This is a genomic window from Devosia sp. Root413D1 (assembly GCF_001425235.1).
Lineage (GTDB): Bacteria > Pseudomonadota > Alphaproteobacteria > Rhizobiales > Devosiaceae > Devosia_A.
In genome coordinates, this window is sequence record NZ_LMEA01000001.1 from 610,677 (window position 1) to 668,347 (window position 57,671).

The window sequence follows — 57,671 nt, forward strand, 5'->3', positions numbered from 1 at the left end:
CCCTACGCCACGGCTCCCCGGGCCGCCATCGCCGGCGTCGCCAATCCATCGTTGGCCGGTGCGCTCGAGCTCGTCGTCGGACAGTGGGGGGCGGTGTTCATTTCCATCGGCGTGCTGATCTCGGTGCTTGGCGCCTACCTCGCCTGGTCGCTGATTTGCGCCGAGGTGATGTTCGCCGCTGCCAAGTCGAAGGACATGCCCAAACTGTTTGCGGCGCAGAACGCCAACGGCGTTCCTGCCAATGCCTTGTGGCTGACCAACATCGTCGTCTCGCTGTTCGTCGTCTCGACCTACTTCTCGCGCGATGCATTCAACTTCATGCTCGACATGACGAGCGTTACCGCGCTGCTGCCCTACCTGCTCGTCGCCGGCTACGGCGTACTGATCGCCCGGCGTGGCGAGGGCTACGAGGCCGGGTCGCGCGAGCGGCTGCGGGATCAGGTCATTGCCTGGCTGGCCGTGCTCTACACGCTGTTCATGTTCGTGGCCGCGGGGCTCAAGTACGTCCTGCTGGTGGCCGTGCTGTTCGTTCCCGGCACCATCATTCTCTACATCTGGGCCCGCCGCGAACAGCAGGCCCGGCTGTTCACGCCGGTTGAACTGGGTGTGTTCGGGGTCACCGTTGTGGCTGCTGCCATCGGGATCTACGGCCTGGTCACCGGCATCATCACCCCCTGAGATCGAGGAACTTCAATCATGCAAACCTCCTTCGGCGTGCATTCCGAAGTCGGCCAGTTGCGCAAAGTCATGGTTTGCGCACCCGGCAAGGCGCACCAGAGATTGACGCCCTCCAACTGCGATGACCTGCTGTTCGACGACGTGCTCTGGGTCGATGTCGCCAAGCGCGACCACTTCGATTTCATCAACAAGCTGCGCGATCGTGGTGTCGATGTGGTCGAGATGCACAATCTGCTCGAAGAGACAGTGGCGCTTCCAGACGCGAGGAAATGGATTCTCGACAACCAGGTCACGGCCAATCAGGTTGGCCCCGACCTTGTCGACGAGGTCCGTTCCTATCTCGAGGGCCTCTCGAGCCGGCAGTTGGCCGAGACGTTGATCGGCGGCCTCTCCACTTATGAGTTCCCCGACACCCATGGCGGCGGCATGATGGAGCTGGTCCGCGATGCCGCTGGCGTCAACGAATACCTGCTGCCGCCGCTCCCCAACACGCTCTACACGCGCGACACCACCTGCTGGATCTATGGCGGGGTGACGCTGAACCCGCTCTACTGGCCGGCCCGCAAGGAAGAGACGATCCTCACCTCGTCGATTTATCGTTTCCATCCCGATTTCGCCGGCCAGGTCAATGTGTGGTGGGGCGATCCGACCAAGGATTGGGGCCTGTCGACGCTCGAAGGCGGCGACGTCATGCCCATCGGCAAGGGCAACGTGCTGATCGGCATGAGCGAGCGCACTTCGCGGCAAGCCATCGCCCAGTTGGCTCAGGCGCTGTTCGATCAGGGTGCTGTCGAGCGCGTGATCATCGCCGCCATGCCCAAGCTCCGCGCCGCCATGCACCTCGACACGGTCTTCACCTTCGCCGACCGCGACTGCGTGCTGATTTACCCCGATATCGTCGACAAGATCGAATGCTTCTCCTACCGACCGGACGGCAAGGGCGGTATCGAGCTCAGCAAGGACAAGGGGCTCGTCGAGACGGTGCGCGAGTCCCTCGGCCTCAGGGAGCTTCGCGTCGTGGAGACCGGCGGCAATGACTACACCCGCGAGCGCACGCAGTGGGACTCAGGGGCCAACCTCGTCTGCGTCTCGCCGGGCGTCGTTTTCGCCTACGACCGCAACACCTATGCCAACACGCTGCTGCGCAAGGCCGGCATCGAGGTGATCACCATCGCCGGCGCCGAACTGGGCCGCGGGCGTGGCGGCGGCCACTGCATGACCTGTCCGATCATCCGCGATGCAGTCGACTACTGACGCGAGTTGCTTGCCGGCTGCCGTGCGAACCGTCGGCGCGAGCGGCGCCCAGACGCTTGCGAACGTTTGGTGGCGACCAAACTGGGGCTATCGGCGTGAGGCCCGCTCTGAACACCAGGCAGCAACCTCCGGCCCCAAGCAACGGGACCGACCCGCTCAACTAGTCCGGTAACAGCCACCGCGGCTCCGGGAAACGAACGAAGAATGGGATCCACCGTCAACAGGCGGGATTCCATGCACATCCGGGCGCTCGCGGTTCTCGATAATGCTAGATCGTTCCGTTGCACGGCGAACGAACCACAACAGTTAAATAAATCAAATGCGATTGTGCGAAAGTGTACATTCGAAAATGTAGATAAAGCCGGCGAACACGCGCTCACTTGCCGCCGGCTCGCCGCTCGTGCATTCTGCAATCGCTGAATACTACTTGTGCGGCAAGAGTGCAGCAATGAACCAGGCGATCACGAATCTCACGGCGCATGTTCCGCGGCACGCCTTTACGACGGCGGATATTGCGTCGAACCTGCAGGCGGAAGCGTGGCAATCGATTGTGCCATTTCTGTCGATTGAGCCTCGACGCCCGCGAGAACTGGGTTTTCTGGGTCGGATCACCGCCTGGAACCTGGGCTCCCTGGTGCTGGCCCGCGCGACGACGCAGGCGAGTATTTTCGCGCGCGATGATCGTTTGCTTCGGGCCGATGGGTTCGATCATTGGACCTTATGCGCGCCCTCGAGCGGCACCATCGTTGCTGATGGAGGGGCCGCCGTGGCGGGAGCCGGTGGTTGTCAGGTTCGGGCGCTGCACCGGGATGACCGCGGCTCCAATAGCGATATCGATGTCTTGTTTCTCGTCGTTCCGCGCGACCTCTGCCATCCCCACGCATCAGAACTCGATCGGTTGCATGGAACCAACCTTCCGGCTGGTCCTGGCAGGTTGCTGGTAGATTATCTGCGATCGCTGTACCGGCAGTTGCCACTGCTGGATGTGGACCAACTGCCCATGTTGGTCGACGCCACTCGCAATATGATCGTCGCCTGTGCGGCTCCCAGCCGAAGTGCGATGGAGCAGGCCATGCCCGCCATCCAGGCGACGCAAATAGAGCGGGCAAAGCAGTTCATCCGTGACAACCTGCTTCAGCCGCGCCTCGATACGAGGGAACTCTGCCGCTATCTGGGGATGTCGCGAAGCTCGCTGTACCGCCTGTTTGAACCTCTGGGTGGGGTGGCGCGATATATTCGATCGGCGCGGCTGCTGGATGCGCACCGCGCGCTGTCAACGGCGAGCGATACCCGGCCGGTCTACGCGATCGCGCGCGAGCGGGGCTTCGATGACCCTTCCGAGTTCAGCCGGGCCTTCAAGCACCAGTTCGGGTACAGCCCCTCCGAAGCGCGCTCCGAGTGGGTTCCGGCGCCGCACCCGCACAAGGCGCAGGCCGGTGCGGCATCCAATCTGGCCGAAGTCATCAGAGCCGTTTCCTAGGGCCGTCGGCAACCCGATCGGGATGCGCCAGGGATCTGCCCGAGCCACGGAGTGGCGCGATACATCCGCTCGGCCCGGCTGCTCGATGCGCACCGGGCATTGTCGACGCCAGGCGATACCCGGCCAGTCTACGCCATTGCACGCGAGCTGGGCTTCGACGACCCTTCCGAGTTCAGCCGGGCGTTCAAACATCAGTTTGGCTACAGCCCCACCGAGGCCCGCTCCGAGCGGGTTCCCGCGCTCAGCCCGCACAAGGCATCGGCGGGCGCTATCTCCAGCCTGGCCGAAATCTTGGCCGCGCTAGCCTGACACGCGACGATCTCACGGCCCTGACGTCGCAGCATTGGGCCGCTCTCGGCCGCGTGTGCGCTTTGTCTCATGGGTGCGGATCTGGCCGAACTACGCCTGCGGCAGGGGGAGCTTGCCGATGCTGACTCACGCCTTGGACCGACAGCACAGGATTGGGACGGAGGGCTATTCTCTTCCGCTCGCAACGGACAGTAGCGTTCGACGAAGGATGCGGCGCTGCTTCCACCTTTCCCAGGCCAAGGTCGCGGTGGCGCCTGTCGTGTGGCTAGCGTTGGGCGGGTGGGCAGTTGTCGGTGTGCATTTCGATAGGCCGTCGCCCCCGAAGCGGGGCCGCCATGAGCAACGCGGACCAACCGCACCGGTGCCTGCGATCATCGGTCGGAGGGCGCATGGGCGCTCTTGTGCTGATGGCGCTCATCACCTGCTCGACCGGGGTGGCTGCCGCCCAGGAGATCGTGGTCGGCATCACCGCCTGGCCCTCCGCCAAGGTCAGCGCCTATGTCATCGGTCAAGTACTGGCCGAGCGGACCGGGGTCACGCCTGTCTATGTCGAACGGGGCTCCGTCGGCCTGCTGACCTCGATCGCCCGGGGCGACATAGACGTCTACCCCGAATTATGGTCGCCAAACCTCGATGCCGCTGTCAGTCGGGCTGGGGCTGCCGTGACCGTCAGCACACGCTCAGTCACCGGCAAGCAAGGCATTTGCGCCACGCGGGCGGCCATAGATCAAACCGGCATCAAGGCCGTCTCGGACCTCACCAACCCCGATATCGCCGCCGCCTTCGATAGCGACGACGACGGCAGGGGCGAACTCTGGATCGGCGATGCCTCCTGGTTCTCGACCCAGGTGGAGCGGGTCAGGGCCAGAAGTGCCGGCTATGACCAGACCATGCAACTGCTGCAAGCGCCGGAAGACATGGCAATGGCGGCGGTCGACGCAAGCGTCGCCCTGGCGCAACCGCTGGTGTTCTACTGCTATTCGCCGCACCACGTGTTCGTCCTGCACGATGTGGTCATGCTGGCGGAACCGGCGTTCGACGCTGCGGCATGGCAGCTTGTCGCGCCGGCCGGCGACCCCGACTGGCTGGAACACTCGCGGGCCGAGACGGCTTGGGATGTGTCCTCGTTGTCGATCGCCTTCGCGACCAGACTTAAAACCGAGCTCCCGGCAGTGGCCGACATCCTCGGCAGGATCCAGTTCGAAGCCGAGGACATAGCCGGGATGAGCTACGTCTTGCAGGTCGAACGCAAGTCGCCGGAGGCTGCCGCGCATGAGTGGCTCGCCGAGCACCGCGCCCGAATAGACGGGTGGTTCGAATGAGTGTTGGCCCGTCACGGCGCCGGTTGCTCGAACTCGGCCTGGCAGGTCTGGCGGCGGGCTTGATTGGTGCGCCGGCGCAGGCACAGGCCATCTACTCGCAAATCTACGATGCGAAGCGGAAGAAGTGGATCGATTATGATCCGCGCCGGGCCCAGCAATACTATGCGGCTTATGGCTCAGTGCCGGAGGAATTCAAGCGACAGCTGGTTCCGTTCAGGACCGCCGAGAAACCTGGCACCGTCATCATCGATGGGGACCGGCACTTCCTCTACCTGGTGCAGCCGGAGTTTCAGGCGATCCGCTACGGCATCGGGGTGGGACGCGACGGTTTCGGCTGGGCCGGCATCGTCGCCATAGGCCGGATGGTCGAGTGGCCGACCTGGACGCCGCCCCCTGAGATGATTGCGCGTGATCCGAAGTCTGCACAGTGGGCCAATGGCATGCCGGGCGGCCCTGACAACCCGCTGGGTGCCCGCGCCATGTACCTCTACGAGGGCGGCAAGGACACCATTTACCGCATCCACGGGACAGCCGAACCCTGGTCTATCGGGCTCAACATCTCGTCCGGCTGCATCCGGCTCAACAACGACGACGTGACCGATCTCTACTCCCGGGTCGCCGTGGGGGCGAAGGTTGTCGTTCTCATGTCCGGCGCGGCCCTCTATCGCGGCGTCTAGGAGGTCACATGGCAGCATTTGCATTCCTGTTCAGGGGTATCGGCATTCCGGCGCTGCTGCTTGCCGCCGCGGCCTGCGCCTCGACCACGCCGCCGGCCGCCACCATCCGCTCCAGCGCGCTGACGGCGCCGGCTGATCTGCAACTGCTGTGCGCCAGCGAGGCAGCCAGCCGTTTCGGCGTTCCGGCCGATGGCGTCCTGCCGACCGCGTCGCGGCCGAGCGCCACCGGAACGGCGTTTGAAGTGGAGGTCAAGCTGCCAACCGGGCAGGCACTTTGCGTCATCGACCAGAATGGCAGCATCCAGTCACTCGCTCGCACCTGAGCGCGCCGTCAGACGACCGTGAAGGTGCTCAACAAGGAGGAACAAGACAATGTATCGCTTCATGAAATTGCTGCTCAGCGCCGTCCTGGTGCTTGCAGCGTTGCAGTCGCCGGCCGTGCTCGCCCAGGACGTTGCACCGCTGGTGATGGTCCCCGATCATCCGGTGGGTGTTCCCGTAAGCGGCTGCTTCCGTGCCAACCAGAACCTCTATGGCCCGTACCGGCTGACGTTCTGCCTGGAACGGCGCGGAACCTATCAAGTCCGCGGCGGCGGCGTGAGCTGCGACGGCCGCCTGACCTGGCGTACCTCTGGGCGTGACATCATCGTCGACCTGCAGCGCGCCTCCTGCAATCGCGGGCGCGCCTGGGAACGGGCTTCGATGGATTGCCGGAACTATGGCGGCCTGCTGGGGACCATCGGACGCGTCATCGTCGGCCAGTCGCCGCGCATCCGTACCCTGCGTTGCACCTATCACCCGACGGTGCGCGGCGAGAGACCTCGCACCTTCACCGCCACTCGCAACTGACCATCGGCGGGCACGGAGCCTACGGGCTCCATGCCCGCCTGAAGTGCCGGAACCAACACGACGGAGAGATGCAAGTGTCCAGAGCGTCAAATACCCCCCCAAGCCTCACGGCTCGGAAGCCGTTCCAGCCCCGGACGAGCGCGAAACTGCGAGCGCCGCTGGCAGGAGCTGGTCTGTTTGTCACCCTCGTTCTTGGCTTGGGCACCGCCTTCGCGCAGGACGCGGCGAGCAGCAGCGTGCTGTTCGAGAATGTAAGGGTTTTCGACGGCAAGGCTGATGCACTGACGGAGCCGACCAACGTGCTGGTCGAGGAAGGCAAGATCGCTGCCATCTCCGCCGCTCCGATCGACGCGAATGGCGCCAGTGTGATCGAGGGTGCTGGTCGCACGCTGATGCCCGGGCTGATCGATGCGCATTGGCACGCCATGCTCATCCGCTCGACCCCCGAGGAGGGCCTCAACAACGATGCAGGCTACACCACGCTGCTGGCGGCGGACGAGGCCAAGGCCACCCTGATGCGTGGCTTCACTACCGTACGCGACGTGGGCGGTCCGGTCTTCTCCCTGAAGCGGGCGATCGACGAGGGGCTCATCGATGGCCCCCGGATCTATCCATCGGGCGCTATCATCAGCGTTACCAGCGGCCATGGCGATTTCCGTCACCAGTGGGAGCTGCCGCGCCGGCCGGGTGAGCTGACCCGCATGGAAGAACTGGGCGTGGCGATGATCGCCGACAGTCCGGACGAGGTGCGCATGCGGGCGCGCGAGCAGTTGATGCTGGGCGCTTCGCAGGTCAAGCTGACGGCAGGCGGCGGTGTCGCGTCGCCGTTCAGCCCGCTCGATGCATCGACCTTCACGGCCGACGAACTGACGGCCGCGGTTGAGGCGGCGAGCAACTGGGGCACCTACGTCACCGTGCACGCCTATACCCCCGAAGCGATCGAGCGAGCGCTGTCGGTGGGGGTGAAGGTGATTGAGCACGGCCATCTGATGAACGAGGCGGACGCCAAGGCGATGGCCGAGAAGGGCATTTGGCTTTCGACCCAGCCGTTCGACGAGAGCTTCGAGGAGGGCGTCACGCTTCCTGAGGACAGCCGCGCGCGGCTGCGGCAGGTGATCACCGGCACCGACCGCATCTATGGCTGGGCCAAGCAGTACGGTATCAAGACCGCCTTCGGCACGGACATCCTGTTCTCTCCGGCGATGGCGCAATTGCAGGGACATATGCTCACGCTGCTGACGCGCTGGTATACGCCGGCCGAGGCCCTGGCCATGGCGACCGGCACCAACGGCGAATTGCTGCAGCTGACCGGGTTACGCAACCCCTATCCGGGCAAACTCGGCGTTGTCGAGGAAGGGGCACTCGCTGACCTGCTGCTGGTCGAGGGCGATCCGATCGCCAACATCAACCTCGTGGCCAACCCGGCGAACTTCGTGGTGATCATGAAGGACGGCAAGATCTACAAGAATACACTCCCCACCAACTAGCCGCTACTCGGTGCCCTCGCCCGACGTGGGGGGCAGGGCACCTCTTTTGCATCGCTGGCCTTGAGGCGTGCCAGCTCGACCTTGCTGGCAGTCGTCGCTTCCCTCCGCCGCAGCGCTACCGCGTCTGCCAGGAGGGGGGATTGAGGGAGGGGAGCTCGCCGTCGATGGCTTCGCTCCGTCGCTCCAGCTAGCTAAAGCACCTTGCCCGGGTTGAGGATTCCGTTGGGGTCGAGCGCCGCCTTGATCGCCTGCATCATCTCGAGCGCCACCGGGTCCTTCACCTGCCGCAGCAGGGCGGATTTCAGCTGCCCGATGCCGTGCTCGGCCGACACCGAACCGCCGAGCTTGCGCACCACTTCATAGACGGCCGCGTTGGCGTCGGCCTCGCGCGCCATGAAAGCCTTGGAGTCGGCGCCGGCGGGCTGGCTGAAGTTGAAATGGATATTGCCGTCGCCCATGTGGCCGAACGGGCAGGGCCGCACGCCGGGGATAGCGCGCTCCACTGCGGCGCTGCCCTCGGCGATCAGCTGCGGCACGGCGCCGATCGGCACCGAGACATCGTGTTTGATCGAGGCGCCTTCCTTCGATTGCACCTCGCTCATCTGCTCGCGTGCCGCCCACATCAAGGTGCGATCGGCCTCCGACTCGGCGACCACCGCATCGGCGACGAGGCCGCTGCCGAGCGCTTGTTCGAGCGCCGCCTGCAATGCGCCGGGCGCACCGCCTTTCATCCGGTTCACTTCGGCCAGCACATACCAGGGCGACAGGCTGGCGGTCGGGTCGCGCGGCAACAGGCCATATTTCAGCTGCAGGTCGATGCCGAACCGGTTCATCAGCTCGAACGCGGTGAGGCGCGAGCCGGCCCGCTCGCGCAACAGGTAGAACAACTGCAGCGCCACGCCGGGATCGGCCACGTTGATCAGCGCCGTTTCCTGTGCCTCGGGGATCGGGAACAGCTTTACTGTCGCCGCGGTAATGAAGCCGAGCGTGCCTTCGGCCCCTACCAGCAGGTCCTTGAGGTCGTAGCCGGTATTGTCCTTCTTCAGCGCGTTGAGCCCGTTGTAGAGCCGCCCGTCGGCCAGCACCGCCTCGACCCCCAGCGTCAGCTCGCGCGCATTGCCATAGGCCAGCACCTGCACGCCGCCGGCATTGGAGCTGAGCACGCCACCGATACGGGCCGAGCCCTGCGACGCCAGCCACAGCGGGAAAATCGCCCCCGCGGCCTCCGCCACCTTATGCGCCTCTTCGAGGATCAGCCCGGCTTCCACCGTCATGTGCCCGGCTGCGGCATTGACTTCGCGCACCCGGTTGATGCGGGAGAGGTTGACGATCACCTCATTGCCGCTGAGCGGCACCTGGCCGCCGACCAGACCGGTATTGCCGCTCTGTGGCACCAGCGGCACCCGATGCTGGTTGGCCCAGCGGCAGATCGCCTGTAGCGCCGCGACGCTCCCCGGCAGCGCTACCGCCACTGCCGGCACGTGGAAGCGCTTGCGCGGCTCAGTCAGGTAACTCGTCATCTCCGCGGGATCGGCGAGCAGCGCGCCGCCATCGCCGACCAGCGGCTTCAGGGCGCGGACGATATCTTTGGCAGTGAGCGTGGTCATGGCGGGGGAAGATAGACCTGAGCGGGGTTGGCGCAAGGGCGAACTTGCCCGCTACCGGTCGCTATGCGACAAGCGGCGCCAACGAGACAATGAAGACGGAGCACGACGATGGCGCAGGGGCTGATGGCCGGCAAAAAGGGCCTGATCATGGGCGTGGCGAACAACCGCTCGATCGCCTGGGGCATCGCCAAGGCCCTCGCCGACCAGGGCGCCGAGATCGCCTTCTCCTACCAGGGCGAGGCGCTGAAGAAGCGCGTCGAGCCGCTCGCCGCCGAGATCGGCGTCACCACGCTGGTCGAGTGCGACGTGTCGAACGACGCGGCGATGGACGAGACCTTCCGGGTGCTCAAGGACAAGTGGGGGACGATGGATTTCCTCGTCCACGCCATCGGCTTTTCCAACAAGGATGAGCTCGAGGGCCGCTACATCAACACCAGCGCCGAGAACTTCGCGCTCACCATGAACATCTCGGTCTATTCGTTCACCGCCGTCGCCAAGCGCGCCGAGGCGATGCTGAACCCCGGTAGCTCGCTGCTGACGCTGACCTATTACGGCGCCGAAAAATACGTGCCGAACTACAATGTCATGGGCGTCGCCAAGGCCGCACTCGAGGCCTCGGTGCGCTACCTAGCGCATGACCTCGGCCCGCAGAACATCCGCGTCAACGCCATCTCGGCCGGCGCCATCAAAACCCTGGCGGCCTCCGGCATCTCGGGGCTCCGCACCATGCTGCACTTCCAGGAGAAGGCGGCGCCGCTGAAGCGCAACGTCACCCAGGAAGAAGTCGGCTCGGCCGCGCTCTACCTGCTCAGCGATCTCGCCTCCGGCGTCACCGGCCAGGTGCAGTATGTCGATTGCGGCTTCAACATCATCGGCATGCATGTCGACGATGAAGCCGACGCCGCTGCGCCCACCGCCTGATTTATCCTGGGGCTGCCGCAAGGCGGCCCCTTTCGTTTCCGAGCGTCGATATGTCCATCACCTGGCCTGAACTCTATTTCATCCGTCACGGCGAAACCGACTGGAACGCCGAGGGGCGCTACCAGGGGTCCAAGGACATCCCGCTCAACGATATCGGCCGCGGCCAGGCCGATCTCAACGGTAAGCTCTTGGTGCAGATCCTCGAGCGGGCCGGTCGCAGCCCGGCCGATTTCACCTGGCACGCTTCGCCGCTCGGCCGCACTCGCGAGACCATGGCCCGCGTCCGTTCGGCCTTCTCTGTGCCGCTGCCCGAGGTGGTCTTCGACCAGCGGCTGGTCGAGGTATCGTTCGGCATTTACGAAGGCCGGCTCCACACCGAGCTCAGTTCCGGCGAGATGGCGATCGCCGGCGAGCGCGACGCCAGCTTCTGGAATTTCCGCCCGCCCTCGGGCGAGAGCTATGAGGATGTGGCGCAGCGCATCTTGAGCTTTGCCACCGACACGCTCAAAGCGCCGGCGATCATCGTGGCGCATGGCGGGATCCTCAGGATTTTGCGCCGCCTGATCGAGGATTTTCCGGCCGAGCGCGCAGTGAACTGGTTCCCGCCGCAAGATTCGGTGGTGCATTTCATCGACGGCAAGAGCGTCGTCTATCCGGCTGGTCACAGCTGGGACGACTGAGCGGACGAGCTTGGGAGGCCACGTTGAAGAGCACCGGGAACGATCCGCCACCCCTGGCCGCCATCGCGATCCGGCCCTGGCTCGACACCGACTCGGCGGCTGAGCTGACCGAGCTGCTGCACCGCGCCTATGCGCGCCTCGCCGCGATGGGGCTGCGCTTCTGGGCGACGCATCAGAGTGCCGAGGTCACCGAGAAGCGTATCGCATCGGGCGAGTGCTTCGTCGCCGTCGCCGATGGGGTGATCTGCGGCACCATCCTCTTCCGCGATGCTTCCCGCACCAATGGCAGCCCCTGGTACGATCGATCCGACGTCGCCTCGTTCGGCCAGTTCGCGGTCGAGCCCGAGCTCCAGAGCCAAGGCCTCGGACGCCGGCTCATTGCCGATGTCGAAGACCGCGCCGCTGCTTCCGGCGCCCGGGAACTGGCGCTCGATACAGCGGAACCGGCAGTGCACCTCGTCGAGTGGTACACGCGCTTCGGCTACCGCTTCATCGAGCGCACCCAGTGGCAACACACCAACTATCGCAGTGTTGTGCTGAGCAAGACGCTTGTCGGCAGGCAGGGCGACTGAAGGGAGTCTCGGTTCCGGTTGAAGTCCTGAGCGGATGTCTTGGCATATGCCAAAGGGGTGGCCGTGACACAGCAGCAGCTTCGTACCGCCAGCATTTTCCGCAACTGTCGCAATCAGGTCGTGCGCATCCCTGTCGAGTTCGCCCGGTAACGGCGCCACCCAGGACGTTGGCCGAGCTGTTCAGCGAGTGGGAAGCCTTTCGCGAGTTCCCGGATGTCGATGACAGTTCGCTGCCGCCAGACCCCCGCACCCCGCTCGAATGACCCGGTCGAGAACTGGCTCGATTGACCGTCTCGCCGCGTGCCCCTAGAACCGCGGCAGTCTTCGGGGCATTCTCATGAGCTTCAATACCTTCGGCCACCTGTTCCGTTTCACCACCTGGGGCGAAAGCCATGGGCCGGCGCTGGGCGTGGTGGTCGATGGCTGCCCGCCGGGGCTGCCGATCTCGGCCGAGGTGATTCAGCGCGATCTCGATCGGCGCAAGCCCGGCCAGTCGCGCTTCACCACGCAGCGGCGCGAGGACGATCAGGTGCGGATCCTCTCCGGCGCCTTCGAGGACGAGCGCGACGGCCAGCTGAAAACCACCGGCACGCCGATCTCGCTCATGATCGAGAACACCGACCAGCGCTCCAAGGACTATTCCGAGATCAAGGACAAATACCGTCCCGGCCACGCTGATTTCACCTATCACCAGAAATACGGCATCCGCGACTACAAGGGCTCGGGCCGTGCCTCGGCGCGCGAAACCGCGGCGCGCGTCGCCGCCGGCGCGGTGGCCCGGCTGGTGATCCCCAATGTCACGGTACGCGCCAGCCTCGTGCAGATCGGCCCGCACAAGATCGACTATGCGCGCTTCGACTGGGCCGAGGTGGACAACAACCCGTTCTTCTGCGCCGACCCGGTCGCCGCCAAGGAGTGGGAAGTCTACCTCGATGGCATTCGCAAGGCCGGCAACTCGGTCGGTGCGGTGATCGAAGTGGTGGCCGAAGGCGTGCCGCCCGGCTGGGGCGCCCCGATCTACGGCAAGCTCAGTGCCGACCTCGCCTCGGCGATGATGTCGATCAACGCGGTCAAGGCCGTCGAGATCGGCGCTGGCTTCGAAGCGGCCGAGCTCACCGGCATCGAGAATGCCGACGAGATGCGAGCCGGCAATGCGGGGCCGTACTTCACCTCGAACAAGGCGGGCGGCATTCTGGGCGGCATTTCCAACGGCGATCCGATCGTCTGCCGCTTCGCGGTGAAGCCGACCTCCTCGATCATCACACCGCGCCAGACGGTAACGACGCATAACGAAAACACCGAGGTCATCACCAAGGGCCGGCACGATCCCTGCGTCGGCATCCGCGCTGTGCCGATCGGCGAAGCGATGATGGCGGTGGTGCTGGCCGATCATTTCCTGCGCCATCGGGGCCAGACCGGCCGCGAGGGCGGCATCGGCTACTAGAGCGCTTTCAGGAAAAGTTGCAGACTTTTCCGGTTCGAAAGCGCGACAATTCACACTGAGCTCGTCGGGACTGGCTGGCAGGGTGCCGCGGGCCGACCCTTAGAATCGAGAAAATTGTCGGCCCGGAACACGCGCTAGTGCGCATTGACCGCCTCGGCGGCAAGGCGCTTGCTGTGAGCATAGGCCGTAAGCCATTGCTCTTGCTGGACTATTTCTACGGGTAAGCGCGAGATGACTAAGCGGTCGCACTGACACAGCTGAGGGTTATCAGATGTTCGAGTCCTGCCGCGCTTACGTCATGGCCGCTAATCTGCGTGATAGTCTGGCGCTCGAAACCGTGGCGCATCAGCTCGGCTTCGGCGAGGTGGTCTGCGGCCTCGGCAACCCCGCATATGCCGGCCGCTCGGCAACGTCGATCACCTATTTCTTCCTCGATTACCGCATGCGGGACGAGGAACTGGTCGACTGCATCTCTGCCATCCGTGCGGAGCGGACCTCGCGGCTTTGCTACTCGCCGATCATCCTGTTCACCACCGACCGGGCGGCGGAGACGGTGGTGCGCTACGTCCGCTTCGGTTTCGACGATGTCATCAGCCTGCCGGCGCGGCGCGACGAGCTGGCCGAGCGCCTTGCCGATCAGTTGCACGAGCAGGTCTATATCGAGACCAAGGATTACCTCGGCCCTGACCGGCGCCGGTTCGACCGCGGCGCGGAACTGCGGCTCGGCATCTCGCCGCACACCAGGTTGGTGCTCGAACGCGATCCACGGCGCGGCGTCAGGGTGCTGGATCGCGAGGTCCGCGGCCACCGCTTCAAGGCGCGGGCGGCGCCGCATACGCATTTCATGGCCAAGCTGTTTGGACAGCACGCGTTCTAGACGCGCCAACTCCAGGCCTCCGGAACGGTTAACAAATCGACAAGCACCCCCAGGCTAATGTGCCTGACCTGACATTTGGGGGCGGCCGATGGACTGGCTTGGCGATGTGGTCAGACAAGGTGGCTCGGCGCTATGGGACGGAGGCGCGGCACTCATCCTGCCAGCACTGTTCTTTGCGGTATTGGCGGTGCTGGTCAAGAAGCGCGAAGCCCTGGCCGCGTTGCGGCGCGCCGCCGGCGAGATCCGGATCAACCTGGGCCTTTATCTGTTCGATACGCTGATGATGCTGCCGATCCTTGGTCTCGTCACGGGGTTCGCCCAGGCGGCGATGCAGGGCGCCGGCTTGATCCTCGTGCCGGCGGCGTTCTGGGAAACGCTGGGCCTCTATCCAACCCTGTTCATCGTGGTCTTTGCCGGCGATTTCATCGGTTACTGGCGACACCGTCTCGAGCATACCAACCTGCTTTGGCCGAGCCACGCAGTACACCACAGCGACACCGAGATGAGCTGGTCTACGCTGTTGCGCTTTCACCCGATAAATCGGCTGACCACCACGCTGATCGATTCGACATTCCTGCTGGCGCTGGGTTTCCCGGCCTGGGCGGCCGTCGCCAACGGCTTGGTGCGGCACTACTACGGCTATTTCATTCATGCCGACCTGCCCTGGACCTATGGTCCGCTGGGCAGGATCTTCGTCTCCCCGGCGATGCATCGCTGGCATCACGCCAGGGAGTACAAATATGCCGGGACCAACTTTGCCACGGTGTTCTCGGCCATTGACGTGGCGTTCGGCACCTTCTCGCTGCCCGGTCCATGCGATGTGCCCCTCGGGCTCGAAGCCGACATGGGGCAAGGCGTACGAGGGCAGCTGACCTATCCGTTTCGGCGCTGGTTCAGCGCCGCGTTCAAGCGCGGCTGAGCTGAAATACCGCTACCGTTTCGTGGTTGCCGTCGCCACCGGCTATCGGCGAAGGCACCGAAACGAGGTGGGTCCAGCCGCGCGCGATGAGGAACGCCACGACGTCTGCGATCGAGCCGACAATGGCGCCCTCGTCGGTGACGATGCCGCCCTTTCCGACATTGTCGCGACCCACCTCGAACTGTGGCTTGATCAGGATGACGGCCTCGGCCTTGGCGGCGCAGAGGGACAGCGGCACCTCCAGCACTTTCAGCACCGAGACGAAGCTGATGTCGCAGACCAAGAGCCCGATCGGCTCGCGGATCAGCTCGACCGTCAGGTCGCGGCCGTTGACGCCCTCGAGCGAGACGACCCGCGGGTCCGCTTTCACCCGCTCATGCAGCTGGTCGTGCCCGACATCGACGGCGTAGACTCTCGCCGCCCCGCGCTCCAGCAGCACCTGGGTGAAACCGCCGGTCGAGGCGCCGAGATCGAGGCAGACGCGTCCGGCCGGCTCGATGCCGCCGACCTCGAGGCCGGCCACCAGCTTCAGCGCCGCGCGCGACACATAGCGCGCCGCGGGGTCGTCGAGCGTGATGCTGTCATCTGCCGCGACCTGCTGGTTGGGTTTGCTGGCGACGACGCCGTTGACCGTCACCGTGCCACGCAGGATCGCGTCACGCGCCCGAGCCCGGCTGGGCAACAGTCCCCGAGCCTCGAGCGCCTGGTCGAGGCGGATGCGATCGCTCACGAGGCGATGAGCTTCTTGATCTTGGCGATAGCGGCTTCCTTGCCCTCGCCATAGGCGATAGTGCCTTCGAAATTGCCGTCCTTGTTGATCAGGAACACCGAGGCAGTGTGATTGACCAGGTAGAAGCCATCCGCGTCAGGTTCGGTGGTCTCGGAAGCCGCGCCGAACGACGCCTTGACCGCCGTCGTCTGCTCGTCGGAGCCGACAAGGCCGATGGTGCCGGGGAACGGGCTCAGATAGTCGGCCAACACCTGTTTGGTGTCGCGCTTGGGATCGACCGTGACGAAGATGGTGCGGAGCTGCTCGTTGCCGAGCCCCAGCTCCTGCTTCCAGACTGTCGATTCCGCCAGCGTGGTCGGGCAGACATCGGGACAGTGCGTATAGCCGAAGAACACCAGGCTCGGCGTGCCCTTGAGGCTCGCCTCGGTGAAGGCGCCGCCAAGCGTCGATTCCATGGTGAACGGCTTGCCGGTCACCCCGAGCGGCGCCGAGGGCGGCCGGAAGATGAACAAAGCCGTGGCGCCGAGCGCGGCCACTACGACCAGCGTCCAGAGGATGATGCGGAAGCGCGCCAGCGCCGGTGAGGAAGTGTCGGCCATGGTTCCTGCCCAGATGAGTTGGCGCCTTATAGCGCCAGCCGGCACAGCTTGGCGCGTGTCATTGTCGCGCACTCACCGAGGCGTGAAGGCTTATTGCGGGTCGAGCGGCTCGGTACCGGTGGGCTGGCCGTTGCGCAGGGTGATCTTTTCGATCCGCATCTCGGCCTGCTTCAGCAGTGCCTCGCAATGCGCCTTCAACGCCTCGCCGCGCTCATAGATGGCGATCGACTCGGCCAGCGGCGCCTGGCCGCTTTCGAGCTTGCCGACAATGCCCTCGAGTTCGCGCAACGCCGCCTCGAAGCTCATCAGCTTGATATCGTCGGCGGTGGCGGGGGAATCGGACATGGCAGTTCCTTCGATGGGCCTCGTTGCTAGCTGGTGGCCATCAACATTTCAACATGCGCGGCGGCGCCGGTGGCGAGCCCGTGTCGGTCGTAGCCACCTTCCAGCATGGAAACCAGCCGTCCCTCGCACAGCCGCTCGGCCACATCCACCAGCCGCTCGGTGACCCAGGCAAAATCCTCGGGGTGCCAGTTGAGTCCGGCCAGCGGATCGCGATAGTCGGCGTCGAAGCCGGCGGAGACCAGCAGGAAATCCGGCCGGAACGCCTCCAGCGCCGGCAGGATCCGCTCGGTATACGCGGCGCGCATCTCCGCCCCGCCGCTGCCCGCCTGAAGCGCGGCGTTGCAGATATTGCCGACGCCGGTAAAGCTCGGCGAGCCGGTACCGGGATAGAGCGGCATCTGGTGGCTCGAGGCGTAAAATACCGTCGGATCGGCCTTGAAGATGTCCTCGGTGCCATTGCCGTGGTGGACGTCGAAATCGACGATCGCCACCCGCTCGGCCCCGAACTTGCGCTGCGCCTCGCGCGCCACCACGCCGATCGAGTTGATCAGGCAGAAGCCCATCGGCCGGTCGATCTCGGCGTGGTGTCCGGGCGGGCGGACGGCGCAGAAGGCGTTACGCACTTCGCCCAGCGCCACCGCTTCGAGCGCCGCGAGCCCGCCGCCGAGCGCCGTCGACGCCGCCTCGAGCGAGCGCGACGAGATGAAGGTGTCCTCGTCGATCTGGCCGATCCCTTCGGCCGGCCTGGCCCGGGTGAGGATGCTCAGGTAGTTGGCGTCATGCACCAGCTCGGCCAGCGTCAGGTCGCCCGACGGCGCCTCGCGGCGGACCAGCCGCGCGAAGCGGTCGGCGCTCAGCGCCTCCTCGACCGCCCGGATGCGATCGGGCCGTTCGGGGTGCCCGGTTGGGGTGGCGTGGCTTTCGAAATTGGGCTGGGAGACGAGAAGAGTGGCCATGGGCTCGGGAACTGTCGCTGCGCCAATAGCTTGACGTTGTGCTCACCAGCTTGTCAAACCTCGCGCCATGGCCAGCGCCGTTCATTCCCACTCCGATCTGCCCGAGCTCGCAGCGCGACTGCGCGCCGGCGACCTCGTCGCCTTCCCTACTGAGACGGTCTATGGGCTGGGCGCCGACGCGACCAATTCCGATGCGGTGCTGAAGATTTATGAGACCAAGGGGCGGCCGCGCTTCAATCCGCTGATCGTCCACGTCGCCGATCTCGCCATGGCCGAGCGCTTCGTGAGCTTCAGCCCGATGGCCCACAAGCTCGCGGAATTCTGGCCCGGTCCGCTCACCCTGGTACTGCCGAAGCGCCCGGAAGCCGGGCTTTCCGACCTGGTCACCGCGGGTCTCGATACTGTTGGCATCCGCATCCCGAACCATCCGCTGGCTCTGGAGCTGATCCGCGCTGCCGGCCGGCCACTGGCCGCACCCTCTGCCAATCGCTCCGGCAAGCTGTCGCCGACCACCGCCGCGCAGGTCGAGCGTTCCTTCAACGGCGCCGTGCCAGTGCTCGAAGGTGGCGCCTCACAGGCCGGGGTGGAGTCGACCATCCTGGCGGTGGAGGGTGACGTGGTGACGCAGCTGCGCGCCGGCGCCCTGCCGCGCGACGAGGTCGAGGCGGCAATCGGCCGGCCGGTGGCGGTGGCGAGACACGATGCGGCAATTGCCGCGCCCGGCATGCTGGCGAGCCACTACGCGCCAAACGCCACCCTGCGCCTCGATGCCGAGCGGGCGGAGGCGGGGGAGACCTGGCTCGGCTTCGGACCCGGTCCTGATGGCGCCAACCTGTCGCCGAGCGGCGACCTGCGCGAGGCCGCCCGCAACCTGTTTGCCATGCTGCACCAGCTCGATGAAGGCGCCACCCGCATCGCCGTGGCGCCAATCCCACGCAGGGGGCTCGGCGAAGCGATCAACGATCGGCTGAAACGGGCCGCGGCGCCGCGAGGCTGACGCGTCACTCAAGTTGTGTCTGTGGAGGTGCCCCACCCACTGAGTCATCCCCGCGAAAGCGGGGACCTCCGTTTGCGATGGTGCCACGGCCAAGAAAACAGAGGTTCCCGCTTTCGCGGGAATGACCCGGTGAAGTAAGCGAGACGGCGGATCATCTCGTCCGTCCGCGAAGTGCCTCTAGTTGTCCCGCACCTTGTATGGCTTCTGGTCGCGCCAGAAGCGCATCAGGCTTTCGAGGTCGGGGTCGCCCTGTTCGGGCAGCACCACCCTGAGCGTGGCATAGAGGTCGCCAGCGCCGTGCAGGCCCTTGCCCTTGAGCCGCAGCGCCTTGGCCGTGTTGACCGAGGGCGGCAGGTTCAGTTCGGCTGAGCCATCGAGAGTGGGGACGCGCACCTTGCCGCCCAGCACCGCCTCATAGAGCGTGATCGGCACATCGACGCGCAGGTCCGCACCATCGCGGCGGAACTGCTTGTGGCGTTCGAACTTCACCGTGACGATGGCATCGCCCGGCGCGCCGCCATACGGCGATGGGTGGCCCTGGCCCTTGAGCCGGATCTGCTGGCCTTCCTCGACCTTTTCGGGAAGCTTGACGTTCAGCACCTTGCCGGTCGGCATGCGCAGCGGCACGCTGCCGGCGGCCTGCGCTTCCTCGAGCGTCACCGTGACGGTGGCGTTGATGTCTTCGCCGCCCATCCCAGTGGTGCGGCCGCCCTGGAAGCCGCCGCTCGATGCACCGGTGAACGGATCCCAGCTCTGGCTGCCGCCGGCGCCGCGCGTCGGCCCGCGCTGCTGGCCGCCGAAGCCGGACATGAATTCCTTGAGGATGTCCTCGGCCGAAAAGCCGCCTGCGCCGGCCCCTGCACCGGGGCGTGCGCCGCCGCCCGCGCCACGGCTGAAGCCGGCAAAGCGGGGGTTGCCGTCGGCGTCGATCTCGCCGCGGTCGTAGCTGGCGCGCTTGTCCTTGTCGCTGAGAAAATCATAGGCCGACGAGACCTCGGCGAACTTCGCGTGGGCCTTCGGGTCGTCCTGGTTCTGGTCGGGGTGATGCGCCTTGGCGAGCTTGCGATAGGCGGACTTGAGGTCTTTTTCGGTGACGGACCTCGGCACCCCGAGCACGGTATACGGGTCGCGCATGGGTTCCTTCAATTCGGGGCGGGTTGGGATTTGCTTTCGCGGCCCGCGCCATCCTATATGGCCATGCGCTCCGGGCTTGTCCAGACTGGCGCGTTACGAGGGTAAAACCATGCCGGCAACGACACTTACCGAGCGGCTGTTCGACGATTCCGATACTGCGCCGATCGATCCCTGCTCGCTGTTCGAGGAGTGGTTCGCCGCGGCTCAGGAAAGCGAACCCAACGATCCGCACGCCATGGCGCTGGCGAGCGTCGATGCCGACGGTCTGCCGGATGTGCGCATGGTGCTGCTCAACCAGCGCGATAGCAGAGGCTTCTGTTTTTTCACCAATTTCGAGAGCGACAAGGGCCGCGAGCTGCTGGCGCATCCGAAGGCCGCCTTCGTCATGCACTGGAAGACGCTGCGCCGGCAGATCCGGGTGCGTGGGCCGGTGGAAGTGGTCGCCGACAAGGAGGCCGACGCCTATTTCGCGACGCGTGCCCGGGTCAGCCAGATCGGCGCCCATGCGTCCAAGCAGTCACGGCCGCTCGCCAACCGCTATGCCCTGCTCGAGCGGGTCGAGACCCTGAAGAAGAGTTTTCGCGAAGACGAGCCAGTGAATCGGCCGACCTACTGGTCGGGCTTCCGGGTCATCCCGCAGGTGATGGAATTCTGGCAGGATGGCGCCAACCGCCTGCACGATCGGGTGCGCTTCACCCGCGCCCTGCCGGATGGCGCCTGGAGCCGGCAGCGGCTCTACCCGTAAATACTGAGCGCCGGCAATTGCCCGGTGCTTGCCAATAACGCCACGATTATCGCAACATGCCGGGCGCGTTGGGGGGGTGGCGTGGCCAGTATTACAACAATGTTTGGTGATGCGAGGATCAGTCGCGTCCCGGCCAAGTTCACCGGTACGCGCGCCGAACTGTTCTGGCGGCTGGTCCGCGGCTACCTCCTGATGTTCCCGACCCTCGGCCTCTATCGCTTCTGGGTCACCACCGTGAAGCGCCAGTTCTACTGGCACAACACCAGCATCGACGGCGATGCTCTCGAATACACCGGCACGCCGTTGCAGCTGCTGATCGGCTTTCTGATCGCGCTGGCGGTCTTCCTGCCGCTCTACATCGTCTTCTTCTACCTCTCGACCCAGGTCGGGGCTGTAGTGATGGTCGGCTATGGCATCGTCGCGACGTTGTTCTGGTTCCTGTTCGGCTATGCCAGCTATCGCGGGCGCGACTTCCGGCTGTCGCGCACGCTGTGGCGCGGCATCCGCTTCGACCAGAAGGGCAATGCCTGGGTCTATGCGACGCGGCAATTCCTGTGGTCGCTGCTGGTCGTCGTCACCGCCGGGCTCGCCTACCCGTTCATGTCCGCCGACCTCTGGCGCTACCGCTACAGCAACACCTGGTACGGTGATCGGCAGTTCAGCTTCACCGGCAGCTGGCGCACCATTGCCGGCCCGTTCTACCGCGCCTATGCGGTCGCCGCAGTAAGCGCTGTCGCCGTGGCGATCCGGTTTGTGGCCTCAGGCCCGGAGACGGCGATCCTGTTGCTGCTGGCGATTCCCGTCGGTTTTGCCTGTTTCTTTTACTATCGTGCCCGCGAGAGCAGCCGGATGTTCTCCGAGGTGCATCTGGGCGCAGCGCGCCTCCGCGTCGAGATCAAGGCGCGCGCCCTGGCGCTGCAGTTCGCGGCCTATTCCGGCATGCTGGTGGTGGCATTCGTCATCATCGGCCTCGTCGGCTTCCTCGTCACCCTGGTGATACAGGGCCAGTTCGATTTCACCTCGCTCGCCGGCATCGCCCGGGCTGGGTGGATCGGCGTGGCGCTGGCGCTTGGCGGCTATCTGGTGAGCCTCGCGACGCTGGGCCTGATGGCCGAGGTGTATCTCGATTGCGGCTACTGGATGCTGGTGGCTCGCGGCGCCACCATCACCGGCCTCGAGAGCCTCAGCACCGTCCGGGCCGGCGACGAAGACAAGGCGCTGGCCGGCGAGGGCCTCGCCGATGCGCTCAACGTGGGGTCGTTCTGATGGAGATGGAGCCGGTCGGACGCTACTATGACGGGCTTGTGGCGGCCCGCCGCTACGTCACCTTCGCGTTGACCCGCGATGCCGCGCCGGCAGAGCTCATCATTGCCGATCGCGACACCCGCGAAGAGATCGACCGCTGGCCGGTCGACGCGCTGTTCGAGGTGACCGGGCTCGGCGATGAATTGCGGCTCGGTGCCACCGGCCGACCCTATGGCGCACGCCTGCGTGTACCGGCCGGCGAGTGGAACACGGCGTTGCGCGAAGCCATCCCCGGCCTCGGCCGGCGCGCGCAGCTCGAGCGTGGGCAACAGCGGCGCGTCCTCGGGATCGCGGTGGCGGCGCTTGCCTCGGTGATCGCCGCCTACGTGTTCGGGGTCCCCGTGCTGGCTGACAGTGTCACCCCGCTGGTGCCGCCGACCTGGGAGACCCGGCTCGGCGAGGGGGCTCGGATGCAGATCGAGGGCATGCTGAGCAACGGCGTCGGTTTCCAGGCTTGCGGTTCGGAGTTCAGTCAGGCGAACCGGGCCATCGACCGCTTCGCTGCCAGTGTGATGGCGGAAACCGGTTCGCCCTTCACCCCCAGGGTGACGGTGGTCCGCTCGCCGCTGACCAACGCCTTCGCGTTGCCCGGCGGCCAGGTGTACTATTTCTCCGGCCTGCTCGAGCGGACCGAAACCGCCGATGAGTTCGCCGGCGTCCTGGCGCATGAGCTGGGTCACGTGGTGCACCGGCACGGCATGGAGATGCTGATCGAGAGCTCGGCGACGGGCCTGCTGGTCGGCTTCGTGCTCGGCGACATGACCAACCTGTCGGTTGCTGCGGCTGCCGGCGCGACGCTGATCGACAGCCGCTTCTCGCGCGAGGCGGAACATGAGGCCGACGCCTTTGCCGGCGCTGCCGGCAACCGCCTCGGCTTTTCGCCGCTGGCGCTGGCGACCCTGCTCGAGCGGATCGCGGCAGATAACACGATGAGCCGCACGCTGGCTTTGCTCAACACCCATCCCTTGACCGACGAGCGGCGGGCTGCGCTCGAAGCGTTCGAGGTTGCGCCCACCACCACCCGCCCGGCCTTCTCCGAGGCCGAATGGCAGGCGATCAAGGCGATGTGCTAGAGCTTCAAGAAGAGCCTGTCCCCGCGAAGGCGGGGATTGCGGACTTTTCCACCTCGAAAGCGCGACCAAGTCAAAGACCTCGAGCGTTTCTTTGAAACGCTCTGGCATCTCACCGATTTCAACGAAGCGGTGAGATGCTCCAGGCCGCGGCCCTCAACAACTTTCTTCTGCGAGGCTTTGCACGAAGCGCCGCGCCGTGCTTATCCCTTAGCTCTGTTGCAGTACCGGCCGGCACGATGCGCATTCTCATCCGCACCTCGAAATGGGCAATCTGGGCCCGGCGCTTCGGCAGCCTGGCGCTGCCGCTGACCATCATCCCGGTGCTGCTGCACCGCGAACAGCTGATCACCAGTTCCGACTTCGCCGTCATCGAAGCGGTAGCGGCGGGAGTAGCGGCGCTGGCCATCTTCCTGGCGCTGGGCGCTTTCGGACGGCTGTGGATGACCGGCGACCAGGGTTGGAGCAAGGCCGGCTGGGGCCTGTTCTTCGGCATCGTCTGCCTCTTGCCCTTCGCCTATCTCGGCTATGAGGCGATGCGCTACCCGATGGTCAACGAGGTGACGACCGATATCGCCGACCCGCTGCCGCTGCTCTCGCCGGTGCGCGTCGCGCCCACCAGCGCGCCGCTGCGGGCCGAGATCGCCGCCACCTTCCCCAACGTCCAGGCCCGTACCTACCCCATCGATGCCACCGAGATGTTCGCCATTGTCGACGATCTGGTCGAGGCCCGCGGCTGGGATGTGCGCACCCGCCGCGCCCCGCCGACGGCGCTCGATATCGGCCAGATCAACGCCATTGCGGTGACGCTGTTCGGCTGGCGCGACGAGGTGGCGATCCGGGTGACCGGTACGGCGCAGGGCTCGGTCATCGACATGCGCTCGGTGCCGCTCGGCGGCTTCCACGATTTCGGCGAGAACGGCAAGCGGATCGAGGAATTCCTCCTCGCGCTCGACCAGAAGATCACCCTGACGCTGCGCGATGCGCCGCAGGCGCCGGCAGCGCCCGACACCGAAACCCCGCCGCCGCCCGAAGGCGAGCCGGATGATGACGCCGAGTAGGCTGGCCGAGTACAACAGATCATCGAACGCGCTGGCGGGCTGCGCAATTTTGCCACCGCAGCTCGACCAAACTCACCGGGGAGGTGGGAAGTTTGGCGGTCGTTCACCGCAACGATGACGCCCTTGCTTACGCGCGCGACGGAAACAGCGTCGTGCCGAACGGGCCGTAGGTGGCGCCGATCAGGCCGCGATCGACCAGATACTCGACATGCGCCTTCAGCGTCATCAACGCCGCCCCATGCAGCGGCAGGGCCAGCTGTGGATAGATCGGCGCCAGCAGGTCGCGAATCTTGCGGGCTCCGCCGTTCACCGCCGCGACCACCTGTCGATTGCGCTCCTGCCGGTGTGCCAGCAGCGCCCGGGCATAGTCGGGCCCATCCTCGATGCTGCCGCCATGGGCCGGCGCGTAGTGCCCATAGCCGAGGCCGATCACCTTTTCGAGCGAGTGCAGGTAGTCGGCCATCGAGCCGTCGGGCACGGAAACGAGGGTCGAGTTCCAGCCCATGATGTGATCGCCGGTCAGCAGCCAGGGCGTGCCGGCGATCCCGAGGGCGAGGTGGTTGGCGCAATGCCCGGGGGTGGCGATCACCTCGAGGGTGATGCCGTCGATCGCGACGTGTTCGCCATCCTGCAGCACCCGATCCGGCACGAGGCCCCAGTCGCTTTCGCCGCCGACTGCATTGACCTCGAACAACCGCCGTGCCCGGCTGAGCCGATGCTTGCCGCCGGACCAGACCGGGGCGCCGGTAGCCGCTTTCAGCTTTGGGACCAGCGCCGAATGGTCGATATGGGTGTGGGTGAGGATGATCGCCTCCACCGGGCGACCGGCGATGGTGCTGGTCAGCGCCATCAGGTGCGCGTCGTCATCCGGGCCGGGGTCGATCACCGCCACCCGGTCATGGCCGACGATGAAGCTGTTGGTGCCCTTGAAGGTGTAGGGGCCGGCATTGGGAGCGGTGATGCGGACGAGGCCCGGAGCCACCGTCACGGGGTGGCCGGTCGCTGCGTCGAACGTCGTGTTGAAGCTCAGCGCCGGCGGCTGGCCAGCCATTGCGCTCTCCCAGGCGAGCGACTAGTAATCGGCGCTAGAAATGCTCCTGTTGATGAAGGATTGGCAATGGCCTTGACGCTCACCACGCCGAACACGGTTCTCGGCGTGCTTTCGCCCAAGTCGCAGTCGGCTCGCCTCGTGGCAAACCTCGTCACCGTGGTGCTTGGCTCGCTGGTGCTGGCGCTGTCGGCCAAGATCTCGGTGCCGGTGATGCCGATCCCGGTGACGCTGCAGACCATGGCGGTCGCCGCCCTCGCTGCCGGCTTCGGCTGGCGCATCGGCGTCGCCACCGTGGCGCTCTACATCGTCCAGGGCCTCTCGGGCCTGCCGGTCTTTGCCACCGGCGGCGGCCTCGACTACATCATGCGCCCGTCCTTCGGCTTCATCCTCGGCTACCTGCCGATGGCCTACATCATCGGCCGTGCCGCGGATCTGGGCGCTTCCGGTCGCATCGTGCTGCTGTTCGGCGCGATGCTCCTCGCCGACGCGGTGCTGTTCGCTTTCGGCTTCACCTGGCTGCTGGTCGTCGCCAATGTGATCGTCCAGTCCGGCGCCACGCTGCCCGGCTGGCTCGATGCCACCAACCTCATCGGTACCGCCTGGAACGGCGCCGTGGCTCCGTTCATCCTGTGGGACGTGCTGAAGATGGCCTTCGCGGCGGTCAGCGTCGTCGGGATCTGGAAGCTGCTGCCCAAAAAGGCCTGAACGCCTCGCGAGAAATTGGAAAAAGGGCCGGTCAGTTGACCGGCCCTTGCTCTTTGTCAGTGCCCCGTAGCGCCTGAGCGCTTTCAGGAAAAGTTGTAGACTTTTCCGGTTCGAAAGCGCGACCAAATCAAAGATATTTAGTTGGTGAACACCGCCAGCGACCCGTCAGCCGCCACGCCGATGGCGATCACTTCCTCGGCCGAGGTGTTGTTGGCCTCGAGCCAGGCGTCGAGCGCCACGTTGGAACTGAGCGCCAGCTGCAGGTCGTCGATCTCGTCGGCATTGCCGCTGAGCGCGAGGTCCAGCGCAGCGGCGTTCTCGGCATTGATCCAGCCACTGATATCGTAGGTGGTGGCGTCGATATCGGTGAGGCTAGCGAGGCTGGTTTCGGTCCACTGGCTGCTCTCGATCAGCGAGATCACCACACCCAGCTCATCACCGGCCGTTAAGGACGCAGCCGCGGAGGCATTGGCGGTGAGGCTGCCAGCCGTGCTATCTTCAGTCCCGAGGCCGTCAAGTCCGAGACTGGCCGTAGCGTCGATATCGGTCGCGACTCCGAGCGACAGGCCGCTTTCGCCAGCCGAAGCGTTGCCGCCGAGCGAGACGCCGACACCGATGTCGAGCGCCAGGGCGGGCGCGCTGAGGACGCAGAGGCAGGCAAGAGCTGCGGCAAGGGTTTGAGTTTTCATGATGTTGGCTCCGTTGCAGTTAGTGCGTCGAGGAGCTTCAGGGATTCGCCCTGACACGTTCATGAGATCGTTGTCAGGCAATGGTCAGGGTCGAGAACGTATTCTGCCGAGCATGCTCCCTATCCGGTCGAATCATCGCCTGTTGCCCGCGCTCGTCTGTCTTGCGGGCCTGTTGCTCCCATCGGCCGCGTGGGCGCAGATCGACCTTGGGCTCGACCTGGGGGGCCTCGGCAGTGTCGATGTCGGCGTCGGCGGCGATGAGGGGCTGGGCGTGGACGTCGACCTCGGCGGCGACGACAGCGGGCTCGGCGTCGACCTCAACCTTGGCGGCTCGGGGGGGAGCGGGCTGGGCCTCGATCTCGAGACCGCCGGCCAACCGCTCGGACAAAAGGCGGCGCTGCAGGCGGTTCGCAGCGGCAGGGCCCTGCCGATGGAAGACATCATGCTGCGTGCCCAGCTCCTCACCGACGGCGAGATCATCGATGCGCAGTTAGTGTCGCTGCAAGATGTACTGCTGTATGAAATCAAGGCGCTGGGTAAATCCGGCGACGTGAGCGAGCTGTATTTCCTGGCCCAGACGGGTGAATATCTCGATCTGAACTGAGCGTCACATGCGCGTACTGGTTGCCGAAGACGATCGGCGCATCGCCGAGGCCCTTGCTGCCGCCCTGCAGGCGGCCGGCTTTGTTGCCGAGGTCGAATCCGACGGCGAGGAGGCCTGGTATCGCGGCGACACCGAAGAGTTCGACGCCATCATCCTCGACCTGGGGCTGCCGACGCTGGACGGCCTCACCATCCTGAAACGCTGGCGCAAGGCCGGCCGCAGCGGCCCCGTGCTGATCCTTACGGCGCGCGGGCATTGGGAGGAACGGGTCGAAGGCATCGAGGCCGGCGCCGACGACTATGTGGTCAAACCCTTCCGCATCGAGGAAGTGGTGGCGCGCATCCGCGCCATCGTCCGTCGCTCCGGCGGCTTTGCCTCATCGCGGGTGGAGATCGACGATCTGGTGCTCGATACCCGCGCCATGCAGGTGACCCGCGACGGCATCCCGATCAGCCTGAGCCCGCAGGAATACCGGCTGTTCGCCTATCTGGCGCATCAGCGCGGCCGGGTGGTGTCGCAAATGGAGATCACCGAGCACCTCTACGCGCAGGATTTCGAGCGCGAGTCCAACTCGATCGAAGTGCTGGTCGGTCGGGTGCGGCGCCGGCTCGGCACCGAGATCATCAAGACCCGTCGCGGTTTTGGCTACTATATGGGGACCCTCGAGGAATGAATCCGCGCTCGCTGCGCCTGCGCCTGCTGGGCGGCGCGGCGCTGTGGATCATCCTCGCACTGCTGGTCGCCGGTTTCGCCATCGGCTGGATGTTCACTGCCAATGTCGAGCGCTCGATGCGCGACGGGCTGACCGCCAGCCTCAACCGGCTGGTGGCCCAGATCGACCCGCTGGCCGAGGAGCCGGTGCCCGGCGATGCGCTGCCCGATCCGCGTTATGGTACGCCGCTCTCCGGCATCTACTGGCAGGTCGAAACCTCGGGATCCGAGGATTCCTGGCGTTCCCGGTCGCTGGGCGACCACGTGCTGGAAACCCGGGGGGCGGCAGCGCCGGATGGCGCCGAGCGCTTCGGCACCCTTGCCGGACCGGGCGCGCAATCGCTGTCCGCCATGGTGCGCGAGGTCAGTTTCTCGACCGACGCCGGGCCGAGAGTTTTCCGCGTCACCCTGGCCGAGGACCGAGCCTTGCTCGACGAGTCGATCCGCCGCTTCGGTGGCGACCTGATGCTGGCGCTGGCGGTGCTTGGCGTGGCGCTGATCCTCGCCGCCTGGCTGCAGGTGCAGCTCGGTTTGAAACCACTCGAGCACCTGCGTGAAGGCATCGGGGCGGTGCGGCGCGGCGAGGCGCAGAAGCTGCCGCCGCGCTACCCTGCGGAAGTCCTGCCGCTGGTCGGCGAAGTGAACGAGTTGCTGAGCCAGCAGCAGAAATCCATGGAGTTCGCCCGCGCCCGCGCCGCGGACCTGGCGCACGGGCTGAAGACCCCGCTGTCGGTGCTGCGCAACCTCGCGGCCCATATGCAGACCACCGGCCATGCCGAGGCCGGCGCACAGGTCGATGAAATCGTCGGCGAGATGGACGATCGCGTCGAATATCAGCTGCGCCTGTCGCGGCTGAGGATGCGCACCCGGGCGCACCAGCTCAGCGCGTCGTTGAACGAGGCGGTCGATCGGACCATCGCCGTGCTGAGCCGCACCCAGGAAGGCGAGGAGCTCGACTGGCAGGTGCAACTCTCCTCCGAGCTCAAGGTCGATATCGATCGGCACGACCTGATGGAGCTGGTGGGCGTGATCCTTGAGAATGCCGCCAAATGGGGCAAGTCGCGGGTGCGCGTCGAGGGCCGGCGCGATGGTGACGTTGCCGAGCTTACCATCGCCGACGATGGGCCCGGCCTCACCGAGGAGCAGATCGCCCGGCTCGGCGTGCGTGGCCAGCGCCATGATGAAAGCCGGCGCGGTTCGGGCCTCGGGCTGGCCATCGCGCTGGAAGTGGTGGCGCTCAACGCCGGCACGGTGCATTTCGCCCGCGCCGCCGAAGGCGGCCTCGCCGCGACGGTCCGGCTGCCGCTGGCTTAGAGCGCCGATCGCCACCGCCGGTGGCTGTGGGTCAGCCCGCACCGGCGGTCAGAGTTAACCCCGCGTTTCCAACCTCCTTCGAAGTCTGTGCGCTTTGGAACGAAGCCGTGAGCCTTTTCGCGTAGATCAATACGGGCCGGCCGAATGCCGGTAGTGCCAGCACGGGCTGGCCGCTCAGCGAGGAACTCGTGCTACGGCGTACGCAAACGGTCGCTTTCAAGGATGATGGCGAAATCCAGGAGGCCTTGCGCCCCGAACTGCCGCGTACCGCGGCGCAGAAGGCGGATCCGGCCGTGTTGGACAAGGTGCTCGCTGAGGTGACCTGGACGCCGCCGCCGACCCAGGCCGAACGGCGCAACCTCGACGCCTGGCGCTCCGAAGCGCTGCAGACCGTCGTTACCAATACCGATCGCCGCAAGGGCGGTGATCGCCGCAAGCCCGTGGCGCCGCCGCCGAGCACCGGCTGGCGCTGGAAGGTTCCACCCTCCCGCATCGCTCTGCTTGCCGTGGCGCTGATCGCCGGCGGCCTCGCCGCCTATCTGACCACCCAGACCAACCAGCCGGTGGCCCAGCCGGTCGCCGAGGCGGTGACAGAGGTGGTGCAGGAAGCGCGGGTGCGCGTCCTCGCCGCCAAGACCGGCCTCGGCCTCGGCCAGCGGCTGACCCCGGAATCGGTTGAGTGGGTGGATTGGCCTGCAGGCGCGGTGCGGCCCGAGTACATCACCACCGACGCCATGCCCGACGCCGTTACCAAGATGAGCGGCGCCATGGCGCGCTTCGAGTTCTTCCCCGGCGAGCCGATCCGCGCCGACAAGCTGGCGCTCGAAAGCGACGGCTACCTGTCGGCGGTGCTCGACAGCGGCACGCGCGGCGTGTCGGTCATGGTATCCGCCTCCTCGGCCTCCGGTGGCTTCATCGTCCCGAACGACCGGGTCGACGTGGTGCTGACCCGCAGCATGGGCGAGGCGGGCCCGCAGATTTCGGACACCATCCTCCGCAACGTGCGGGTGCTGGCGATCAACACCCGGCTGGGCGAAACCGGCACCACCGGCGCGGCAGCCGACCCCGAGAATCCACGGGCCGAGATCTTCGCCGACGAGGCCATCGCCACGCTGCAGCTCGATCCCGGCCAGTCCGAGGTGATCATCAACGCCTCGAGCTCGGGCCGTCTGGCCCTGGTGCTGCGCCCCTATGTCGACAGCTCCGAAGCGGCCAAGCCCGAAGACCGCAGCGCCAACCAGGCGATCCGCGTTTCGAGCCCGTTCTGGACCAGATGACGATCGGCAGGCGCCCGCTCCGCGGCCGGATCGACAACTCCCGTTAAATCGCCGTTGACCCGGCCCTGCTAGAACTTTCCCGGTTGCTTGAGAACGTTAGCACAGATGCACACCATGACGGCATACCGGGGCTTTGGCAGAACGCTGCTGTCCCAGTCACTTAGGGCAGCACTTGGCGCGGTGGTGCTGCTTGCGGCGCTCTGCGCGGGGCTGTTTCCGGCGCTGGCCCAGACGGTCAACTACGACCTCAAGACTACCTCGGTGATGCGCATCAAGCTGCCGGCCTCGCAGGCGGTGACCGTCGTCATCTCCGACGCCGTGGGCAAGATCGTCTCCGCCGACCCCGCCATCGCCGACGCGCAGCCGATCACCGACAAATCGCTATACCTCGTCGGCAAGGGCTTCGGCACCACCACCGTCAACCTGTTCTCGGCCGATGGCGCGCCGGTCGGATTGCTGGCGGTCGAAGTCGGCGTCGATACCTCCGATATCGCCCGCTCCATCCGCGACGCCATTCCCAGCTCCAACGTCAAGGTCAGCTCGGTCAACGGCCGCGTCCGGCTCGGCGGCTCGGTCACCGACGCGGTCACCATGCAGAAAGTGCTCGATATCGTCGCCCAGTACGGCAGCCCGGCGATCATCAACACCATGACGATCAGCGGTGGCCAGCAGGTCAACCTCGAAGTCCGCATCATCGAGGCCCAGCGCGACGCCGGGCGCGAACTCGGGATCCAGTGGAGTGGCGGCATCGGTGGCGTCTCGACCAGCATCAAGGGCGGCCCGAACGACCCGGTCACCAACTCCTTCGCCAGCTTCGTCACCAACATCATCTCGACCGGCGGCGGCATCAATCTCAGTGCCACCATCAAGGCACTCGAGAGCAAACACCTGGTGCGGACCCTGGCGGAGCCGAACCTGACGACGCTCTCCGGCGTCAGTGCGAGTTTCCTTGCCGGCGGCCAGGTTCCGATCCGCACACCAGATCAGAACGGCAATGCGGCGATCACCTACCGCGATTTCGGCGTGCGCCTGGTGTTCCAGCCGGTGGTGCTGGACGGCGACCGCATCCAGATCCACCTGACCCCGGAAGTCAGCGGCATCAACGGCTTCACCTCGGCCGGCGATCCGGTGTTCAACACCCGCAACCTCGATGCCACGGTGGAACTGCGCGATGGGCAGAGCTTCTCGGTGGCAGGGCTGCTGCAGAGCAATACCAACCTCAACCAGAACCAGCTGCCCTGGCTCGGCGACGTGCCCATCCTGGGCTCGCTGTTCAAGTCGTCGAGCTTCCAGAAGCACGATACCGAGCTGGTGGTGATCGTCACGCCGCGCCTGGTGCAGCCGAGCGTTCCGGGCCAGATCGCCGCGACGCCGCTCGATGCCACCCAGCCCGCCAATGACCTCGAGTTCTTCGCCCTCGGCCAGATGGAAGTAACGCCCAAGATGCTGAAGAGCTTTCAGACCGGCAACGGCGTGGTTGGCCCCTACGGCTACATCATCGACCTCAGGAGCGGCAGTTGACCCCGCTGCTCCTCAACGCGGTGCGGGCCGTGGCCATGCTTGCCGTGTGTTCGGCGCTGGTCGGCTGCGCCTATGACTACCGGCAGCGTACCGATCGGGTCGGCTACGCCGCCGGCGACGCGGTAAAGGCCAACCTGGCCCGTGAAACCACCAACCCGACCAAGGCTTCGATGTATTCCACCAAGGGGTTGGGCAAGAACGGCTCGGTCATCGTGGCGCCGGTCGAAGAGTAGCGGCAACTCCAGACGCAGGAAACGCCAGGGGCGGGGTCGAACAGACCTCCGCCCTTTGACTTTCGCCGCGCGTTGGATCAGGCGCGGGAGTCCGCCGCGGCGCGCTCCAGGATCTGGATATTGTTGGCGACCACCAGGTTGTCGGGTTCGATCTTCTGCGCCTTGCGGAAGCTCTTCAGCGCCTCGCTGAGGCTGCCGCGCAGCAGGTAGGAATAGCCGACATTGTTGTAGTACTGCGCCGTGCCGCCGGTCATCTGGTAGAGCGAAGCGTAAACCCGGTCCGACAGGTCGAACCGGCCGAGGCGGTCGTACGAGGCGCTGAGCCCGACATATCCTTCGGCCTTGTTGGGCGCCAGTTCGACCGCGCGTTTGTAGAACGCCGCCGAGTAGCCGAAATTGTCGTTGCGGAAATGCGCCCGGGCCTCGGTCAGCGCGCCTTCGGCGGTGTAGGTCTCGATATTGGAGATCTCGGCGACGGCGAGCTTGTTGCTGCCGAAGGCGCTCATTCCCGCCGAGCTGCAGCCGCTGAGCGGCAGCGCGACGATGGCTGCAGCCAGCAGCCCATGGCGAAACAACCCGCCGATCCCGTTCATTTCTCAATGCCCCCATCGAGAGGCCCGCTTCTGCGGACCTGATCTGTGGGGCAACGCTAGGCGCAGCAGGGATTACGCTTGGTAAATGTGCGCCATGCGCCGCCAATCAGGCTTAACGGTACGTTACCGCACAATGATGGGCGATGGGCTTGAGCACGAAGTCGTATTCAGCAACTCGCCAGACGCCTTGCGCATGGTGCACTGGAATGGAACTCTCAGGCACTTGCACTGTGGTTGGTGCATGTCTTGGAGTCAGCCAGGAGTACGATGGAACGGACTACCCAACAGCAGGTGAATGCCTTCGCCGTTCAGGTCACCGCCATCCATGTTTGACCATTCGACTGCCGGTTCTGCGCAAGCATGACTGCGTCTGTTGAGCCCTTGTTGCAGCGCTGCGTCTCGGTAGACCTTGAAGTCGATCCTGCCACGGCAACTGTCTTCGCCTTTGCAGCAGTGCGCCACGATACCAGCACAGCGATCCGTGCCAGAACGGGTAACATCGAAGCTGGCCTCGATCGGCTCGAGGCGGGGCTGGCAGGGGCCGCCCATGTTCTCGGCCACAACGTCATCCGACACGACCTGCCGCATCTGGTGGCGTTGCGGCCAAGGTTGGCCCAGGTTTTCGGGTCGCCAATCGATACGCTGTGGCTCAATCCGCTGGCATTTCCGCGCAACCCCTATCACCACCTGGTCAAGCACTATCACGATGGGCGGCTGCAGGCGGGTCACGTCAATGATCCGGAGCGCGATGCGCGGCTGGTGTTCGATGTGTTGGGTAATCAGCTTGCCGCCTTACGCGAGCAGAATGCGGCGCAGCCTGACGCTGTAGCGGCCTTTCACTACCTCGCGACCAGGACGGAGCGTGCAGGCGGCTTCGATGCCGTATTTAGCGAAGTTCGTGGTGCCACCGTCCCCGCTCCACAGGCCGCGCGTAGCGCCGTAGAGCGGCTGCTGATCGGGCGGGCGTGCAGGCAAGGTCTGCATGGAGTTCTCGACCGGCTCGCCAACCCGCACCAGGGTTGGCCCACCGCCTACGCCCTGTCCTGGATACTAGTCGCCGGCGGCGACTCCGTGATGCCGCCCTGGGTGCGGCTGCAGTTTCCCGATGCGGCGCGGATCGTGAAGCAGTTGCGCGATACGGCCTGTGATCGTCCCGATTGCACCTGGTGTCGCGAGCAGAGTGATCCGGTCAGGGCGCTGACGCGCTGGTTCGGTTTCGATGGCTTCCGGCCGCAGCCGGTGGACGAGATCGGGCGGCCGCTGCAGGAGCGCATCGTCGATGAGGCGATGCGGGGTGCAAGCGTCCTCGGCATCCTGCCGACGGGAACAGGAAAGTCGGTCTGTTACCAGATCCCGGCCCTGTCGAAGTTCGACAAGACCGGAGCACTGACCGTCGTCATTTCACCCCTGGTGGCCCTGATGGCCGACCAGGTGCAGGGGATGGCGCGGGCAGGCATCTCGTCGGCGGTCACCATCAACGGTATGCTCTCGATGCCTGAGCGGCAGGATGCGCTCGACAAGGTACGGATGGGCGATGCGTCGATGCTGTTGATTTCGCCCGAGCAACTGCGCAGCACCTCCGTGCGCTCAGTCCTCAAGCAGCGCGAAGTCGGGCTGTGGGTGCTGGATGAGGCGCATTGTGTTTCGAAGTGGGGTCACGATTTCCGGCCCGACTACCGCTATATCGGTCGCTTCATCAAGGAGGGTGCGGGAGACGAGCCGCCGGCGCCGGTCCTCTGCCTCACGGCCACCGCCAAGCCCGAAGTGGTGCGCGATATTCGAGAGCACTTTCAGTCGCGGCTAGGGGTCAACCTGCTGCTGCTTGATGGCGGCGCGGTGCGCACCAATCTGAGCTTTTCGGTCCGCGAGACCAATCGCGGAACGAAACTGGCCGACATCCTCGACGTGATCGAGATCAACCTGCCGCTCGAAGGAGCATCTGGCGCGATCGTCTACTGCGCCACGCGTAACGCCACGGAGCGGGTAGCGTCTTTCCTCAAGCAGCAAGGCCTGTCGGCAGAGCATTTCCACGCCGGCCTGCCGCCCGAGGCAAAGCGGAGCATCCAGGAGCGCTTCCGGGTCGGAGAGCTGCGCATTATCGCTGCCACCAATGCCTTTGGCATGGGGATCGACAAACCGGACATCCGTCTGGTGGTGCATGGCGACATCCCCGGCTCGCTTGAGAACTATCTGCAGGAGGCCGGTCGTGCCGGCCGTGACCGTCAGCACGCCAACTGCGTGTTGTTGTTCGCGGCCGATGATGTGGAGCGGCAGTTCTCGCTGTCGGCTCGGTCGCGGTTGGCCCGGCATGAGATTGCCGCCATTCTCAAGGCGCTGCGTCGGGTCGATGAGCGCACCAAAAAGACCGGCATCGTGGCGGCGACGTCGGGAGAGATCGTACGCGCCGAGCTCGATCGGGAGTTCATGCGAGAGAGCGCCACTGATGATACGCGGGTGAAAACGGCTGTCTCCTGGCTCGAAGAGGCAGCGCTGCTGTCGCGCGAAGAAAATCGCGTGCAGGTCTTTCCGTCATCGCTGTTGGTCCGCACTATGGACCAGGCCGAGGCGATCATCGCCGCAGCCAGCATCACTGAGGATCGCCGCCAGCAGCTGGCTAACATCGTCCGGCTCCTGATGAATGCACCGGTCGACCAGGGCGTCAGCACGGACGAGCTTACCGGAGTGAGTGGCCTGGGGGCGGGCGCGCTCAACAAGGCCTTGGCCGACCTCGAGACGCTGCGCATTGCGCGCAACGACATTGCGGCGACGGTGTTCGTGCATGCCGGCATTGAGGATAGCTCGCGAAACCGGTTCGAACTGGCCTCTCGGCTTGAAACCGATTTGATCGCGCTGATGCGCGAGGGCGCACCCGACGCCGAGGTCGAGACCGGCCTGCCGCTCAATCTTCAGCTCGCCTGCCAGGCATTGCGCGACAGCGGGCACGCCGGCGTTCGTCCCGATCTCGTCGAGCGTCTGGTGCGCGGCATGGCCCGCGACGGGCGCGATCAGGATGGCAGCCGCGGTAACGTGCGCCTGCGTAAGGTGTCGAACAACACGCTGGCGGTGGTGTTGCAGCGTTCTTGGCAGGTGCTGGAACAGACGGCGGCCATCCGTCGCCAGGCCGCCGAGCGGCTGCTTGCGCATCTCGTGGGTAAGGTTTCCAAGGGTATCCGCGGCAAGGACATCCAGATCGAGGCCACATTGGGCGACCTGCTCGGGGTGCTGAACGGCGATGTTCTACTGCGCTCGAGCGGCGTCCGCGACATGACCAAGCTGATGGAGCGCGCCCTGCTCTGGCTGCACGAGCAGGAGGTAGCGAGCCTGGGCAAAGGACTGACCATCTTCCGGCAGGCCATGACGGTGCACCTCAATCCGGCAGGTGGCCAGTTCACCCATAAGGATTTCATCCCGCTTGAGGAGCACTACGCCGAGCAGACGGCGCAGACCCACGTGATGGCCGCCTATGCCGAGCGCGGGCTGATCGCCATGGATGAGGCGGTGCGGCTTTCAGAGGACTACTTCGTGCTCGACCGCGACGCGTTCCTGCGCCGCTGGCTGCCCGGCAAAGGCATGGAAATGCGGCGCCAGACCACCGGCACGTCATGGAAAGCCATCGTCGAGGCCCTCGACAATCCCGTACAGCAGAAGATCGTCGCTGACGACCGCGAGCAAACCAACGTGCTGGTGCTGGCCGGTCCCGGCTCGGGCAAGACGCGGGTGCTGGTGCATCGCATCGCCTACCTGATCCGTGTGCGACGCGAGGATCCGCGAGACATCCTTGTTCTCACCTACAACCGCCATGCCGCTGCCGAGATCCGCGCGCGCCTGCGGCATCTGGTGGGCGACGATGCCAGCGCGGTGACAGTCTCGACCTGCCACGCTCTGGCGATGCGACTGGTCGGCGCGAGTTTTGCCGGATCCGACAGCGACAAGTACGATTTCGATGGCATCGTACTGGAGGCCGTAAGACAGCTGAACGGCGAAGGTCTGAGCAAAACGGAAGCCGAGGCACAACGCGAGACGCTGATCCAGGGTTACCGATGGATCCTGGTCGACGAGTACCAGGACATCGGGCCGGAGGAATATGCGCTGATCTCAGCTGTCGCTGGTCGTTCGCTTGAGGACGCGGAACTGCGCCTCAGTCTTTTCGCCGTCGGCGACGATGACCAGAATATCTACGCCTTTGCTGGCGCCTCGATCGACTTCATCCGCCGGTTTGAGGCCGACTATCGCGCCAGGCCCGAGTACCTGATCGAGAACTATCGCTCGACCGCGCACATCATTGCCGCGGCCAATGCCGTCATCGCGCCGGCCGCGTCGCGCATGAAGAACGGCCACGACATCGCCATCAACCGCAAGCGTGCCAAGGAACGCCCCGGCGGGGAAATGGCGGCCCTCGATCCGGTCGCCCAGGGACGCGTCCAGGTGCTCGATTGCCCCCTCGACGACGTCGTGCAGGCCAAGGCGGCACTGGATGAACTGCTGCGGCTCTCGCGCCTCGACCCCGAGTGGAGCTGGGCGCGAACCGCGGTCATCGCGCGAGACTGGCGACGATTGGCCCCGGTCCGGGCGCAGGCCGAGGCGATGGGGATCCCCGTCGAGCTGGCCAACGAGACCTTGCCCAGCATCTGGCGACTGCGGGAAATGCAACAGTTCGTTGCCGCCATGCGCCGGGAGCCGACGCATCTGCTGGGCATCCACGACCTGGTGGAGATGAAGAATGCCATTTCCGCCAATCGCTGGACCGACCTGATTGCCGAAGGCATCGCTGCGCTTGCACATGAGCTCAACACTAAAGCCATGCCGGTGCCCGACCTGGTGGAATGGTTTGCCGAATGGGCGCGCGACGTGCGTAGCGAGCAGCGGTCGCTGCTGCTGCTGACGGCGCACCGCGCCAAGGGGCTGGAGTTCGAAGATGTCGTCATCCTCAATGGCGGCTGGGACCGGCCATCAAAGGGCGAGGACACCGATGCGCCGCGACGCCTGTTCTATGTCGCCATGACCCGGGCCCGACGCAGTCTCACCATCATGGCCGACAACCAGCATCCGTTTGTGCCGACCGGCAATCAGCATGTGCTGCGACGCACGGCGCCACCAGTTGCGGCAAGCGCTGGCGCTTCAAGCGTCATCTACCAGGTGCCCGATTTGAAGACCGTTGACCTTTCCTGGGCGGGGCGACTTGGCGCCGGTCATGCATCGCTTGTCGCTATCGCAGCAGCCAAGGTCGGCGACACGGTCACCATTATCCACCAGGAGCAGGCATGGATCGTGCTGGACAAACAGGGCCGCTCGCTGGGCCGGATGGCAAAGAGCTGGTCTCCCCCGAACGGCCGCAGCTTCCTTGGTGGCGAGATCGGCGCTGTTGTTCGCTGGCGCAAGGCCGACAGCGACCAGGATTTTCACGGCTATCTGCGCCGCGACGAGTGGGAGGTGGTCGTACCGGAACTCGTTTTCGGCTAGCGGATCGTCATCAAGAATGTCGTGAATGACAGGCTGTCTCTGCAGTAGGTTGCGGCGCGCGGGGGAGTGAGGGAGACATGGGCGAGGCGGCTGAGCCTTTTCGGGGTATCGATGCGATCCTGGCATCCGAACTGGGGGCGCGGGCTCTGGAGCGCGCCTTGGCGCTCGGCTGGATCGACCTGCTTGCCGATGCCGCGCTGGAGCCTCGCGCCTTACCGAGCGCCGGCGAGCTGACCCCGACGGGATTGGCGCTGCTACTGGGACAGCTCAAAGCGATCGGGGTGATCGAAGGGGCGAGTTCCATCGGCCTGACCGCGCGCTTCCGACAGGTGCTTGAGGCGCGCGACCTCCTCGAAGCGCGGCTCTGGTTCCTCCTGGCGATCGCCAAGGATGTGCACGAGCGCTTTGCGCTGCTGCTTGCCGACCCGGGGGCATTCGTCCAGCAGGCCGAAGTGTTTCGCCTGTTTGACTATTCCAGGGCGCTGACGACGTCGCCGGAGCATCTGGCGGCAACCGCGCGCTGGGTCAGCTACACCACTGCGCTGACCAGGTACGAGGGCCCGCTCCTCAGCCCGATGCTGGGGCTCGAGACCGCGCGACAGCTGCTCGACGTCGGTGGCAATAGCGGCGAGTTCGCCCTGCACGTCGTGGCAATCCACCCGCAACTGAGCGCCACGGTGGTCGACCTGCCGGCGGTCTGCCAGCTCGGAGCGCTCAATATTGCCAATCGGCAGGGCGCCGAGCGGGTGACGTTCGCGCCGCGCGATATTCGCGCTGGGCGGCTCCCCGGGCCGGTCGACACCGTCGTGTTCAAGTCGGTGCTGCATGATTGGCCCGAAGACATGGCGGGGCGCTTCATCGGCGCCGCGCGTGAGGCGCTCTATCCCGGCGGGCGGCTGCTGATCGTCGAGCGTGCCCCCGAGTTGACGCTGGACCAGGCGATGCCGTTCTCGATGCTGGCCAACCTGGTGTTCCTGCCCTTCTTCCGGCCGGCCTCGGCATATGCCAAGCTGCTCGAAGCGCAGGGCTTCATCGTCGAGACGGTGCGCAACGTGGTGCTGGACATGCCGTTCCAGGTGATTGCCGCGCGCAAGCCGGCGGTCTGATCGGGGAAACGATGGCTGAGGGTGTCGCATTGCTGGACCGCCGGCCGACTGCCGCTGATATGCGGCGCTTCGTCGAGGCGCTCCGCGGTCCGCGTGTTACCGAGCGCTCGACGAAACTCTGGCCGGGGCGGCAATCGGCCGACCGCTTCCTCGTGACCTGCCAGCCGGAGGTGCTGGGGCCCGATCCGCGCCGCCGCTTTCGCGACATCGCCCTGGCGCTCGAGTGCGATCCGGCAGCGACCGAGCGCCTGCTGGCGTCGTGGGACCGGGTCATCACCGTGCACCTTGGCTGCGATGGGATCGATCCGCCGCTGTTCAAACTCTATGTCGAGTACGAGCTGGGCCGCTCCGAACGCTTGGACATCCCGGACGATACGATCTTTCTGTCGGCGAAATGGCGACCGGGGGGCGAGACCCATTTCTCGCGCTATCGGCACCTCGCTTACCCCACCAACGGGGTCGAGGCGCGTGAGGCCCTGCGCAAGAGCTTCGCCACGGATGTCGGGGAAATCTCGGCGGCGTTCACCGATCGGGTGCTGTCGGAACTGATCACCCCCCGGGGGCGCGTCGATGTGATGCTGGTCGAGGACGAGGACACGCCGCGCCGGTCGTTCGACATAAATCTCTATCGGGTCGATACGCCATTGGCGCGCCACCGCCGGGCATTGGAGGCGCTGTGCGAGGCCTTTGACCTTCCCGCCGCAGCGCCGCAGATCCTTGCTGACGGGGCAGGGACCATGCTTGGGCACATTGCCATCGGGCGCGACGCGACCGGGGCCGAGTTCGTCACGCTCTACTACGCAGCCAGCAAGCATGACCATCGCTGAGCCCCTCCCCGCCTCGCTCGCGGCCGAGGCCGGCGACCAGCTGGCCGATTTCTGCCTCTGGCCCTACGAGCCGCTGGCGCCGACCGCGAGAGGGCTGCGCAGCGAAGCCGTGCTGTGGGCCGCGGCGCAACTGGATCCCGCGGGGGGAAGGCTGCTCGCGGTGATCCGTGCCTTGCAGCACGAGCTTGGCCGGGGCCAGATCGTCTGGGGCATCAAGCAGGCCGGCGGGCGGCTGAGCTATGAGCTCTACTTCTACGACTATTCGCGGGCCGAGCGGCGAATGTCGCTGCAGCGGGTGCTTGCTTGCCTCGCGCCATTCGCGCCGAGCCGGCTGTCGATCCCGGACGAGCGCCCCTATTTCATGTTCTCGATCGACATCGAGCCGCAAGGGCTGGAGGCTCGCCGGCCGATCGACGAGGTCAATCTCTATTTCGGCAACCCAAGCACCGATCTCTCATCCGGCCTCTCCTATCGGCTGACTGCCGCGGGGCTGGAGTTCGCCAACCTCTACCACTTCTTCCACACGCGCGACGATGCGGCCGCCCTGCGCCGCAAACTCGTCACCTCGGCGCGCCTCGATGCTGCCGAGGGCGTCGCCGACCTGCTGCTCGATCCGCACAAGCTCGGGGTGGTCACGGTAATCGCCAACAAGCGGCATTCCGATGGCGTCTACTATTCGCGTGTCCGGGCGTCGCAGATGGCGGATTTTGTTGTCGAACACGGCTATCCGTCGCCTCTGGTGAGCTTCGTGCAAGCCCATCTCAACCGTTTCGAGCATCTCTATTTCGATCTGGGCGTCGACTATGCGATGGTGGATGGCAGGCTGGAGGTCTCAAAGACCGCGGTCTATGGCTTCGCCTGAAGGGCGTGAACGGCATGGGACGCTACGACAACGCCAGCTACGTGTCTGCGACACTGGAGTTCCGGTGCAACCTGCGCTGCGTCCACTGCATGATCGAAGGGACCATGGACCGGCTGCAGCCGGTGTCGGACGACGCCTTCGAGCAGGTGCTGCGCCGCAACCAAGCGAGCCGGCAATATAGCGGGCTGATCATGACCGGCTCGGAGATCACGCTGCGGCGGGATCTCCCCGATCTGGCGCGGCGCGCCCGGGCCGCCGGCTTCGAGCACATCCGCATCCAGACGCACGGCATGCACCTGAGTCGCCCCGGCTACGCCGAGCAGCTGATCGAGGCGGGGGTCGATGAGTTCTTCGTCTCGGTCGCCGGCAGCGACGCGACGACCCATGACGGCATCACCACGATCAAGGGCTCGTTCGACAAGATGATTCGGGGGATGGAGATCGTCTCGAGCTTCCCCGGCACCGCGATCATCACCAACACCGTGGTCACTGAGCGCAGCTATCGCCTGCTGCCCGATGTGGTCGATGCGCTCCAGGGCATCGGAGCGCTCAGCCAGATGGAGTTCTGGCACTATTTCCCGATGAGCCGGAGCGATGACAAGCTGCTGCTGGCGGACTATCGGTTGATCGTGCCCTACCTCAGGCGGGCCTGCGAGCGCGCCGACGCGCGCGGCATCGCGGTGGAGATCAAGAATGTCCCGCAATGTCTCCTCGGCCAGGACGACTGGCGCCTCGACAACGGCCAGGCGGCGCTGCTGATCGACCCCGACTTCTGGATCGAGTTCGACAAGAACGGCTTCTATCGCTGCCCGCACCGGGAACGTTGCGCATCCAAGGCCTGCCTGGGGCTGACAGAGGCCTATATCGCGCGTTTTGGCGACATGGCGGGTGACCTCGCCCCCTATGCGTCGGCGAATTAACCACCCGTTAATTTTATCCCGGTGCGCTTTTATCACTGCGCCCCGCATTATTTACACTAGTTCGTCAGCGACAGTTGAATATGTCATGGCGCGTTGCTAGGCATTGCGGGTTGGTCGGCCCGGAGGGAACCGGAACGTTTTGGCCAACGCCGAGGGGGCGCATACTTGGCCAAACAGTTATTGATTTACGAGACCGCTACGCCGGTCAATCGCGGCCGTCACGCCAATTTGGCGGTCAAGACCGGGAACGATTTCAGTTTCGCGGCGAATGTGAACTCGGTGCCGCTGATGGTGGCCGAGTTTTCGCAGGTCGCCAACGAGATGGCGATCGTATTCGCCGGCAGTGGCGAAGACGTCATCCCGGCAGTGCTGCTTGGGATACGTGAGAACGAGAACCTTTTCATCGACGACAAGGGCAAGTGGCTGGGCAAGTACGTCCCGGCCTTCCTGCGGCGTTACCCCTTCGTGTTCTCCTCGAGCGATGAGGGGCAGAACTTCACCCTGTGCATCGATGAGTCGTTCGAAGGCGCCAACAATGACGGGCGCGGCGAGCGGCTGTTCGACGCCGACGGCGAGCAGACCCAGTACCTGAAGAGCGTGCTCGGCTTCCTCCAGGCCTACCAGGTGCAGTTCCAGCGCACCAAGGACCTGTGTGCGCGCCTGCGCCAGTTCAACCTGCTCGAACCGATGCAGGCGCAGTTTACCCTCCCCGATGGCCGCAGCATGATGCTGTCGGGCTTCGAAGTGGTGAGCCGCGACCGGCTCAAGGCGATTTCCTCCGAGCAGCTCGCAGTGCTGTTCGGTTCCGACGACCTGGAAGTCATCTATCTCCACCTGCAATCGCTGCGGAACCTGCAGGCAACTGCCGGGCGGCTCGGCGTGGCGCCGGCCGAACCCAGTGCGGCGACCGCCCCAGAGCCGGTCGCGCCGTAGCGAACTAAACCCGCGGGGGGCGCCCGCGGGACGGCCGAGTTCCGTTTGCGGCTCGGATAGGCGACAGCAAGGATACCCGCGCGTTGGCGGGCATCCTGGTGACGTAGTGCGTAACTAGCATTGCAACATCCGTCGGTGCGCCATGGCGTGCCGGACAGGAGTCATAATGGCCTATCCTTTCAGATCCGAAGGCATCTTCGGGCGTCCCACTTCGCAGCGTCGCGTGAAACTGGCCAGTGCGCTGCAGGACAGGCTGGTGCGACTGTTGCGTCGGAGCAGGTCGGATCGGCAGCTCGCCGAGCGCGTCCGCCTGGTTTTTGATTCGCTCGAACCCCGCCTGCTGCTGAATGCCGACCTCAGCGTCAGTTTTGCCACTGATCCGGTCGCGCAGGACCATGACTTGCTCGTCCGCCTGATCGAGGAAGAGAAGGTCGTCGGTCCCACCACCGTTACCGTGCGCCGGGTCGAAATCCTCGACCAGAAGAGCGGCGGCAGGGTGCTGGCCTTCGGTGATCTCGATGAGATCAACGCGGGCGGCAGTATCAACATCATTGGCGGCTCCGGCAACGATACGCTGCGCATCGATGAGGACTCGTTCGGCTCCAACACCCTGATTCCGTCCATCACCTTCACTGGCGGTGGCGGGATAGACCGGCTGATCTACGACACCTCCGACGCAACTGCATGGTTGATCAGCGGCAACGAGGCCGGCTCGATCAACGGCCAGGCGGCCGACCTGACGTTTATCGGCGTCGAGAACCTCGAGGGTTCCGACGGCAACGCCGATACCTTTACCTTCGCTGCCGCCGGCAAGCTCAGCGGCGTCGTGGATGGCGGCTTTGGTGGGAACGATACCGTTATCTATTCCGGCGTCAGCGCCGTCGGCGGCACCGGCAGGCTCGGCGCCAACGGTTCGGGCTCGGTCGGGCTCAGCAACGACTCGACCCTGACCTTCGAGAACCTGGAGCCGTTCACAGTCGGCGGCGGCATCAACGTCGTCGACATGCGGAACATCGTCTCGGGCGCGTCCAACAAGAACGTCTCGATCATCGCCAGTGGCGCCGATGTGGTGCGCGCGGTGATCGACGGCAGCAACTACGACACTTCCGCCACAACTCCCGTCTGGCTCTACCTGGGCGACCTGGCCAACGTCACCACCATCAGTTCGCTGCCCTCCAATGCCGCCTTCTCGCTGATGGTTGACGCGGGCGAGCAGATCCTCGTCGCCGGCGACGTCACGGTCGGCGGTTCGCTCGGGCTGAGCGCCGAGAACGTCACCATCCAGGCGGGCGCCGATGTCGTCGCCGACGCCGTCACCATCAAGGCCATCGACTGGTCGCGCGTCTCGCTCGACGCGGCGGGCGCCAATCCCGATGGCGACGGCAATGTGGCGACCTTGAGCGTCACCCGCACCACGCTGGCGACCGTGCAGGTCAACGGCAGCATCACTGCCGATTCGGTGATCGTGGCGTCGGTTGCGGCCAATACGGTGCGCGCGCACGGCATGGCCAATGTGGCGCTGAAGACCATTTCGACGACGCTGAACAACACCTCGACGGTGACGATCAACGGCACCGTCAGCGGTCAGGCCGTCAGTATCGGCGCCGATACGGATGTCGATGTCGACATCATGCTGACCGAGGTGCCGATTCCGAACATGCTCGGGTTGGCCGAAGTGACCTTCCCGACCTCGATCTTCTCGCTGACAGCGGCGCCGGGAAAGATCGTCCTGCCGCCCGGCATGATCGACGCGATCCTCTACCCCGACCTGTACCGGGGCGAGGACGGCCAGTTGTATCGCGAATCGGACGATACGCTTGTCACCAATCCGGTGCCGCGGCCGAGCATCTCGTCGTTCGATGCCGCCTTCACCAGCGCGATCGAAAGTGGCCAGGTCGCCCTGGAAGAAATTGAGGCGCTGATCAACACCACCATCAGCGATGTCACGAACGCCTACAACACCGGTGGTGCCGGGATCATCGACACCAATAATGTCGATGCCGACGTCAACGTCACCAACATCACCACGGTCACGGTTGCCGCCAACGCGGCGGTGACAGCGACCAGCGGCGCGGGCACCGTGGCCATCGCGGCTGACGACCAAACCATCGTTCGCGATATCATCCAGACCGAAATCGACGCCTTCAAGCCCAAGCTCTCGACCATCGTGGTGTTCTCGGCGATCGATTCCGACACCTCGATCAACCGCAATACCTCGGTGATGGTCGGCACGCCCGCGCCGACGGCGGTACCTGGGGTGCTGCCCAACGCCCTGCGGGCCACCAACGCCATAAGTGTCAGCGCCAACAGCGCCGGCGACGTGCGCAACGAGATCGTTTCCAACCAGATGGGTTCGGTCACCAACGAGGCGACCGAAGCCACCACCGCGACGATCCGCGGCATCAAGATCGATGGCGGCTCGCCCGCCACCGCGGTCGGCAGGCTTTCGCTCTCGGCAACCAGCAATACCGGTTACTCGGCCACCAGCCTCGATTCCGACAACGCGGTGATCGGCACAACTTCGGCGAAGCTCGATGCCAGCGACGTACGCGCCGGCAGCGGCGGCGTCAGCGTTTCGGCCATCGATCGCTCATCGGTCACGGCGCTCGCCGTGCCCTTCCTGCCGCCACTCGACGCCAACGGCGACGCGCCCGACCCGGCCGTCAAGAAGCACATCGCCCGCGTCGCGATCATCAACCAGATTCAGAAAGACACGACCGCGGCGATCAACGCCTCGACCATCGTGTCGGCCGGCGACGTCACCGTCGAGGCGTTGAACATCACCACCATCACCGCCTTCTCCGAATCGATCCCGATGGAGGAAGCGCCCGAGGTCGACCCGCTGGATGCGATCACCGCCAAGAAGGTGATGGCCGGCATTCTCGTCGCCAACGTGGTGAACGGCTCGACCACGGCGACGATCAGCGGCGGCACGCTCACCACCACCGGCGCCGGCAGCGATGTGCTGGTCAAGGCGACCGACGACAGTTTCCTCGATGCCTCCATCTACCTGAACATGGAAGGCCGTGGCATCTCGGGCGCCAAGCTGTTGAAGATGCTGAAGGGCGGCGCTGCGTCAGCGGCGCGCATGGAGGCGATGAACATCGTCGGCTGGGATATCGGTCAGGGACCGACCCTCTCCGGCAACACGCTGGCCTTCCAGAAGGCAACGCTCGACGCGATCCTCGGCACCGAGTTCTTCCAATCTCCCACCGAGGTCCAGGTCAAGGCGTCGATCACCGACGCGGTGGTCTCGGCTGCAGGCGCCATTTCGGCGGTCGCGCTCTCGAAGGGCACCGCCAACACCACGGTTTCCAGTTCGTCCAAGCAGACCAACGATGTCGGCGTTCTGAAGGCCAACGCCAAGGTGCTTGGCGTTGCGCTGGCCAACAACCAGATCAACCGGCTCGCTTCCGCGGTAATTGATGGCGGGGCCACCGACAAGGCGATCACCGCCGGCGGGGCTCTGATCGTCAATGCCGACGACGAGACGCGGATCAATTCCAACGTCAAGCTGACCGGCACCGCGATCTCCAGTACCGATGGCGGGCTGCATGCGCTCGAGCGCTTCTTCGAGTACGGGCTCGCCGATACCATCGAGGAAGCGGTCACCGGCACGTCGCTGAACAACCGCGGCATCACGCTCGATGCCGACCGCGTGCTGACCGACGGTATCACCACTGCTCCGGTTGCCTACGGCACGACCGTCGGCCTCGACTACGATCTCGTCACCTCCAAGAAGACGCCGCTGACGATCACCAAGGACCAGATCCTGCTGGTTTCCGAGGTCGGCAACTCCGGCAAGCTCTACAAGTATATCGGCTCGGATCCGCTCACCGTCACCAACTGGAAATCCGGCGGGCCGAATTTCGGCGATGTGAACACCTGGCAGGCGATCAAGGGCGAGGCCGGCGACACCTACACCTATCTGGGTGCCGATCAGCTGGTGCTCGACCTCTCCATGGTCGATTTCACCGACAAGGGCCTGTGGAAACCCGACCTCGACTACTCGATCTTCACCGACCAGTACAACATTCGCTCGGTCGGCGCTAAGGCCACCGGCCAGGTCATCGTGCTCAACGACCTGCGTGGCGGCGCCACGGCGCTGCTCACCAACGCCGTGGTCAACGCCAATACCGTCTCGGTCGATGCCAAGTCGATCGGTGAGATCACGGCCAATGCCGACGTCTACAACGAGGTGCAGGGCGGCGGCACGTTCAACGAGGATTCGCTGCTCAAGAAGTTCGCGCCCAAGGGCGTCAAGGGCACCATCCTCAAGAAGCTGCTGAAGGGCGGCAAGACCGGCGCGCAGAGCGCCATCATTTCCACCAACCTGATCCAGGGCGCCACCTCGGCGCAGATCATCGATGCCCAGCTCGGCGCGGCAAACGCCAAGATCGGCTCGGTGTCGGTGCGGGCGGACAACTCCGCCACCATCACGGCGGAGAACTCGGCGGTCTCGACCGGTGAGGGCGCCTCCAAGATGCAGGCGCTGCAAATCGCCAACAACACCATCGGCTGGGCGCGCGGCAACCTGCTGTTCAATTCCGTCGAGACCTTGCTGGGCGACTTTGTTGATGACGCCGACACGGGCCAGACCGTGGCCCTGCGCCAGCAAACCGTCTACGACGTCGAGGCGCGCATCACCAACTCGAACGTGCAGTCTTCGGCCGACGTGCTGGTCGAGGCATTGTCGTCGGGTCTCATCACCGCGGTGCTGGATAACCGCGCATCGGCCGCGTTCCAGGCGATCGCCCAGACCAAGTCGTCGTCGCTGGCCCTGGCTATCGCCGGCAACAAGATCTCCAACAGCGCCACCGCCAGGATCAACGCGGCCTCCACCGTTGCCGGCGCGACGGTCACGGTGCGGGCGGTTAATTCCGCCATTATCGACACGCTGACCAATGTCGGTGCGGACAACACCACGGCGACGACCTATGGCGCCGACGTGCTCAGCGATGTCGTCAGCGCTGTGGTCGACGACTACAAGTACACCACCAAATCCGGCACGCCGGGGTTCTTCGGTTCGGCGGAAAAGCTGACCTTCGGCGATAAGGTACTGGTCCACGCCGAGATCAATCTCGATGAGCTGCTGCAGCCCAACACTATCGAAATCAAGGCCGGCGACCGGGTCCAGAAGGGCGGCGTCGTCTACGAATACGCCGGCCTCGACACCATCACCTCGCTGGGTGCCCTGCAGACTGAGACCTTCAGCAACACGGGCCGCTGGAAGGTAACCACCGGCAAGGCTGGCGACGTCTACCAGTATATGGGCACGGCCACCGATCAGATCGATCTGGCCGAGGCCGACTTCACCGATTTCGGCCTGTGGAAGCAGCTGACCACCGACGACATAATCTCGCCGGCCTTCGCCCAGACCCTGGTCAGCGCCAAGATGGGGCAGGCCAAGGCGACCAGCAAGGCCAAGGGCAAGGAATTCAAGGACCCGCTGAAGACCGGTAGCGCTGCCAAGGGCGGCATTTTCGCGCGCAACCAGGTCGACGCCTATGTGACGGCGGCAATCGAAAGCTCGACCATTGCCTCGACCGGCAAGATCGACGTCACCGCCGACCAGATCGCGACGATCAAGGCGACCGATATCAGCGTCATCAGTTCCGAGAACGTCACCGACGGCAACGCCTCCAAGGCGTTCGGCGCGGTCTCGGTGTCCAACAGCATCCTGGGCGCCACCCTCGCGACGGTCAACGGCTCGACCATCAGCAAGGGGACGGGCGTCGGCAACGATCTGACCGTCCGCGGCACCAACGCGGCGACCATCGAATCCACCGCGCTCAGCGAGATGAGCGCCGGCGGCAAGGTGGTCAACGCGGTGATCGCCTTCAACTCGGTCGGCTGGAAACCGCAGAACCTGTTCCTCGATGCGGTCGATCTGATCATCGGCTCACCGGAAGTGGCGACGGCGCTCGGTAACGAGCAGGCGTTCTCGACCACCTCCTCGATCGTCAATTCGGACATCGACGTCGCGGGCTCGATCAGCGTTACCGCCGAGAACTCGGCCCGCATCACTGCGGTCACCGGCAACGAAGCCAAGCAAGAATGGTCGAACCCGTTCGGCGTCGTTGCCAAGCAGGGCGCCAAGGGCCTGGCGGTGGGCGCACTGCTCGCCATGAACAAGATCAGTGCCGGCGCCGATGCGATCATCGACAACACCGGTGCCGTCAACAAGCAGGTCGAGGCGGACGAGTCGGTTCGCGTTGCCGCCGACAACGAAGCCAGCATTTCGGCCAACATCAAGGTGGTCGCGTCGGCGCTGCCGTCGAACACCCTGGCAGCCGTGCAGCAGCTGGTGACCGGCGTCGCCGGCCGCCTCGGCGCCGGCGACTATGATTACACCAGCCAGTCGGGCACCCAGACCATCGAGAAGGGCGACAAGGTTCGCGTCTCGCTGGCCTATCTCAATGGCGAGGTCGATCTCGATACGCTGGGCGCTGGCGCCGCCGTCAACTTGATCCAGGGCGACATCGTCGAGAAAGGCGGGGAGATCTACCGCTATCTCGGCACCACGCCGATCACCGAGAATACCGGCATCGTTCTCACCAACACCGCGCTGTGGCTGAAGCTCGACGTGAATGCCGGCGAAATCTACGAGTATATCGGTGAGCCCGACCTGGCGCCGACCGACCTGGCGCTGATCAACTATGGCGACGCCTTGCTCTGGAAGCAGCTGCGCACCGCCGACTACGAAGACATCTTCTTCCCTGAAATCGGCAACATCGTTGCCACCAATGCCAAGGCGATCGGGCTGTCAGTCGCCTATAACGAAGTCAAGGGCGACGCGACCGCCAAGATCGTCAACGCCGTAGTCGATGCCGATGGCTTCGGGGCGGATCCCGGCGACGTGGTCGTCGAGGCGACCAACACCTCGCAGATCTGGGCCTATTCCACCAACACGGTCTCCGCCTCGGGCGGCAGTGGCATCGACGGCTCGGGCAAGGTGCTCGGGGCTTCCGGCCAGATCGTCACCAATGTCGTGCTCGGCAAGGCCGCGGCCTCGCTCGAGGCCTCGACCATCACCGCTGCCGGCGATGTCGACGTACTCGCCACCAACAACGCGGCGATCGACGCGCGGAATTACGCCTCCGCCGCTTCCGGTGCGACCGCGGTGGGCGTCACGCTCGCCTTCAACTCGGTGGGCTGGGCCCCGCAGAACATCCTGTTCAACACCATCGATACGCTGGTCGGCGCCAACTACATTTCCGACCTCGGCTTCGGCGGCAATATCGGTGCCGACGCGACGGCGACCATCGACGGCGGCACGGTCAATGCCGACGGCAAGATCACTGTCGCCGCCGACAATACCGCGCAGATCAACTCGACCGTCTCCAACACCGCGCAGACCACCACCTCGGCGCTCTATGGCGCCTCGGGCGCGGCGTATGGCGTCGTGCTGTCGGGCAACAAGGTCAGCGGCAAGGCGACCGCCACGATCAAGAACGCCAAGACCGCGAGCGGCAAGGACATCACCGCGGGCCAGGGCGTCGCCGTCACCGCCAAGGACCAGAGCGGCATCTATTCCAACACCAAGCTGGTGGCGGAGACCTCGGTCACCAATGACGCCGGCGTCGGCATCATCCAGGAGACCCTCAACGACGTAATGGGGGCGGATTACGACACCCAGCCCGATCCTGCCGGCACCAAGATCCGCGGCCTCAAGTATGGTGACCGCATCCGCCTCGACGACGCCTATGGCGATCCGACGATCGACATGTCATTCGGCATTCCGCCGACCAATGTGGCGATCAACGCCGGCGAGGTCATCCAGCTCGAGCCGGCGGCCGGCGAAGATGCCGGCCTCAAGTACCTGTATGTCGGCAGTGCGCCGTTCACCATCCCGAACGTCGACACCTTCAATTTCGCCACCTCGGCCAACTTCAAGCTGATCGGCGGCGACGCCGGCGCCATCTACACCTACATGGGCACCGCCGCGAGCGGCCAGAATACCGACCTGACCAAGCTCGACTTCACCGACCTCAACTACTGGAAGAAGGATCCGGTCACCGAGATCCTGCTGCACGACCTCAACCTGTCGGCGGCGCCGGCCAAGTCGATCGGCGCGCTGGTGGTGCTCAACGACGTGCGCGGCGGGGCCAGCGCCAGCATCAACAATGCCGAGGTTGAAGGCGGCGCCGGCAACGTGACCGTCAGCGCCGAAGAGACGGCGACCCTGCGCGCTATCGCCGACAGCGCCATTGCGGCCATCGGCGGCAGCTCGCTGCCCTCCAACGTCTCGTTTGCGCCCAACCCCAAGCCGGGCAAGGACGGCACCACCAAGGCGGCCAAGGATACCGTGCTGGCGATCAACGGCACGCTGGCGACCAACCTCGTGCAGTCCAGCGCCGTAGCCGAGATCGTCAATTCGACCGTCACCGGCCAGGGCAATGTCGCAGTCGATGCAGTGAACGACGCCCAGATCAACGCCAAGACGCTTGCCGCGGCTTCGACCAGCGGCGGCAATACCGCCGGCGTGGTGATGGCGTTCAACTCGGTCGGCTGGAACACCCAGAACGTCCTGTTCAACGGCATCGATGCGATCCTCGGCGACGATTTCCTCGCCGCCGACGCTTTCAACGGCAAGAATCCGGCGATCGCCAGCGCCAAGATCACCTCGAGCACCATCGACATCTCCGGCGACCTCAGCGTCACCGCCGACAACACCGCCATCATCGACGCCGAAGTCAGCAACGAGGCGACCTCGTCGACCACTTCGATCGCCGGCACCGACGGCAAGGCGCTGGGCTTCATCATCGCCAGCAACAAGGTGGCGGGCGGCGCAACCGCGACGATCGACAACAGCGCGGCTCCGACGGCCGTCATCGAGGCCGACGACGTCACGGTGAAGGCGAGCGACGACGGCGAGATTCTCGCGGTCGGCAACATCAAGGCCATCGCCAAGATCAGCAACGACTACGGCATCAGCATTGCCACCAACGTCATCCAGTCGCTGATCGAGAGCTACAAATACACCACCAAGTCGGGCACGCAGACGCTGAACGACGGGGATCTCGTCTATATCGGCGACGACTATTCTGTTGCAGCCGACCAAGGCAAGATCTTCAAGTATTCCGGCCCTGATGGCGTCGCGATCGACCTCAGCGGCAACATCACCACCAACGCCGCCTTCTCCGAGTTCAGCGTTTCGAAGGGCGTCGAGCTCATCAACTCGCTGACCTCCAACCTCGCCGGCGGCAAGGCCACCGGCGTCGGCGCCATGGCCATCCTCAACCTGGTCGAGGGTAACGCCGATGCGTTGGTCACCGGCACCAAGCTGACGCTGACCGGCGACCTCGACATCGAGTCCGAGAAGACCGGCCTGATCGATGCTGATCTGACGGCGCGCGTCGAAGTGACCGGCGGCACCAACGCCCAGTCGAGCTCGGTGGCGATCAATGCCGTGATCTCGACCAACAACGTGCTCGGCACCACCAGCGCCAAGCTGCTAGGCAGCACCGTCACCTCCGCTGACAACGTCTCGGTCATCGCCAACAACACCTCGACCATCGACGCCACGCTCGACGCCGACACCATCTCCAAGCAGACTTCGGTCGGGGTGACGCTCGCCTTCAATTCGGTGGGCGTGCAAAACCAGAACTTCCTGTTCAACACCGTCGATGCGCTGGTCGGCACCGACCTCGTCGATACCATCCAAGGAGCGCCGCCGGTCGCCACCACGGCGCTCATCGACAACACCACGATCGATGCCAGCGGCGACCTCAATGTCGAGGCGCATGGCGATCAGACCATCAACGCCGAAATCTCCAACTTCGTGCGCACCCTGCGCGGTGGTGGCGGCAACGCCATCAGCGTCGGCGCTGTCATCGCGCTGAACCGGGTCACCTCGACGGTCAACGCCACCATCAGCAACTCGAGCCAGGTCTATGCCGATGGCGACGTGCTGGTCGATGCCGACAACACCGCCAACATCACTTCCGAGGTTGTGCAGCCGGTGATCGCGCTGGCGGCTGACTTGTTCACCGGCGGTGGCACCAAGAGCTTCGCCATCAGCCTCGTGGTGTCGCGCAACATCATCCGCGCCGACATCGACGCGGCGATCGACGATGTCGACGATTTCGATGCCGGCTCGGTGACGGTCAGCGCCGACCAGGCGAGCACGATCGAGAGCATGGCCGCTGCGGCCGCGGTCGCCGGGGCGGTAGCGCTCAGCGGCGCCACGACCAGCGTCAGCGGCGGCGCCGCCATCTCCAATAACGCGCTGCTCGGCAGCGCCGAAGCAACGATCCTCGATTCCGACGTTTCTGCTCCGGCCGGTACCGTGCAAGTGCATGCCGGGAACGCCGCCGACATCGACGCCAAAGTGCTGGCGGCTGCTGTCGCGGTGTCCGGCAGCTTTGGTGGCGCCTCGAACGGCGTCGCCATCGGCGCGGCGCTGGCGTTCAACTATATCGGCTATACCGGTTCGATCACCCAGGTCGGCACCGCCACGCCGCTGAAGACCGAGGCGAGCGTCCGCAACTCGACGGTGTCGGGCAAGAAGGTCAAGGTCGACGGCAGCTCGACGGCGACCATCGACGCTACCGTCGCGGCCGCGGCCGTGGCGATCGGTGCGTCGTCATCCAATGCCAAGCAGTTCGGCATCGCCGGTGCGATCGTTGAAAACCGCATCGCCGCCGATACGACCGCCACCGTCGATGGTGGCGCCACCGGCGCATCGACCGTCACACTCGGCACCGACGGCCTCGAGGTCGGCGCCGTCAGCAACAACACCATCACAGCGATTGCGGCAGCAGGCAGCGTCACCGCTGCCCTTTCAGGCGGCAGCTCGGTCGCGGTATCGATCGCCGCCGGCGTGGCGCTCAACGACATCAAAGGCACCACCAAGGCCCATGTCGAGGATACCACGGTCACCGGCACCGGCGGGGTCTCGGTCAAGGCCGAGGACCTTTCCAAAATCTCCGCGACTGCGGCGGCGGCGGCATTCACCCTCAGCGGCAGCCCGAGCAACGGCGTCTCGGTCAGCGGCGGCGGCGCCGGGGCCAGTAACGTCATCGCCACCGATGTGCTCGCCACCATCCTGACCTCGACCCTCACGGTCGGCGGCGGCGTGCTGGTCGATGCGCATTCGAAGCAGGATATCGACGCCACCATCGTCGCTGCCGCCTTTGCGGTAGGCATCGGCGGTTCCAACGGCGTTGCGGTCGGCTTCGGTGTCTCGGTCGCCGAGAACCTGATCACCGGCGCCGCGGCAACACAGGCCCAGGTCAAGGCTCATATCAGCAGCAGCGATGTCACCTCGGGTGGCGCGGTCGAAGTCACCGCGCTTTCCGAAGGCAAGATCGACGCCACCGTTGTTGCGGCCTCGATGGCCATCGGCATCGGCGGCTCGGTGGGCGTGGCGCTCGGCGGCGCCGGCGCGGGCACTCACAATGCCATCACCGTCGCGACCTCGGCGCTGATCGACGGCGCGACCTCCGACATCATCGGCGACTCGATCAAGGTTTCCGCCGAGGACAAGTCCGATATCGACGTGCTGACCGGCGCCGCCTCGGTGGCGCTGGCGGTCGGCTCGACCGGTGCCGGCATCGCGCTCGGCATCGCCGTGGCGCTCAACGAGATCAGTGCCGGCGTCACCGCTTCGGCGGCCGGCGTGGCGCAGCTCAAGACCAATTCGGGGAACCTGTCGGTCAACGCCAAGCGCGATGCGAAGATCAACGCCAAGGCCTATGCGGCATCCTTCGGTGCCGGCTTCGGCAGCGTCGGCGTCGCCGTCAGCGGCGCGGGTGCCGCGGCGCAGAACAAGATCGGTGGCGACGTGGTCGCCTCGATCGCCAGCGTGGCCAGCGTCGACGTCACCGGCAGCGTGCTGGTCGAGGCCGATTCCACCTCCAAGATCGATGCGGAGATCGCCGCGGTTGCCGTTTCGGTCGCCGCCGGCGCTACCGGTGTCGGCGTCGGCATCGGCATTTCGGTCGCCCTCAACACCATCGGCGATTGGGACGATGGCGGACTCACCTACCAGGAACTCATCGACACCGAAGATCCGCTGACCACCGCGGAGCTCACCAGCACGGCCGAGGTCAAGGCTTTCATCGACCAGTCCAAGGTCACCGCGACCGGCGCGGTCGATGTGAGCGCCATCTCCGACCAGACCATCGATGCGACGGTGGTCGCCGCGGCCGGCGCCCTGGCCGGCGGCTCGGTTGGCGTGGGTGTCTCCGCTGCGGGCGTTTACGTCGAGAACCTCATCGCCGTCGAAACTAGCGCCTATATCTCGGGCAAGGCTGCAGTCGGCAATACCGCCGCCACCAAGGCGGAGATCGATGCGGCCAGTGTCAGCATCAGCGCCGAAAACACCTCCGATATCGAGGCGCTGGCCGGCGCAGCTTCACTTGCCGTCGGCATTGGCGCCACCGGCGTCGGGGTCAGCGTCGGTATCGCCATCGCCAAGAACACCATCGACGGTGGCGTCAGCGCCTATGCGACCGACGCCGATATCTCGGTGACCGACATCGTCGACCGGCCGAGCGGCTCCAATCCGCCCGCCGCAGCGACGCCTGGGACGATCCAGATCTCGGCCACGCTCGACAACACCATCGAAGCCACCTCCGCTGCGGCGGCTGTCGCCATCAGCGGTGGCGCCGTCGGCGTCTCGGTTTCCGGTGGCGGCGCGGTGGCGCTCAATACCGTGCTCGGCAGCGCCACGGCCTATGCGGCAGACAGCGTGCTCGATGCGGGTGGCGATATCGACGTCACAGCCGACAGTACCTCCGACATCGACGCCCAGGTCCTCGCGGTTGCGGGATCGGCGGCCTTTGGCGGCGTCGGCGTTGCGGCCTCGATCGGCGTCGGCATTGCCCGTAACAATATCGGCTACGTCACCAACGGCGCCGACCTCGCTCCGACTTATGATCCGATCGTGGTCAAGGCGTATCTCGAGGACACCGAGGTCGAGAGCTTCGGCGAGCTCTCGCTCGATGCCACCTCCAGCGAAACCATTGATGCCAAGGTGATCTCTGGCTCTGTGGCGATCGCCGCCGGCGGCGTTGGCGTCGCGGCGGCCGGCGCCGGCTCGGAAACCAGCAACCACGTCGGGGTGGAAACCTCGGCCTATATCTCCGGCGATGGCGCCGGCATCACTGCCGGTGACCTCAGCATCGCCGCCGACGACACCATCGACATGGAAGCCTATGCGGGCGCCGCGTCGATCGCTGGCGCGGCCGGCGTCTATGGCGGCGCGGCATCGATCGCTGTGACCGTGGCCGAGAACTTCAGCAAGTCGACGGTAAAGGCCTATATTGCGGACGCTGGCGCCGTGGTGGTCACCGGCACGGTGGCCAAGGACGCCCTGGGCTATTTCAATCGTCTCAAGGACGGGGTGGTGGCGACGCCCGACCCGCTGCAGTTCCAGCTCGCGACCGGTAAGGTCGAGATCGGTGCAACCAGCGATATTACGCTCGATGCCACGGCCGAACTCGCTTCGGTGGCGGTCAACCTCAGCATCGGCCCGACCTTGGCCGGCGGCGGCGCCAAGACCACCAACAACGTGGTCGCCGTGACCGACGCCTATATCAACCACAGCACCCTCAATGTGAACGGCGATATCGAAATCACCGCCGACACCGATGTCACGACGACCGCGGTCAATCGCGCGCTCACCGTGGCCGCCGGGCTGTTCAGCCTTGCGGTCTCGGGCCTCGATGCCGATACCGATATTGATATCGACAACACTGCCCGCACGTTCGGCACCTCCAGCATCGACGCGCGTGATGTAACGCTGCGCGCCACCGCGACGCCATCCGCCAGTGCGGAGACCGAGGCGGCCACCGGCGGTGTCCTCGCCGTCGGCGTTTCGAAGGCCGACGTCGATGTCGATGTGCTCTCGAAGACCGAGACGACCAATACCAGTTTCGCCGTTCGTGACCTGACATTGCAGGCCGAGGAGGCGCGCGCCTCCGCCACGGCCAATACGGCCTATGCCTCGTCGCAGGGCATTGTCGGGGCGCTGATCGGCGCCGATGCCACCGTCACCAATGCCGACCATATCGGCGCCATCTCGGCGCTGCTCGGCACCGGCACCTCGATCGTCGCTTCCGGCACTGTGGCCGCCACGGCGCGCGGCGACAACCGGCAGCGCGCCGCCTCCGACAGCGCCGCCTTCGGCCTCGTCGCCGCCGGCGCCACCAAGGCCACGGCAACCTCCACCTCGAACACCAAGGCAGAGGTTGCTGCCAACGTCAGCATCACCGCTGGTGATCTGGTGGTGCGCGCCAACGGCAATGACGACAACGCCTCGTCGGCCAGTCCCGGCGCCGGCGGCCTCGTCGGTATCGCCTCGGGCGAGGCTGACACCGTGGCGAATGTCGCTTCGGAAGCCAAGATCGGCGGCAACGCGCAGATCACCCTGCTGGCCAATGCCACGACCGGCGCCACCGGTGCGCTGCGGCTCGCCTCCGACCAGAACACCCTCGCCAATAACGAGATTAAGACCAGCTCGTATGGCGTGATCTCGGGCAACGGCACCTCGGCCACCAACGACGTCAACGCCAACAGCACGGCGCGCTTCGCCAACAGCGCCGATATCATCGCCGCCAGCATCTCGGCCTCCGCTGCCAATCACTTCACCAAGGCCGATATCGGCACCAATGTCGACGGCATCTCGGCCGGCGCCATCAGCATCGCCGGCTCCGAGATCCGCACCGACCTGTCGCTCAGGACGCTGACCATCGTCGAGGACAACGTCACGCTGACGGTGCAGAACGCCTCGCCCGATGCCGGTGGCATTTCGCTCTCGACCTTCAACGACATCTTCTATGCCGACACCGTCGCCTATAAGGGCGGTGGCGTGATCTCCGGCATCGGCGCCTCGAGCAC

At 65.5% G+C, this 57,671-nt stretch carries 43 protein-coding genes (2 of these 43 cut by a window edge); 34 read left to right on the forward strand and 9 right to left on the reverse strand.

Annotation, left to right across the window (positions count from 1 at the left end; translation table 11 throughout):
• From ASC89_RS03085 to ASC89_RS03125, 9 genes are all read left to right on the forward strand, one after another.
• Positions 1 to 678 carry the end of a basic amino acid/polyamine antiporter gene (locus ASC89_RS03085; RefSeq protein ID WP_055994475.1) on the forward strand. 750 nt of this gene lie to the left of the window's left edge, so 678 of the gene's 1,428 nt are visible here — the last part of the coding sequence; its start codon lies beyond the left edge, outside the window; it ends in the stop codon at positions 676 to 678.
• Between the two features lie 18 nt (positions 679 to 696).
• A complete protein-coding gene (arcA, locus tag ASC89_RS03090; protein ID WP_055873957.1) occupies positions 697 to 1,932 on the forward strand; it encodes an arginine deiminase in 1,236 nt (411 codons plus the stop codon).
• A 448-nt stretch (positions 1,933 to 2,380) separates the two neighbouring features.
• Positions 2,381 to 3,412 carry a helix-turn-helix domain-containing protein gene (locus ASC89_RS03095; protein ID WP_055873954.1) on the forward strand — a complete coding sequence of 344 codons (1,032 nt, stop codon included), beginning with the start codon at positions 2,381 to 2,383 and terminating at the stop codon, positions 3,410 to 3,412.
• A 51-nt stretch (positions 3,413 to 3,463) separates the two neighbouring features.
• Positions 3,464 to 3,721 carry a helix-turn-helix domain-containing protein gene (locus tag ASC89_RS03100; RefSeq protein ID WP_055873951.1) on the forward strand — a complete coding sequence of 86 codons (258 nt, stop codon included), beginning with the start codon at positions 3,464 to 3,466 and terminating at the stop codon, positions 3,719 to 3,721.
• A gap of 389 nt (positions 3,722 to 4,110) precedes the next feature.
• On the forward strand, positions 4,111 to 5,043 hold the full coding sequence (locus ASC89_RS03105) for a glycine betaine ABC transporter substrate-binding protein (RefSeq protein WP_055873948.1): 933 nt from the start codon (positions 4,111 to 4,113) through the stop codon (positions 5,041 to 5,043).
• Positions 5,040 to 5,720: a L,D-transpeptidase gene (locus tag ASC89_RS03110; protein WP_055873945.1), complete on the forward strand. Its 681-nt coding sequence runs from the start codon at positions 5,040 to 5,042 to the stop codon at positions 5,718 to 5,720. The genes ASC89_RS03105 and ASC89_RS03110 overlap by 4 nt, the downstream gene beginning before the upstream one ends.
• An 8-nt stretch (positions 5,721 to 5,728) precedes the next feature.
• Positions 5,729 to 6,043, forward strand: a complete 315-nt coding sequence (locus tag ASC89_RS03115) for a hypothetical protein (RefSeq protein WP_055873942.1) — start codon at positions 5,729 to 5,731, stop codon at positions 6,041 to 6,043.
• Between the two features lie 49 nt (positions 6,044 to 6,092).
• A complete protein-coding gene (locus tag ASC89_RS03120; RefSeq protein ID WP_055873941.1) occupies positions 6,093 to 6,569 on the forward strand; it encodes a hypothetical protein in 477 nt (158 codons plus the stop codon).
• Between the two features lie 68 nt (positions 6,570 to 6,637).
• Entirely contained in the window at positions 6,638 to 8,056 is a 1,419-nt protein-coding gene (locus tag ASC89_RS03125) for an amidohydrolase family protein (protein ID WP_082527826.1), read from the forward strand.
• 191 nt (positions 8,057 to 8,247) lie between these two features.
• Here ASC89_RS03125 and ASC89_RS03130 read toward each other — a convergent pair whose 3' ends face one another.
• The gene (locus ASC89_RS03130; RefSeq protein ID WP_055873938.1) at positions 8,248 to 9,663 is read right to left on the reverse strand and encodes an FAD-binding oxidoreductase; all 1,416 of its coding nucleotides are present in this window, start codon (positions 9,661 to 9,663) and stop codon (positions 8,248 to 8,250) included.
• Between the two features lie 108 nt (positions 9,664 to 9,771).
• Between ASC89_RS03130 and ASC89_RS03135 the strand changes: the two genes are divergently transcribed.
• The 6 genes from ASC89_RS03135 to ASC89_RS03160 all read left to right on the forward strand — a co-directional run bounded on the left by ASC89_RS03135 (position 9,772) and on the right by ASC89_RS03160 (position 15,076).
• Entirely contained in the window at positions 9,772 to 10,584 is an 813-nt protein-coding gene (locus ASC89_RS03135; protein ID WP_055873935.1) for an enoyl-ACP reductase, read from the forward strand.
• A gap of 50 nt (positions 10,585 to 10,634) precedes the next feature.
• Entirely contained in the window at positions 10,635 to 11,264 is a 630-nt protein-coding gene (locus ASC89_RS03140; RefSeq protein ID WP_055873932.1) for a histidine phosphatase family protein, read from the forward strand.
• A gap of 23 nt (positions 11,265 to 11,287) precedes the next feature.
• Entirely contained in the window at positions 11,288 to 11,836 is a 549-nt protein-coding gene (locus ASC89_RS03145; RefSeq protein WP_244488386.1) for a GNAT family N-acetyltransferase, read from the forward strand.
• Between the two features lie 337 nt (positions 11,837 to 12,173).
• On the forward strand, positions 12,174 to 13,280 hold the full coding sequence (aroC, locus tag ASC89_RS03150) for a chorismate synthase (RefSeq protein ID WP_055873928.1): 1,107 nt from the start codon (positions 12,174 to 12,176) through the stop codon (positions 13,278 to 13,280).
• A gap of 271 nt (positions 13,281 to 13,551) precedes the next feature.
• Positions 13,552 to 14,157, forward strand: a complete 606-nt coding sequence (locus tag ASC89_RS03155) for a hypothetical protein (RefSeq protein ID WP_055873925.1) — start codon at positions 13,552 to 13,554, stop codon at positions 14,155 to 14,157.
• Between the two features lie 88 nt (positions 14,158 to 14,245).
• Positions 14,246 to 15,076 (forward strand): sterol desaturase family protein, encoded by an 831-nt coding sequence (locus tag ASC89_RS03160; protein WP_055873921.1) that lies wholly within the window; start codon positions 14,246 to 14,248, stop codon positions 15,074 to 15,076.
• Here ASC89_RS03160 and ASC89_RS03165 read toward each other — a convergent pair.
• The 4 genes from ASC89_RS03165 to ASC89_RS03180 form a co-directional block, all read right to left on the reverse strand.
• Positions 15,063 to 15,806: a TlyA family RNA methyltransferase gene (locus ASC89_RS03165; protein WP_055873919.1), complete on the reverse strand. Its 744-nt coding sequence runs from the start codon at positions 15,804 to 15,806 to the stop codon at positions 15,063 to 15,065. The two genes, ASC89_RS03160 and ASC89_RS03165, sit on opposite strands and share 14 nt — an antisense overlap.
• Positions 15,803 to 16,405, reverse strand: coding sequence for an SCO family protein (locus tag ASC89_RS03170; RefSeq protein WP_055873916.1), 603 nt, complete (start codon positions 16,403 to 16,405; stop codon positions 15,803 to 15,805). The genes ASC89_RS03165 and ASC89_RS03170 overlap by 4 nt, the downstream gene beginning before the upstream one ends.
• 90 nt (positions 16,406 to 16,495) lie before the next feature.
• Entirely contained in the window at positions 16,496 to 16,750 is a 255-nt protein-coding gene (locus ASC89_RS03175) for an exodeoxyribonuclease VII small subunit (protein ID WP_055873912.1), read from the reverse strand.
• Positions 16,751 to 16,776: 26 nt separating this feature from the next.
• On the reverse strand, positions 16,777 to 17,706 hold the full coding sequence (locus tag ASC89_RS03180) for a histone deacetylase family protein (protein ID WP_055873909.1): 930 nt from the start codon (positions 17,704 to 17,706) through the stop codon (positions 16,777 to 16,779).
• 67 nt (positions 17,707 to 17,773) lie between these two features.
• Between ASC89_RS03180 and ASC89_RS03185 the strand changes: the two genes are divergently transcribed.
• Positions 17,774 to 18,703 carry an L-threonylcarbamoyladenylate synthase gene (locus tag ASC89_RS03185; RefSeq protein WP_055873906.1) on the forward strand — a complete coding sequence of 310 codons (930 nt, stop codon included), beginning with the start codon at positions 17,774 to 17,776 and terminating at the stop codon, positions 18,701 to 18,703.
• Positions 18,704 to 18,880: 177 nt separating this feature from the next.
• On the opposite strand, the gene ASC89_RS03190 is transcribed toward ASC89_RS03185, so the two are convergent.
• Positions 18,881 to 19,837: a DnaJ C-terminal domain-containing protein gene (locus ASC89_RS03190; RefSeq protein WP_055873904.1), complete on the reverse strand. Its 957-nt coding sequence runs from the start codon at positions 19,835 to 19,837 to the stop codon at positions 18,881 to 18,883.
• 109 nt (positions 19,838 to 19,946) lie between these two features.
• On the opposite strand from ASC89_RS03190, the gene pdxH reads away from it, so the two are divergent.
• From pdxH to ASC89_RS03210, 4 genes are all read left to right on the forward strand, one after another.
• Positions 19,947 to 20,582, forward strand: a complete 636-nt coding sequence (pdxH, locus tag ASC89_RS03195; protein WP_055873901.1) for a pyridoxamine 5'-phosphate oxidase — start codon at positions 19,947 to 19,949, stop codon at positions 20,580 to 20,582.
• Between the two features lie 81 nt (positions 20,583 to 20,663).
• On the forward strand, positions 20,664 to 21,848 hold the full coding sequence (locus tag ASC89_RS03200) for a DUF898 family protein (protein ID WP_156384478.1): 1,185 nt from the start codon (positions 20,664 to 20,666) through the stop codon (positions 21,846 to 21,848).
• The gene (locus ASC89_RS03205; protein ID WP_055873895.1) at positions 21,848 to 22,960 is read left to right on the forward strand and encodes a M48 family metallopeptidase; all 1,113 of its coding nucleotides are present in this window, start codon (positions 21,848 to 21,850) and stop codon (positions 22,958 to 22,960) included. The genes ASC89_RS03200 and ASC89_RS03205 overlap by 1 nt, the downstream gene beginning before the upstream one ends.
• Positions 22,961 to 23,196: 236 nt before the next feature.
• Positions 23,197 to 24,018, forward strand: coding sequence for a DUF1499 domain-containing protein (locus tag ASC89_RS03210; RefSeq protein ID WP_055873894.1), 822 nt, complete (start codon positions 23,197 to 23,199; stop codon positions 24,016 to 24,018).
• Positions 24,019 to 24,145: 127 nt separating this feature from the next.
• On the opposite strand, the gene ASC89_RS03215 is transcribed toward ASC89_RS03210, so the two are convergent.
• Positions 24,146 to 25,069 (reverse strand): MBL fold metallo-hydrolase, encoded by a 924-nt coding sequence (locus ASC89_RS03215; RefSeq protein WP_055994478.1) that lies wholly within the window; start codon positions 25,067 to 25,069, stop codon positions 24,146 to 24,148.
• 66 nt (positions 25,070 to 25,135) lie between these two features.
• On the opposite strand from ASC89_RS03215, the gene ASC89_RS28050 reads away from it, so the two are divergent.
• Positions 25,136 to 25,774, forward strand: a complete 639-nt coding sequence (locus ASC89_RS28050; protein WP_055873888.1) for a biotin transporter BioY — start codon at positions 25,136 to 25,138, stop codon at positions 25,772 to 25,774.
• A gap of 137 nt (positions 25,775 to 25,911) precedes the next feature.
• On the opposite strand, the gene ASC89_RS03225 is transcribed toward ASC89_RS28050, so the two are convergent.
• Positions 25,912 to 26,463 carry a hypothetical protein gene (locus tag ASC89_RS03225; RefSeq protein ID WP_055994480.1) on the reverse strand — a complete coding sequence of 184 codons (552 nt, stop codon included), beginning with the start codon at positions 26,461 to 26,463 and terminating at the stop codon, positions 25,912 to 25,914.
• Between the two features lie 142 nt (positions 26,464 to 26,605).
• Here ASC89_RS03225 and ASC89_RS03230 point away from each other — a divergent pair, with 142 nt between their 5' ends.
• The 6 genes from ASC89_RS03230 to ASC89_RS03255 all read left to right on the forward strand — a co-directional run bounded on the left by ASC89_RS03230 (position 26,606) and on the right by ASC89_RS03255 (position 32,123).
• The gene (locus tag ASC89_RS03230; protein ID WP_156384479.1) at positions 26,606 to 27,067 is read left to right on the forward strand and encodes a PepSY domain-containing protein; all 462 of its coding nucleotides are present in this window, start codon (positions 26,606 to 26,608) and stop codon (positions 27,065 to 27,067) included.
• Between the two features lie 7 nt (positions 27,068 to 27,074).
• On the forward strand, positions 27,075 to 27,740 hold the full coding sequence (locus tag ASC89_RS03235) for a response regulator transcription factor (protein WP_055873879.1): 666 nt from the start codon (positions 27,075 to 27,077) through the stop codon (positions 27,738 to 27,740).
• Positions 27,737 to 29,092, forward strand: coding sequence for a HAMP domain-containing sensor histidine kinase (locus tag ASC89_RS03240; protein WP_055873876.1), 1,356 nt, complete (start codon positions 27,737 to 27,739; stop codon positions 29,090 to 29,092). The genes ASC89_RS03235 and ASC89_RS03240 overlap by 4 nt, the downstream gene beginning before the upstream one ends.
• 188 nt (positions 29,093 to 29,280) lie before the next feature.
• Positions 29,281 to 30,369, forward strand: a complete 1,089-nt coding sequence (cpaB, locus tag ASC89_RS03245; protein ID WP_055994485.1) for a Flp pilus assembly protein CpaB — start codon at positions 29,281 to 29,283, stop codon at positions 30,367 to 30,369.
• 114 nt (positions 30,370 to 30,483) lie between these two features.
• Positions 30,484 to 31,890 carry a type II and III secretion system protein family protein gene (locus ASC89_RS03250; protein WP_055994948.1) on the forward strand — a complete coding sequence of 469 codons (1,407 nt, stop codon included), beginning with the start codon at positions 30,484 to 30,486 and terminating at the stop codon, positions 31,888 to 31,890.
• Positions 31,887 to 32,123 (forward strand): hypothetical protein, encoded by a 237-nt coding sequence (locus ASC89_RS03255; protein ID WP_055994487.1) that lies wholly within the window; start codon positions 31,887 to 31,889, stop codon positions 32,121 to 32,123. Before ASC89_RS03250 ends, ASC89_RS03255 begins: the two co-directional genes overlap by 4 nt.
• Positions 32,124 to 32,200: 77 nt before the next feature.
• On the opposite strand, the gene ASC89_RS03260 is transcribed toward ASC89_RS03255, so the two are convergent.
• The gene (locus ASC89_RS03260) at positions 32,201 to 32,716 is read right to left on the reverse strand and encodes a tetratricopeptide repeat protein (protein ID WP_055994490.1); all 516 of its coding nucleotides are present in this window, start codon (positions 32,714 to 32,716) and stop codon (positions 32,201 to 32,203) included.
• A gap of 360 nt (positions 32,717 to 33,076) precedes the next feature.
• Between ASC89_RS03260 and ASC89_RS03265 the strand changes: the two genes are divergently transcribed.
• The 7 genes from ASC89_RS03265 to ASC89_RS03295 form a co-directional block, all read left to right on the forward strand.
• Positions 33,077 to 38,176, forward strand: coding sequence for a RecQ family ATP-dependent DNA helicase (locus ASC89_RS03265; RefSeq protein ID WP_055994497.1), 5,100 nt, complete (start codon positions 33,077 to 33,079; stop codon positions 38,174 to 38,176).
• A 77-nt stretch (positions 38,177 to 38,253) separates the two neighbouring features.
• Positions 38,254 to 39,282, forward strand: a complete 1,029-nt coding sequence (locus tag ASC89_RS03270) for a methyltransferase (RefSeq protein WP_055994500.1) — start codon at positions 38,254 to 38,256, stop codon at positions 39,280 to 39,282.
• An 11-nt stretch (positions 39,283 to 39,293) separates the two neighbouring features.
• Positions 39,294 to 40,109 carry a hypothetical protein gene (locus ASC89_RS03275; protein WP_156384480.1) on the forward strand — a complete coding sequence of 272 codons (816 nt, stop codon included), beginning with the start codon at positions 39,294 to 39,296 and terminating at the stop codon, positions 40,107 to 40,109.
• The gene (locus ASC89_RS03280) at positions 40,096 to 40,971 is read left to right on the forward strand and encodes a hypothetical protein (RefSeq protein WP_055994508.1); all 876 of its coding nucleotides are present in this window, start codon (positions 40,096 to 40,098) and stop codon (positions 40,969 to 40,971) included. The genes ASC89_RS03275 and ASC89_RS03280 overlap by 14 nt, the downstream gene beginning before the upstream one ends.
• Positions 40,972 to 40,985: 14 nt before the next feature.
• Entirely contained in the window at positions 40,986 to 41,891 is a 906-nt protein-coding gene (locus ASC89_RS03285) for a radical SAM protein (RefSeq protein ID WP_055994513.1), read from the forward strand.
• Between the two features lie 165 nt (positions 41,892 to 42,056).
• Positions 42,057 to 42,824 (forward strand): SapC family protein, encoded by a 768-nt coding sequence (locus tag ASC89_RS03290; protein WP_055994516.1) that lies wholly within the window; start codon positions 42,057 to 42,059, stop codon positions 42,822 to 42,824.
• 166 nt (positions 42,825 to 42,990) lie between these two features.
• On the forward strand, positions 42,991 to 57,671 hold the 5' end (the start) of the coding sequence (locus tag ASC89_RS03295) for an LEPR-XLL domain-containing protein (RefSeq protein WP_055994519.1). The gene runs 14,860 nt beyond the window's last position; only the first 14,681 of its 29,541 coding nucleotides appear in the window; its start codon is at positions 42,991 to 42,993; its stop codon lies beyond the right edge, outside the window.

Bases quoted from the DNA above. Each gene is read 5' to 3' on its own strand.
- ASC89_RS03125 (WP_082527826.1), top strand. From the start codon at position 6,638: ATGCAAGTGTCCAGAGCGTCAAATACCCCCCCAAGCCTCACGGCTCGG.
- ASC89_RS03260 (WP_055994490.1), bottom strand. From the start codon at position 32,716: ATGAACGGGATCGGCGGGTTGTTTCGCCATGGGCTGCTGGCTGCAGCC.
- ASC89_RS03155 (WP_055873925.1), top strand. From the start codon at position 13,552: ATGTTCGAGTCCTGCCGCGCTTACGTCATGGCCGCTAATCTGCGTGAT.
- ASC89_RS03095 (WP_055873954.1), top strand. From the start codon at position 2,381: ATGAACCAGGCGATCACGAATCTCACGGCGCATGTTCCGCGGCACGCC.
- ASC89_RS03160 (WP_055873921.1), top strand. From the start codon at position 14,246: ATGGACTGGCTTGGCGATGTGGTCAGACAAGGTGGCTCGGCGCTATGG.
- ASC89_RS03285 (WP_055994513.1), top strand. From the start codon at position 40,986: ATGGGACGCTACGACAACGCCAGCTACGTGTCTGCGACACTGGAGTTC.
- aroC (WP_055873928.1), top strand. From the start codon at position 12,174: ATGAGCTTCAATACCTTCGGCCACCTGTTCCGTTTCACCACCTGGGGC.
- ASC89_RS03110 (WP_055873945.1), top strand. From the start codon at position 5,040: ATGAGTGTTGGCCCGTCACGGCGCCGGTTGCTCGAACTCGGCCTGGCA.
- ASC89_RS28050 (WP_055873888.1), top strand. From the start codon at position 25,136: ATGGCCTTGACGCTCACCACGCCGAACACGGTTCTCGGCGTGCTTTCG.
- pdxH (WP_055873901.1), top strand. From the start codon at position 19,947: ATGCCGGCAACGACACTTACCGAGCGGCTGTTCGACGATTCCGATACT.
- ASC89_RS03215 (WP_055994478.1), bottom strand. From the start codon at position 25,069: ATGGCTGGCCAGCCGCCGGCGCTGAGCTTCAACACGACGTTCGACGCA.
- ASC89_RS03235 (WP_055873879.1), top strand. From the start codon at position 27,075: ATGCGCGTACTGGTTGCCGAAGACGATCGGCGCATCGCCGAGGCCCTT.
- ASC89_RS03190 (WP_055873904.1), bottom strand. From the start codon at position 19,837: ATGCGCGACCCGTATACCGTGCTCGGGGTGCCGAGGTCCGTCACCGAA.
- ASC89_RS03185 (WP_055873906.1), top strand. From the start codon at position 17,774: ATGGCCAGCGCCGTTCATTCCCACTCCGATCTGCCCGAGCTCGCAGCG.
- ASC89_RS03280 (WP_055994508.1), top strand. From the start codon at position 40,096: ATGACCATCGCTGAGCCCCTCCCCGCCTCGCTCGCGGCCGAGGCCGGC.
- ASC89_RS03225 (WP_055994480.1), bottom strand. From the start codon at position 26,463: ATGAAAACTCAAACCCTTGCCGCAGCTCTTGCCTGCCTCTGCGTCCTC.
- ASC89_RS03120 (WP_055873941.1), top strand. From the start codon at position 6,093: ATGTATCGCTTCATGAAATTGCTGCTCAGCGCCGTCCTGGTGCTTGCA.
- ASC89_RS03270 (WP_055994500.1), top strand. From the start codon at position 38,254: ATGGGCGAGGCGGCTGAGCCTTTTCGGGGTATCGATGCGATCCTGGCA.
- ASC89_RS03275 (WP_156384480.1), top strand. From the start codon at position 39,294: ATGGCTGAGGGTGTCGCATTGCTGGACCGCCGGCCGACTGCCGCTGAT.
- ASC89_RS03105 (WP_055873948.1), top strand. From the start codon at position 4,111: ATGGGCGCTCTTGTGCTGATGGCGCTCATCACCTGCTCGACCGGGGTG.
- ASC89_RS03210 (WP_055873894.1), top strand. From the start codon at position 23,197: ATGCGCATTCTCATCCGCACCTCGAAATGGGCAATCTGGGCCCGGCGC.
- ASC89_RS03135 (WP_055873935.1), top strand. From the start codon at position 9,772: ATGGCGCAGGGGCTGATGGCCGGCAAAAAGGGCCTGATCATGGGCGTG.
- ASC89_RS03140 (WP_055873932.1), top strand. From the start codon at position 10,635: ATGTCCATCACCTGGCCTGAACTCTATTTCATCCGTCACGGCGAAACC.
- ASC89_RS03170 (WP_055873916.1), bottom strand. From the start codon at position 16,405: ATGGCCGACACTTCCTCACCGGCGCTGGCGCGCTTCCGCATCATCCTC.
- ASC89_RS03130 (WP_055873938.1), bottom strand. From the start codon at position 9,663: ATGACCACGCTCACTGCCAAAGATATCGTCCGCGCCCTGAAGCCGCTG.
- ASC89_RS03265 (WP_055994497.1), top strand. From the start codon at position 33,077: ATGACTGCGTCTGTTGAGCCCTTGTTGCAGCGCTGCGTCTCGGTAGAC.
- ASC89_RS03115 (WP_055873942.1), top strand. From the start codon at position 5,729: ATGGCAGCATTTGCATTCCTGTTCAGGGGTATCGGCATTCCGGCGCTG.
- ASC89_RS03240 (WP_055873876.1), top strand. From the start codon at position 27,737: ATGAATCCGCGCTCGCTGCGCCTGCGCCTGCTGGGCGGCGCGGCGCTG.
- ASC89_RS03180 (WP_055873909.1), bottom strand. From the start codon at position 17,706: ATGGCCACTCTTCTCGTCTCCCAGCCCAATTTCGAAAGCCACGCCACC.
- ASC89_RS03205 (WP_055873895.1), top strand. From the start codon at position 21,848: ATGGAGATGGAGCCGGTCGGACGCTACTATGACGGGCTTGTGGCGGCC.
- ASC89_RS03250 (WP_055994948.1), top strand. From the start codon at position 30,484: ATGACGGCATACCGGGGCTTTGGCAGAACGCTGCTGTCCCAGTCACTT.
- arcA (WP_055873957.1), top strand. From the start codon at position 697: ATGCAAACCTCCTTCGGCGTGCATTCCGAAGTCGGCCAGTTGCGCAAA.
- ASC89_RS03175 (WP_055873912.1), bottom strand. From the start codon at position 16,750: ATGTCCGATTCCCCCGCCACCGCCGACGATATCAAGCTGATGAGCTTC.